General features: G+C 63.7%; 52 protein-coding genes, 2 tRNA genes, 1 other RNA gene and 1 pseudogene (1 of these 56 running past the window's edge). 30 read left to right on the plus strand and 26 right to left on the minus strand.

What is annotated here, in order from left to right; all coding sequences use genetic code 11:
* Window positions 1-93: 93 nt before the first annotated feature.
* Window positions 94-1,572, minus strand: coding sequence for an MFS transporter (locus ACTJKL_RS08240; RefSeq protein ID WP_440852667.1), 1,479 nt, complete (start codon window positions 1,570-1,572; stop codon window positions 94-96).
* 131 nt (window positions 1,573-1,703) lie between these two features.
* Here ACTJKL_RS08240 and ACTJKL_RS08245 point away from each other — a divergent pair, with 131 nt between their 5' ends.
* Window positions 1,704-2,630, plus strand: coding sequence for a LysR family transcriptional regulator (locus ACTJKL_RS08245; RefSeq protein WP_440852668.1), 927 nt, complete (start codon window positions 1,704-1,706; stop codon window positions 2,628-2,630).
* Between the two features lie 13 nt (window positions 2,631-2,643).
* Here the strand turns inward: ACTJKL_RS08245 and ACTJKL_RS08250 are convergent, their stop codons facing one another.
* Entirely contained in the window at window positions 2,644-2,913 is a 270-nt protein-coding gene (locus ACTJKL_RS08250; protein WP_275596985.1) for a BON domain-containing protein, read from the minus strand.
* Window positions 2,914-3,106: 193 nt separating this feature from the next.
* Between ACTJKL_RS08250 and ACTJKL_RS08255 the strand changes: the two genes are divergently transcribed.
* Window positions 3,107-4,051: an AEC family transporter gene (locus ACTJKL_RS08255; RefSeq protein WP_100669871.1), complete on the plus strand. Its 945-nt coding sequence runs from the start codon at window positions 3,107-3,109 to the stop codon at window positions 4,049-4,051.
* Between the two features lie 28 nt (window positions 4,052-4,079).
* Here ACTJKL_RS08255 and ACTJKL_RS08260 read toward each other — a convergent pair whose 3' ends face one another.
* Together ACTJKL_RS08260 and ACTJKL_RS08265 are read right to left on the minus strand one after the other, a co-directional pair.
* Window positions 4,080-5,177 (minus strand): branched-chain amino acid aminotransferase, encoded by a 1,098-nt coding sequence (locus tag ACTJKL_RS08260; RefSeq protein ID WP_440852669.1) that lies wholly within the window; start codon window positions 5,175-5,177, stop codon window positions 4,080-4,082.
* Between the two features lie 172 nt (window positions 5,178-5,349).
* Complete coding sequence (locus ACTJKL_RS08265) at window positions 5,350-6,093, minus strand: c-type cytochrome (protein ID WP_440852670.1); 744 nt, start codon at window positions 6,091-6,093, stop codon at window positions 5,350-5,352.
* Window positions 6,094-6,246: 153 nt separating this feature from the next.
* On the opposite strand from ACTJKL_RS08265, the gene ACTJKL_RS08270 reads away from it, so the two are divergent.
* The 3 genes from ACTJKL_RS08270 (at window position 6,247) to ACTJKL_RS08280 (ending at window position 8,184) form a co-directional block, all read left to right on the plus strand.
* The gene (locus tag ACTJKL_RS08270) at window positions 6,247-6,999 is read left to right on the plus strand and encodes a 3-deoxy-manno-octulosonate cytidylyltransferase (protein WP_018093848.1); all 753 of its coding nucleotides are present in this window, start codon (window positions 6,247-6,249) and stop codon (window positions 6,997-6,999) included.
* Between the two features lie 24 nt (window positions 7,000-7,023).
* On the plus strand, window positions 7,024-7,878 hold the full coding sequence (locus ACTJKL_RS08275; protein ID WP_275596983.1) for a prephenate dehydratase: 855 nt from the start codon (window positions 7,024-7,026) through the stop codon (window positions 7,876-7,878).
* 168 nt (window positions 7,879-8,046) lie between these two features.
* Window positions 8,047-8,184, plus strand: a complete 138-nt coding sequence (locus tag ACTJKL_RS08280) for a DUF1127 domain-containing protein (protein ID WP_018093850.1) — start codon at window positions 8,047-8,049, stop codon at window positions 8,182-8,184.
* A 131-nt stretch (window positions 8,185-8,315) separates the two neighbouring features.
* Here the strand turns inward: ACTJKL_RS08280 and ACTJKL_RS08285 are convergent, their stop codons facing one another.
* The 4 genes from ACTJKL_RS08285 to ACTJKL_RS08300 form a co-directional block, all read right to left on the minus strand.
* On the minus strand, window positions 8,316-8,684 hold the full coding sequence (locus ACTJKL_RS08285; protein WP_100669868.1) for a VOC family protein: 369 nt from the start codon (window positions 8,682-8,684) through the stop codon (window positions 8,316-8,318).
* Between the two features lie 98 nt (window positions 8,685-8,782).
* On the minus strand, window positions 8,783-9,469 hold the full coding sequence (locus ACTJKL_RS08290) for a helix-turn-helix transcriptional regulator (protein WP_379937144.1): 687 nt from the start codon (window positions 9,467-9,469) through the stop codon (window positions 8,783-8,785).
* A 6-nt stretch (window positions 9,470-9,475) separates the two neighbouring features.
* Window positions 9,476-10,456, minus strand: a complete 981-nt coding sequence (nudC, locus tag ACTJKL_RS08295; RefSeq protein WP_440852671.1) for an NAD(+) diphosphatase — start codon at window positions 10,454-10,456, stop codon at window positions 9,476-9,478.
* A 2-nt stretch (window positions 10,457-10,458) separates the two neighbouring features.
* Window positions 10,459-10,905 (minus strand): HIT domain-containing protein, encoded by a 447-nt coding sequence (locus ACTJKL_RS08300; RefSeq protein ID WP_018093852.1) that lies wholly within the window; start codon window positions 10,903-10,905, stop codon window positions 10,459-10,461.
* Window positions 10,906-10,969: 64 nt separating this feature from the next.
* On the opposite strand from ACTJKL_RS08300, the gene ffs reads away from it, so the two are divergent.
* The 6 genes from ffs (at window position 10,970) to ACTJKL_RS08330 (ending at window position 16,094) form a co-directional block, all read left to right on the plus strand.
* Window positions 10,970-11,067, plus strand: an RNA gene (ffs, locus tag ACTJKL_RS08305) — signal recognition particle sRNA small type.
* Between the two features lie 97 nt (window positions 11,068-11,164).
* Complete coding sequence (locus ACTJKL_RS08310) at window positions 11,165-13,042, plus strand: DNA polymerase III subunit gamma/tau (protein WP_440852672.1); 1,878 nt, start codon at window positions 11,165-11,167, stop codon at window positions 13,040-13,042.
* 107 nt (window positions 13,043-13,149) lie between these two features.
* On the plus strand, window positions 13,150-13,473 hold the full coding sequence (locus tag ACTJKL_RS08315) for a YbaB/EbfC family nucleoid-associated protein (protein WP_003533413.1): 324 nt from the start codon (window positions 13,150-13,152) through the stop codon (window positions 13,471-13,473).
* A 76-nt stretch (window positions 13,474-13,549) separates the two neighbouring features.
* The gene (locus tag ACTJKL_RS08320) at window positions 13,550-14,161 is read left to right on the plus strand and encodes a LysE family translocator (RefSeq protein WP_440852673.1); all 612 of its coding nucleotides are present in this window, start codon (window positions 13,550-13,552) and stop codon (window positions 14,159-14,161) included.
* Between the two features lie 51 nt (window positions 14,162-14,212).
* Window positions 14,213-14,818 (plus strand): recombination mediator RecR, encoded by a 606-nt coding sequence (gene recR / locus ACTJKL_RS08325; protein ID WP_018093855.1) that lies wholly within the window; start codon window positions 14,213-14,215, stop codon window positions 14,816-14,818.
* Between the two features lie 37 nt (window positions 14,819-14,855).
* Window positions 14,856-16,094, plus strand: a complete 1,239-nt coding sequence (locus tag ACTJKL_RS08330; RefSeq protein ID WP_275596977.1) for a lytic murein transglycosylase — start codon at window positions 14,856-14,858, stop codon at window positions 16,092-16,094.
* Window positions 16,095-16,216: 122 nt separating this feature from the next.
* Here the strand turns inward: ACTJKL_RS08330 and ACTJKL_RS08335 are convergent, their stop codons facing one another.
* Window positions 16,217-17,872: an MFS transporter gene (locus tag ACTJKL_RS08335; protein ID WP_003534361.1), complete on the minus strand. Its 1,656-nt coding sequence runs from the start codon at window positions 17,870-17,872 to the stop codon at window positions 16,217-16,219.
* A gap of 211 nt (window positions 17,873-18,083) precedes the next feature.
* Between ACTJKL_RS08335 and rimP the strand changes: the two genes are divergently transcribed.
* The 10 genes from rimP to ACTJKL_RS08385 all read left to right on the plus strand — a co-directional run bounded on the left by rimP (window position 18,084) and on the right by ACTJKL_RS08385 (window position 31,403).
* Window positions 18,084-18,701 carry a ribosome maturation factor RimP gene (gene rimP, locus ACTJKL_RS08340; RefSeq protein WP_003534362.1) on the plus strand — a complete coding sequence of 206 codons (618 nt, stop codon included), beginning with the start codon at window positions 18,084-18,086 and terminating at the stop codon, window positions 18,699-18,701.
* A 45-nt stretch (window positions 18,702-18,746) separates the two neighbouring features.
* Window positions 18,747-20,381 carry a transcription termination factor NusA gene (nusA, locus tag ACTJKL_RS08345; RefSeq protein WP_440852674.1) on the plus strand — a complete coding sequence of 545 codons (1,635 nt, stop codon included), beginning with the start codon at window positions 18,747-18,749 and terminating at the stop codon, window positions 20,379-20,381.
* 5 nt (window positions 20,382-20,386) lie between these two features.
* Complete coding sequence (locus ACTJKL_RS08350) at window positions 20,387-21,079, plus strand: RNA-binding protein (protein ID WP_003534364.1); 693 nt, start codon at window positions 20,387-20,389, stop codon at window positions 21,077-21,079.
* Window positions 21,080-21,184: 105 nt separating this feature from the next.
* Complete coding sequence (gene infB / locus ACTJKL_RS08355) at window positions 21,185-23,854, plus strand: translation initiation factor IF-2 (protein ID WP_440852675.1); 2,670 nt, start codon at window positions 21,185-21,187, stop codon at window positions 23,852-23,854.
* Between the two features lie 158 nt (window positions 23,855-24,012).
* Complete coding sequence (rbfA, locus tag ACTJKL_RS08360) at window positions 24,013-24,420, plus strand: 30S ribosome-binding factor RbfA (protein WP_100670045.1); 408 nt, start codon at window positions 24,013-24,015, stop codon at window positions 24,418-24,420.
* Between the two features lie 12 nt (window positions 24,421-24,432).
* Complete coding sequence (truB, locus tag ACTJKL_RS08365; protein ID WP_100669859.1) at window positions 24,433-25,368, plus strand: tRNA pseudouridine(55) synthase TruB; 936 nt, start codon at window positions 24,433-24,435, stop codon at window positions 25,366-25,368.
* A gap of 193 nt (window positions 25,369-25,561) precedes the next feature.
* On the plus strand, window positions 25,562-27,280 hold the full coding sequence (locus ACTJKL_RS08370; RefSeq protein ID WP_440852676.1) for a sensor histidine kinase: 1,719 nt from the start codon (window positions 25,562-25,564) through the stop codon (window positions 27,278-27,280).
* Window positions 27,281-27,517: 237 nt separating this feature from the next.
* A complete protein-coding gene (rpsO, locus tag ACTJKL_RS08375; protein ID WP_003534369.1) occupies window positions 27,518-27,787 on the plus strand; it encodes a 30S ribosomal protein S15 in 270 nt (89 codons plus the stop codon).
* A 365-nt stretch (window positions 27,788-28,152) separates the two neighbouring features.
* On the plus strand, window positions 28,153-30,306 hold the full coding sequence (gene pnp / locus ACTJKL_RS08380; protein ID WP_440852677.1) for a polyribonucleotide nucleotidyltransferase: 2,154 nt from the start codon (window positions 28,153-28,155) through the stop codon (window positions 30,304-30,306).
* An 80-nt stretch (window positions 30,307-30,386) separates the two neighbouring features.
* Window positions 30,387-31,403 carry a class I SAM-dependent methyltransferase gene (locus ACTJKL_RS08385; RefSeq protein WP_440852678.1) on the plus strand — a complete coding sequence of 339 codons (1,017 nt, stop codon included), beginning with the start codon at window positions 30,387-30,389 and terminating at the stop codon, window positions 31,401-31,403.
* Window positions 31,404-31,486: 83 nt separating this feature from the next.
* Here the strand turns inward: ACTJKL_RS08385 and fabI are convergent, their stop codons facing one another.
* The 3 genes from fabI to fabA are packed head-to-tail and all read right to left on the minus strand — an operon-like array spanning window position 31,487 to window position 34,083.
* Window positions 31,487-32,293, minus strand: coding sequence for an enoyl-ACP reductase FabI (gene fabI, locus ACTJKL_RS08390; RefSeq protein ID WP_018093867.1), 807 nt, complete (start codon window positions 32,291-32,293; stop codon window positions 31,487-31,489).
* Between the two features lie 4 nt (window positions 32,294-32,297).
* The gene (gene fabB / locus ACTJKL_RS08395) at window positions 32,298-33,518 is read right to left on the minus strand and encodes a beta-ketoacyl-ACP synthase I (RefSeq protein WP_018093868.1); all 1,221 of its coding nucleotides are present in this window, start codon (window positions 33,516-33,518) and stop codon (window positions 32,298-32,300) included.
* Window positions 33,519-33,567: 49 nt separating this feature from the next.
* On the minus strand, window positions 33,568-34,083 hold the full coding sequence (fabA, locus tag ACTJKL_RS08400; protein WP_003534377.1) for a 3-hydroxyacyl-[acyl-carrier-protein] dehydratase FabA: 516 nt from the start codon (window positions 34,081-34,083) through the stop codon (window positions 33,568-33,570).
* Between the two features lie 377 nt (window positions 34,084-34,460).
* Between fabA and irrA the strand changes: the two genes are divergently transcribed.
* Window positions 34,461-34,883, plus strand: a complete 423-nt coding sequence (gene irrA / locus ACTJKL_RS08405) for an iron response transcriptional regulator IrrA (protein WP_018093869.1) — start codon at window positions 34,461-34,463, stop codon at window positions 34,881-34,883.
* 30 nt (window positions 34,884-34,913) lie between these two features.
* Here irrA and ACTJKL_RS08410 read toward each other — a convergent pair whose 3' ends face one another.
* From ACTJKL_RS08410 to ACTJKL_RS08425, 4 genes are all read right to left on the minus strand, one after another.
* Window positions 34,914-35,549 carry a trimeric intracellular cation channel family protein gene (locus tag ACTJKL_RS08410; RefSeq protein ID WP_018093870.1) on the minus strand — a complete coding sequence of 212 codons (636 nt, stop codon included), beginning with the start codon at window positions 35,547-35,549 and terminating at the stop codon, window positions 34,914-34,916.
* A 63-nt stretch (window positions 35,550-35,612) separates the two neighbouring features.
* On the minus strand, window positions 35,613-36,401 hold the full coding sequence (locus ACTJKL_RS08415) for a YdcF family protein (RefSeq protein ID WP_440852679.1): 789 nt from the start codon (window positions 36,399-36,401) through the stop codon (window positions 35,613-35,615).
* 192 nt (window positions 36,402-36,593) lie between these two features.
* Window positions 36,594-36,669, minus strand: a tRNA-Ala gene (locus ACTJKL_RS08420).
* A 244-nt stretch (window positions 36,670-36,913) separates the two neighbouring features.
* Window positions 36,914-37,303: a TIGR02300 family protein gene (locus ACTJKL_RS08425; protein ID WP_003534381.1), complete on the minus strand. Its 390-nt coding sequence runs from the start codon at window positions 37,301-37,303 to the stop codon at window positions 36,914-36,916.
* Window positions 37,304-37,588: 285 nt separating this feature from the next.
* Here ACTJKL_RS08425 and aroA point away from each other — a divergent pair, with 285 nt between their 5' ends.
* The 3 genes from aroA (at window position 37,589) to rpsA (ending at window position 41,463) form a co-directional block, all read left to right on the plus strand.
* Entirely contained in the window at window positions 37,589-38,956 is a 1,368-nt protein-coding gene (gene aroA, locus ACTJKL_RS08430; protein ID WP_440852680.1) for a 3-phosphoshikimate 1-carboxyvinyltransferase, read from the plus strand.
* Window positions 38,956-39,594 carry a (d)CMP kinase gene (cmk, locus tag ACTJKL_RS08435; protein ID WP_018093873.1) on the plus strand — a complete coding sequence of 213 codons (639 nt, stop codon included), beginning with the start codon at window positions 38,956-38,958 and terminating at the stop codon, window positions 39,592-39,594. The genes aroA and cmk overlap by 1 nt, the downstream gene beginning before the upstream one ends.
* Before the next feature lie 162 nt (window positions 39,595-39,756).
* Window positions 39,757-41,463, plus strand: coding sequence for a 30S ribosomal protein S1 (rpsA, locus tag ACTJKL_RS08440; RefSeq protein ID WP_003534399.1), 1,707 nt, complete (start codon window positions 39,757-39,759; stop codon window positions 41,461-41,463).
* Window positions 41,464-41,805: 342 nt separating this feature from the next.
* On the opposite strand, the pseudogene ACTJKL_RS08445 reads toward rpsA, so the two are convergent.
* Window positions 41,806-41,889: pseudogene (locus tag ACTJKL_RS08445) on the minus strand (GIY-YIG nuclease family protein); the annotation flags it as partial.
* 255 nt (window positions 41,890-42,144) lie between these two features.
* Window positions 42,145-43,731, minus strand: coding sequence for a hypothetical protein (locus ACTJKL_RS08450; protein ID WP_440852681.1), 1,587 nt, complete (start codon window positions 43,729-43,731; stop codon window positions 42,145-42,147).
* 238 nt (window positions 43,732-43,969) lie between these two features.
* On the opposite strand from ACTJKL_RS08450, the gene ACTJKL_RS08455 reads away from it, so the two are divergent.
* Window positions 43,970-44,302: a DUF6665 family protein gene (locus tag ACTJKL_RS08455; protein ID WP_026168498.1), complete on the plus strand. Its 333-nt coding sequence runs from the start codon at window positions 43,970-43,972 to the stop codon at window positions 44,300-44,302.
* Window positions 44,303-44,363: 61 nt separating this feature from the next.
* Here the strand turns inward: ACTJKL_RS08455 and ACTJKL_RS08460 are convergent, their stop codons facing one another.
* A complete protein-coding gene (locus ACTJKL_RS08460) occupies window positions 44,364-44,891 on the minus strand; it encodes a BA14K family protein (RefSeq protein ID WP_100669853.1) in 528 nt (175 codons plus the stop codon).
* 394 nt (window positions 44,892-45,285) lie between these two features.
* Between ACTJKL_RS08460 and ACTJKL_RS08465 the strand changes: the two genes are divergently transcribed.
* A tRNA-Leu gene (locus tag ACTJKL_RS08465) sits at window positions 45,286-45,372 on the plus strand.
* Window positions 45,373-45,499: 127 nt separating this feature from the next.
* Here ACTJKL_RS08465 and cya1 read toward each other — a convergent pair.
* From cya1 to ACTJKL_RS08480, 3 genes are all read right to left on the minus strand, one after another.
* Window positions 45,500-47,497: an adenylate cyclase Cya1 gene (gene cya1, locus ACTJKL_RS08470; RefSeq protein WP_440852682.1), complete on the minus strand. Its 1,998-nt coding sequence runs from the start codon at window positions 47,495-47,497 to the stop codon at window positions 45,500-45,502.
* Window positions 47,498-47,648: 151 nt separating this feature from the next.
* Window positions 47,649-48,695: a hydroxyacid dehydrogenase gene (locus ACTJKL_RS08475; protein ID WP_440852683.1), complete on the minus strand. Its 1,047-nt coding sequence runs from the start codon at window positions 48,693-48,695 to the stop codon at window positions 47,649-47,651.
* 84 nt (window positions 48,696-48,779) lie between these two features.
* Window positions 48,780-49,109: a hypothetical protein gene (locus ACTJKL_RS08480; protein ID WP_100669851.1), complete on the minus strand. Its 330-nt coding sequence runs from the start codon at window positions 49,107-49,109 to the stop codon at window positions 48,780-48,782.
* Between the two features lie 205 nt (window positions 49,110-49,314).
* Here ACTJKL_RS08480 and ACTJKL_RS08485 point away from each other — a divergent pair, with 205 nt between their 5' ends.
* Window positions 49,315-49,941, plus strand: coding sequence for a ribonuclease D (locus ACTJKL_RS08485; protein ID WP_100669850.1), 627 nt, complete (start codon window positions 49,315-49,317; stop codon window positions 49,939-49,941).
* Between the two features lie 146 nt (window positions 49,942-50,087).
* On the opposite strand, the gene ACTJKL_RS08490 is transcribed toward ACTJKL_RS08485, so the two are convergent.
* Window positions 50,088-50,369 carry an Rdx family protein gene (locus ACTJKL_RS08490; RefSeq protein ID WP_004435540.1) on the minus strand — a complete coding sequence of 94 codons (282 nt, stop codon included), beginning with the start codon at window positions 50,367-50,369 and terminating at the stop codon, window positions 50,088-50,090.
* A 202-nt stretch (window positions 50,370-50,571) separates the two neighbouring features.
* Here ACTJKL_RS08490 and ACTJKL_RS08495 point away from each other — a divergent pair, with 202 nt between their 5' ends.
* A complete protein-coding gene (locus ACTJKL_RS08495; RefSeq protein WP_010968461.1) occupies window positions 50,572-51,024 on the plus strand; it encodes a DoxX family protein in 453 nt (150 codons plus the stop codon).
* Between the two features lie 110 nt (window positions 51,025-51,134).
* Here the strand turns inward: ACTJKL_RS08495 and rnk are convergent, their stop codons facing one another.
* The 3 genes from rnk to ACTJKL_RS08510 form a co-directional block, all read right to left on the minus strand.
* Window positions 51,135-51,542, minus strand: coding sequence for a nucleoside diphosphate kinase regulator (gene rnk / locus ACTJKL_RS08500; RefSeq protein WP_440852684.1), 408 nt, complete (start codon window positions 51,540-51,542; stop codon window positions 51,135-51,137).
* Between the two features lie 443 nt (window positions 51,543-51,985).
* On the minus strand, window positions 51,986-53,821 hold the full coding sequence (gene lepA / locus ACTJKL_RS08505) for a translation elongation factor 4 (RefSeq protein ID WP_018093883.1): 1,836 nt from the start codon (window positions 53,819-53,821) through the stop codon (window positions 51,986-51,988).
* Window positions 53,822-53,870: 49 nt separating this feature from the next.
* Window positions 53,871-55,136 (minus strand): MFS transporter, encoded by a 1,266-nt coding sequence (locus tag ACTJKL_RS08510; protein ID WP_324762712.1) that lies wholly within the window; start codon window positions 55,134-55,136, stop codon window positions 53,871-53,873.
* Between the two features lie 190 nt (window positions 55,137-55,326).
* Here ACTJKL_RS08510 and ACTJKL_RS08515 point away from each other — a divergent pair, with 190 nt between their 5' ends.
* Window positions 55,327-55,699, plus strand: partial view of a helix-turn-helix domain-containing protein gene (locus ACTJKL_RS08515; protein ID WP_338279302.1) — the 5' portion only. Its footprint extends 206 nt past the window's final position; only the first 373 of its 579 coding nucleotides appear in the window; its start codon is at window positions 55,327-55,329; its stop codon lies off the right edge, out of view.

The raw sequence follows: 55,699 nt of genomic DNA on the forward strand, positions 1-55,699 counted from the left end.
GATCGACCGTGTTGTCGGTGACGGACCAGCCGTCGAAAGCAGCCGGCAGGGTTCCCGCCACTGACGAAGCAAGATGGTGCCGACAGCCATACCTCACCGATCCTCATCGCGTAGTGCCGCGCCGGCGGAAGCGCGCATCGAGAGAGCGCGGCTCCGGAGCGCGATGACGAGTGCTGCCATGACCAGAACGCCCGCGACTGTGAAAGTGATCCGCATGCCGGCGGCAACGGCCACGGGTGGTGCGGACGCGATCTCGGGTGCAGCCGATGCGATGGCGAAGACGACTCCCATGACCGACGCGCCGCTAACGAGCCCGAGATTGCGCGAGAGATTGAGCATTCCGGAGACGACGCCGCGCCGGTCCGGGCGGACTTCCACCATCACGGCCGTATTGTTGGCTGCCTGGAACAGCTGGTAACCCGGCGTCAGGACGAGCATGGCGGCCAGGTAGCCGGCGACGCCGAACATCTCCGGAAGCACCGACAGGGCGAATGAGCCGGCGGCCATTGCGAGGAGACCTGCGACGATCATGAACGGGGCTCCCAGGCGGTCGACGGCACGGCCGGCCGGCAGACCGCTCAGGGCGGAGACGACCGGACCCGCCGACATGACGATCCCGACCAGCGCTTCGCCGAGGCCGAGCGAGCGCGAGAGGTAAAACGGCCCGACCACCAGCGTTGCCATCATCACCGTCGAGACGAGTGCGCTCATGGCAAGCCCCGCACCGAGCACCGGGTCCCGCAGAGCCTCGATCCGGATCAAGGGGGTCGCCGCTCGCCGCTCGGCCAGTACGAAGAGGCCGGCGCCGACGACGGCGGCGGCCAGGAGAGCCATGTTGAGCGGACCGAAACGATCGCGCGCAACGGTCATGGCCAGTGCATAGGCGGCCAGCGTCAGGCCGAGCAGCACCGTGCCCGGAACGTCGAAATCTGCATGCCTGGCCGCAGGCCTTTGGAGATCGGCGGGCAGCGAGCGATGAGCGAGAAGAAGGGTCAAAGCGCCGAGCGGCACGCTAACGAGGAAGATCGCCTTCCAGCCGAGACCGGCGACCAGGACGCCGCCGAGCGACGGCCCCAGCGCGGTTCCGATCGCAGACATGGTGCCCAGCAGGCCCATGGCGCCACCGGTCTTTTCCTTCGACACCGTCTCTCCGACCAGGGCCGTGGCGAGCGCCATCATGACCGCCGCACCGAGCCCCTGAACCGCCCGGGCGGCAATGAGGAGCTGCAGGCTCGGTGCAGCGCCGCACAAGCCCGAAGCCACGGTAAAGAGCAGGATCCCGGCAAGCAGCAGCCGCCGGCGCCCGACGATGTCGCCGAGCCGGCCGACACCGACGATGAGGGTGGTGATGGCAAGGAGATAGGCAAGGACGACCCATTGGACCTGCTGGAACGAGGCGGAGAACGCCGTGGCGAGGCTCGGCAGGCCGACATTCGCGATGCTGGTGCCGAGCGAGGACAGCAGCACGGAGAGCGAAAGGCTGGCGAGCGCCCATCGGGCCGAGGCGGCCCTGTGCGGATTTGCACCTGCGGCATCATCTGCCGCGGCAACGGCTGGTTTCGGCATGGACATTCCTTCCCTGGACCCTGAAGCGTTCCAAGGAGAAGCTAGCCGCTCGACCATCATGGCGGAACACGCACGATTTGCACTTGATTCGTGCGTTTCACGCCATGTGAGAATGAAATCTGTGCTACTGTCGCCGCATGCCGAAACCCGATCTCAATCTCCTCGTCATCCTCGACGTGCTGCTCGCAGAAGGCAGCGTCGCGCGCGCTGCCAAGCGGCTGCGCCTGAGCCCCTCGGCAATGAGCCGGGCGCTTCAGCGATTGCGCGAGACGACCGGCGACCCGCTTCTGGTTCGGGCCGGGCGCTGCCTCGTTGCGACGCCGCGTGCGCTCGAGCTGCGCGAGAAGGTCGGCCGGCTGGTGGAGGAGGCGCAATCCGTCCTGCGGCCGCAGGAGAAACTCGACCTGAAACGGCTCGTTCGGACGTTCACGCTGCGCACCAGCGACGGCTTCGTCGAAAACTTCGGGCCGAACCTCCTTGCCCGGCTCGGCGCGGAAGCCCCCGGACTACGCTTGGCCTTCGTGCAGAAATCGGACAAGGACAGCGGCCCGCTTCGGGACGGGAGCGTCGATCTCGAAACTGGTGTGGTGGGCGAGGCGACAGGGCCGGAGTTGCGGACGCAGGCTCTGTTCCGGGACCGGTTCATCGGCGTCGTGCGCAATGGCCACGCTTTGAGCGGGGGCGAGGTAACACCGGCCCGCTACGCAGCCGGCAGGCACATCCTTGTTTCAAGGCGGGGGCCGGAGAAGGCGGCTGTCGGCATCGATGATATAATGAGGTCGATCGGATTGGAGCGTGAGGTCGTTACCATTGTGGGCGGCTTTTCGAGCGCCCTGGCGCTGGCTCGCTCCACGGACCTGATCGCCAGCGTTCCAGAACGCCACACCAGCGCCTTGCGTCAGGGAATGCACAGCTTTGCGCTGCCCTTCTCCCTGCCGCAGATCACGGTTTCGCTGCTCTGGCATCCGCGGCTCGATGCCGATCCGGCGCATCGCTGGCTGCGCGGCTGCATCCGCGAGGTTTGCACGGCGCAAGGCTCAGACATGCCGTCCCTGGCCAGTTGAGACGCGGCGCCCTTCACTTTGAATCTTCGCGCGCCCTTAGTCCGTTCTCCACGCTCGAAACACCGATGACCGAGGCGGCCGCTTCGCCGGCAGAGGCAATGTCCGCTTCGCTTCCAACCGTACCGGAGAGCACGACGATATTGCCTAAAGCGATCACCTCCATGTCGCTCGTATCGATCGTAGTTGCGTAGCGAAGGAAGTGCAGAACTTTCTCCGCCAGATCGTCATCGGTCAGATGAGGATCGTCATCCTTGTGAGAGTAGTTCGGGTATTCGCTCGGCATTTCTGGTCATTCCCGTCCTCGATCGCAACGCTTGGCAGCGCCGGAAGGTTCCGGTCGCGCATGGCCGCGTTCGCGCTGATTCTTCTGTAATTGCTGCATGTTGGCCCCTAATCAAGAAGGCCCGCAGCATGCGTCTCCCTTGCCTCCATAGCCCGAACAGGGCTATGGCTTGGAAACCCATCAAGGCTCTTCCATGTCCGACGTCTTCCTGAACGTTCTACCGATTTTCGTCCTGATCCTGACAGGCTGGCTCATCGTCCGGCTCGGCTACTTGAAGCCGGCCGTCGGCGAAGCGCTCGGCGATTTCGTCTTCCGCGTCGCGGTGCCGGTGCTGCTCTTCCGTACCATCGCAGAGGCGGACTTCAAGGAAGGGTCGCCCTGGCCGCTCTGGGTTGCCTATTTCTCCGGCGTCGCGGTGACCTGGACCATCGGCCATCTGGCGGCGACGCTCGGCTTCGGCCGGGACGCGCGCATGGGGGTGCTTGCCGGCGTTTCGTCCGCCTTCGCCAATACGGTGTTCATCGGCCTGCCGCTCGTTTCCCGCCTTGTCGGCCAAGACGGTATTGTTGCGCTGTCGATCCTGCTTTCCGTCCATCTGCCGGTCATGATGATTGCCGGAACGGTGATGATGGAGCGCGCAGAACGTCAGACGACCGGCGCACCGGGGCAGGGCATCTGGAAGCTCATGGGCGGAGTTGCCCGCAACCTCGTCCGCAATCCCCTCGTGATCGGCCTTGCCTTCGGCGCTCTGTTCCATCTCCTCGGACAACCGCTCGGCGGACCGGTGAAGATCGTCGTCGACCAGCTTGCGGGCGTGGCAGCGCCTGCGGCGCTCGTCTCGATCGGCATGGCCCTCGACAAGTACGGTCTTGCCGGCAATACCGGGCTCGCGGCCGTGACGAGCACCCTCAAACTCCTGGTGCTGCCCGGCGCCGTCTTCGCCGCCTGCCATCTGTTAGGGCTGAGCGACAGCTGGACCGCGGCGCTGGTGCTGACCTCGTCGGTCCCGACCGGCGTCAACGCCTGGCTGATCGCCAACCACTTCAATGTCGGGCATGCGCTCGCCTCCTCCACCATCACCCTGACCACTGCGCTCGGCGTGGTCAGCGTGTCGGTGTGGGCCTATCTGCTGATGTGACAGGGCGGGAGTCCTGACCGAAGGCTGCTCAAAACAGCCGGTCGAGCCAGCCATGCGGGTCCGGCGCGCGCCCGTTCTGGATGTCCAGCAAGGCTGTCTTCAGGCGGCCGGCAACCGGACCGGCTCCGCCGTCGCCGATGGTGAAGCTGTGTTCGCGGCCCTTGACCTTGCCGATCGGCGTTACGACCGCGGCCGTCCCGCAGGCGAAGGCCTCGGTGAGGCGGCCGCTTTCCGCATCCGCCTGCCATTGATCGATGGCATAGGGCTCTTCGCGCACCGTAAGCCCCATATCGCGGGCGAGCGTGATCAGCGAATCGCGCGTGATGCCCGGCAGGATCGTGCCCGTCAGCGGCGGCGTCTGCAGCGAGCCGTCGCGGAAGACGAAGAAGACGTTCATGCCGCCGAGCTCTTCGACGAAGCGGCGCTCGACCGCGTCGAGGAACACCACTTGCTCGCAGCCCTCCTGCATCGCCTCCGCCTGCGCCGCAAGACTCGCGGCATAGTTGCCGCCGCATTTGGCCTCGCCGGTGCCGCCGGGCGCTGCCCGGGTGTAATTCTCCGAAACCCATATGGTGACGGCCGGGGCGCCGCCCTTGAAGTAGGAACCGACAGAGGAAGCAATGACGCAGTAGAGATATTCAGCCGAGGGCTTCACGCCGAGGAGCACTTCCGTCGCGATCATGAACGGCCGGAGATAGAGCGCGGCTCCTTCACCGGCGGGAATCCAGTCGCGGTCGATACGAACCAGTTCGCGCACGGATTGGACGAACAGCTCCTCCGGCAGCGGCGCCATTGCGAGCCGAAGCGCGGAATTGCGAAAACGGCGCGCATTGGCGTCGGGGCGAAACAGCGTGGCGCCTCCGTCGGGCAGGCGATACGCCTTCATGCCCTCGAAGATCTCCTGGGCATAATGCAGCACGAGTGTCGACGGATCGAGATCGAACGCCTTTCGCGGGCCGATCTTCGCATCGTTCCAGCCGCGGCCCTCGGAATAGCGGATCGTCGCCATGTGATCGGTGAACACGCGCCCGAAGCCCGGATTGGCAAGCAGCGCATCGCGCTCGCCGGTCGCCATTCTGGTCGGGTTCTGCTCGAACAGGAAAGTCTGCTCACCGCTACCGGTCATCTGTCGTCTGCTCCTTCGTTCCGAGCGGTTGGTGTCGCTCGCGTTGCATATGTCGAATGGTGAAGGCCATTCTATATCATGATGCGGCCAGGCTCATCACATCTGCGGGATGTGAAAAAACCCGATCGACCGACCGGGTTTTTCAGGAAGTCTGGCCGTGTGCTGACCGCAGTCAGTTTGCCGGAGCCGGCGCCGGAGCGCCGGTCTGACCTGCCGGAGCTGCTCCGCCTTCGGCGGGAGCAGGGGCCGGGCTGGCTTCAGTGGCTGCGGGAGCCGCACCGCCCTCGGCAGGAGCCGGAGCTTCAGCAGCGGCGGGAGCCTCCTGACCTGCAGCGGGTGCCGCCTCGGTGGAGCCTGCCGCGCCGGCGTCCGGCAGCGGGGCCGGGCTGTCGGCCTGCTCACGCAGCCAGGCGATGAGGTTGGCGCGCTCGTCGGTCTTCTTGAGGCCGGCGAAGCCCATGGCCGTGCCCGGCACGTGCTTCTTCGGCGCTTCGAGGAAGTAGCTCAGATGATCGTAGTCCCACACGACCTTGCCGCCTTCGGAAAAGGTCTGCATGCCCGCGGAATAGCTGAAGCCCTCATGCGAGGCGATCGGGCGGTTGACGACGCCCCAGAGGTTCGGGCCGACCTTGTTCGGTCCGCCCTTCTCGATGGTGTGACAGCTTGCGCATTTCTTGAACACGGCCTCGCCGGCGGAGGCATCGGCGCTGGCGAGCAGCGGCCCGATCGGTTCGGACTTCGCTTCCTCGCCGCCGGCAGCCCCCGCTTCGCCTGCCGTTTCCTCGGCGTCGATGGCGAAACCTTCCTTCTCGGGAGCTTCGGAATGGAAAATGCCTTCCGACGCAATGGATACGGACATCAGAACGAAGACCGTACCCAACAAGGCACCCACACCCATGTTCACATATGGATTCATCTGCAAACGCTCCCTTAGCCACCGGCAAACAAAAAACCGGCCCATCTTGAAATCGCGCGGAACCTATGTCTTTTGGCTCTGCGTTGCAACAGAGATTATCAACCCCGGAGTGAGACGTTTTGACACTTTCTCCGGGTTTTCGAAGGCCGAACGATGAATCGTGAACAATCGGGCAAAACCCTCGTACTCATTCCCGCGCGCATGGCGTCGACGCGCCTTCCCGGCAAGCCGCTTGCCGACATTTGCGGCCTGCCGATGATCGTGCAGGTGGCAAGGCGGGCGGCGGAGGCCGAGGTCGGGCGGATCGTGGTGGCAGTCGATCATCCCGATGTCTTCGCGGCCGTGACCGGCGCCGGCTTCGAAGCGATCATGACGCGCGTCGATCACCAGTCGGGCTCCGACCGGATCCACGAGGCGCTCCTGAAAGCTGATCCGCATGGCGAAGCGGAAATCGTCATCAACGTTCAGGGCGATCTTCCGACCATCGAGCCGGGTCCTATTCGTGCGGCGCTGAAGCCGCTGGAAAATGCCTCGACCGACATCGCCACGCTGACCGTGGCGATCACCGACGAACACGAAAAGACCAATCCCAACGTCGTCAAGGTCGTCGGCTCGCCGCTTTCCGAAAGCCGCTTTCGCGCGCTCTATTTCACCCGCGCCACCGCACCCTACGGCGAAGGCCCCCTCTATCACCACATCGGGCTTTACGCCTATCGTCGCAAGGCGCTGGAAAGCTTCGTTTCGCTGAAGCCGTCGACGCTCGAGAAACGCGAATCGCTCGAGCAGTTGCGGGCGCTCGAAGCGGGCATGCGCATCGATGTCGAGATCGTGGACTCCGTGCCGCTCGGGGTCGACACGCCGGCCGATCTCGACAAGGCCCGCCGCATCCTTTCCGCCCGCGTCTGACATTCCGACATCAAGGGGACCAAAGTGACCGCCAAGACCAACCGGATTTCATTCCAGGGCGACTACGGCGCCAATTCCGACATGGCCTGCCGCGACATGTTCCCGTCGATGGAGCCGCTGCCGTGCCAGACCTTCGAGGACGCTTTCCTAGCGGTTGAAAACGGCGAGGCCGATCTCGCCATGATCCCGATCGAAAACACGATTGCCGGACGCGTCGCCGACATCCATCACCTCCTGCCGGAATCGCGCCTGCATATCGTCGGCGAATATTTCATGCCGATTCGCTTCCAGCTGATGGTGCTGCCCGGCGTCGGGCGCGACGAAATCCGCACCGTGCACAGCCATATCCATGCGCTCGGCCAGTGTCGCAAGATCGTGCGTGCCAACGGGTGGAAGCCGGTGGTCGCGGGCGATACGGCCGGCGCCGCCAAGCTCGTCAAGGAAGTGGGCGACCGCTCGATGGCGGCGCTTGCTCCGCGCCTTGCCGCCGACCTCTACGGCCTCGACATCATCGCCGAGAACGTCGAGGACACCGACAGCAACGTCACGCGCTTCGTGGTGCTGTCCAGAGAGGAGAGCAGGGTTGCCCGCACCTCGAAGGACGAACTGATCATCACGACCTTCGTCTTCAACGTGCGCAATATCCCGGCGGCGCTCTACAAGGCGATGGGCGGCTTCGCGACGAACGGCATCAACATGACCAAGCTCGAGAGCTACCAGCTCGGCGGCAAGTTCGTGGCGACCCAGTTCTATGCGGACATCGAGGGGCATCCCGACGATACAGGCGTGCGCCACGCGATGGACGAGCTGCGCTTCTTCTCGGAAAATGTGCGCATCCTCGGCACCTATCCGGCGCATCCGATGCGCGGCGTGCTCTAACCATGCGGTGCGGCTTCGGCCGACCCGCATCACCCCGGACGGCACGAGAAAACGGCAAAACGCGTTAACCGGCTACGCGTCCAGTGCATGCCTAATTTGCAATCATGGAACTACTTAAATCTTAGGCAAATGCCTATTTAGCTCTCGTACAAAGAAGGAGCTAAAAAGATGAAAATCCGTCAGAAGATTACGGAATACGTAAAGATGCGCCGTGCGGTCCGCGAGCTGAACGCTCTCGACGATCACGCCCTGAGCGATATCGGTATTTCCCGTTCCCAGATTCAGGCAGCCGTTTTCGGCCGTTAATACCGGGATGACCCCGCGCCGCATTTGACCGCGCGACATCCGAAGTCTTCCACACCCCGCCTCCGTGCGGGGTGTGAGCGTTTTATACACACGTTTGATTACGGGCGTTCAACGTTTCTCACGCCGCATGGCTATTCGTCGTAAAGGCAGACACGCAGGCGATGCCCGTCCGGATCGAGTGCGACGAAAGTCGGTCCGAAATCCATCCGTGTCAGTTCCTGGGCGATCGGCAGGCCCATTGCGCGCCATTCCTCGTAACGCGCACGCACAGCCTCTTCCCCTTTTACCATGAAGGCGACTTCGGCTCGGGCGCCGTCACCGATAGGCTGAGGCTGCACTTTCTCCCTTGCCCACAAGCCGAGAACGAAACCGTCCTGCACCTCGAAGGACGAGAAGGTCGGAAAGGTGGCGGTCGGCTCTTTGGCCAGAAGCTTCCTGTAGAATTCGACGCTGGCCGGTGGGTCCATGACATAGAGGACGATGAGATTGGGTGTTGCCATGATGGTCTCCTTGTTTCGAGACCTGAAGTCTAGCCCGGCATGCTGCCAGTTTTTGTCGGCAGTCTGCGAGGCGGCAAAGAAACATCCGCGCATCGGATTCAGGCGGGATCGATGCCGTTCACGGCGCGCCAGTCCTTGAGCAGGGCTTGGCGGCGGCGCGGATAGCGATTGTCGAGCATCGCCGCTTCTGCAATCCGGTCCGTCCGGAAATGGCGGAAATCCTGCCTCAGCTCGCACCACGCCGCGAGCACCCGGACCTCTTCGAAGAAACCAAGCGCGAAGGGCCAGACCGTCCGGCGGCTGTCGCGGCCGTCATTGTCGAGATAGTGCAGTTCGACCTTGTGTTCGCTGCGGATCGCTTTGCGCAAGAGGCTGAGGTCGATCGTTTCGGCACCCGGCTTTCGCGGGCCCACCAGAAGGGTCGAATGCTCGAGTTTCTCTTTCAGGTCCGCCGGAAGCACCGAGCCGATCTTTGCCAGCGCATCGGCGGCTGCGGTCGCGAGCCTTGGGTCGCCGCGTTTGGCGACCCAGCGAGACCCTAGCACCAGCGCCTCGATCTCCTCCTCGGAAAGCATCATGGGGGGAAGCATGAAGCCGGGCCTGAGCACGTAGCCGACGCCGGGCTCGCCTTCTATATGCGCGCCCCGCGCCTGCAGGCTGGCTATGTCCCGGTAGAGGGTTCTGAGACTGACGCCGGTCTCCTCGGCGAGCCGCCGGCCGCTGACCGGCTGGCGATAACGCCTCAGCACCTGCATGAGATCGAGCAGGCGTTCCGATCGGGACATGGCACCTCAGCTGCGCTCGGGCCAGGCCAGCCAGTCGCGCATGAGCTGGTGCGCAATGGCGCCCTTCGGCGGCGGAATGTGCTCGTCTCCGGTGTCGGCGACGCCCGTGGCGCGCTCCAGCATCGCCTCGGTTTCCGCCCGCGTGAACCAGCGGACGTCTTCCAGTTCCTGTTCGTCGCGCTTGATGGCGGTCGACTTCGCTTCCGCATAGCAGCCGATCATCAGCGAATGGGGGAGCGGCCAGGGCTGCGACGCATGATAGCGCACGCGGCCGATCCGGATGCCGGACTCCTCGAGCGTTTCCCGGCGCACCGCGTTTTCGATCGTCTCGCCCGGCTCGACGAAACCGGCGAGGCAGGAATACATGCCCGGCGTAAAATGCGGGCTGCGGCCCAGCAGGCATTGATCGCGCTCGACATCGATCGTCAGCATGATAACGACCGGATCGGTACGCGGGAAGACCATGTGCCCGCAGGCCGTACAGATGCGCCTATAACCGCCGGCCGCACTGTCCATCGGGCCGCCGCAGCGGCCGCAGAACCGGTTGCCGGCGTTCCAGACGATCAGGCTCGACGCCTGCGCAAACTGCCCCAGCAGGTTTTCCGGCAGCATCTGCTGGCGATAGAGCATGCGGGCATCGGCGATCTTGAAGGGCTCCGGCACCGTCTCCTCCGTCAGCCCCGAAGGCACGGCAAGACGCGGCTCGCCGTTCGGCAGAAAGCCGAGCAGGACCGCATCGTCCATGGTCGGCTCGAGCCCCGCCAGTTCATAGGGCGCGAAAAGCGGATCGATGACCTTCTCGTCGTGCTTGACGATCAGCTTCGCCCCGGAAAAAGCCAGGAAATGCGCGCCGGGATGCTTGAGCGCCGCCTCGATGCAGTCGTCGGGGCGATGCTCGGACCGGCGGTCCAGGTGGTTCTCCGCGAAGGCGACGAGCGTGCTCGGCTCGGGGTGCGGGCTGTGAAGATCGAAGATCGTTTTCGTCATGCTCAGAGATTTTCCATGATGCGTGCTGCGAATGCCCTGTGCTCCTCCTCCGGCCACGGTTCGGCCTTGCCGAAGCCCCAGACCGGGCCCGGCCAGTTCGGATCGCCTTCACGACGGGCGATGATATGCACGTGAAGCTGCCGGACGATGTTGCCGAGCGCGCCGATATTGATCTTTTCGGCGCCGGTCGCCTTCTTCAGGCCTGCCGCTACCATATTGGTCTCGAAGGTGAGCATCGCCTGGTCGAGCGGCGTCAGTTCGAAGACCTCCGTTATGTCGGCGCGCTGGGGTACGAGGATCAGCCAGGGCCAGCGCCGATCGTTCATCAGCCGCATCTGGCACAGCCCGAGCGTGCCGATCGGTATGCCGTCGCGCTCAAGTCGCTCGTCAAGCGTGAAGGTCGTCAAGAAACTCTCCTCGGCATCAAACGGATTCGCTTTGTTTTGCATATCGATACCAGTTTTTTAAAGGCTTGGCTTGCATTTGCTGCGGATATTGCCGATATGAAAGCCGGGAGGTTGGTGGTGGACGAGCCACTCGCCAACCGGGTCAGGTCCGGAAGGAAGCAGCCCTAACGAGCCCCGGCACGGGTCATCGTGCCAGCCTCCCACCTTCTCCGTCCTGTCGGGACACCACCTTCTTCGTCCCTGTCGGGGCACCACTTTCTTTGTCCCTGTCGGGACAAGAGTTCGAACAGCGGCAGGGTCGATGAGCGACGAAGCGCCCACTTCATCCCCGATTTTACCCGTCGAGAAACCGGCCGCCTACCGTGTTCTGGCGCGCAAATACCGCCCCAAGGACTTCTCCGACCTGATGGTCGGCCAGGAGCCGATGGTGCGCACGCTCACCAACGCCTTCGAAACCGCCCGGATCGCCCAGGCCTATATGCTGACCGGCGTTCGCGGCGTCGGCAAGACGACGACGGCGCGAATCCTGGCACGGGCGCTGAACTACAAGACCGCCGAGATCGACAAGCCCACCATCGACCTTCGCGTCCCCGGCGAACATTGCCAGGCGATCATGGACGGCCGCCATGTCGACGTGATCGAGATGGACGCCGCCTCGCATACCGGGATCGACGATATCCGCGAGATCATCGAGCAGGTACGCTATCGGCCGGTCTCCGCGCGCTACAAGGTCTATATCATCGACGAAGTGCACATGCTCTCGACGCAGGCCTTCAATGGCTTGCTGAAGACGCTCGAGGAGCCGCCGGAGCATGTGAAGTTCATTTTCGCGACGACCGAAATCCGCAAGGTTCCGATTACCGTCCTGTCGCGCTGCCAGCGCTTCGATCTCCGGCGCATCAGCGCTTCCGATCTGGTCGGCCTCTTCTCCACCATTCTGGGCAAGGAGGGAGTGCCCTTCGATCCGGAGGCGCTGGCGATGGTGGCGCGGGCAGCGGAAGGCTCGGCGCGCGACGGCCTGTCGCTGCTCGATCAGGCGATCGCCCATGGCGGCGGTTCGGTCGAGATTGAAACCGTGCGTTCGATGCTCGGCCTTGCCGATCGGGCGCGGATCGTCGATCTGTTCGAGCATGTCATCAAGGGCGACGTCGCCGCCGCGCTTGGCGAGTTCGCCGCGCAATACGAAGCCGGCGCCAATCCGACCGTGGTCCTCACCGACCTTGCCGACTTCACCCACCTCGTGACAAGGCTGAAATATGTGCCCGACGCGGTCAACGACCAGTCGCTGAGCGAGATCGAGCGCACGCGCGGGGCCGAATTCGCCGGCAGCGTTGCCGTGACGACGCTGTCGCGCGTCTGGCAGATGCTGCTCAAGGGCATTCCCGAGGCGGAGAGCTCGGCGCGCCCCGCAGGTGCTGCCGAGATGGTGCTGATCAGGCTCGCCCATGCCGCCCATCTGCCTTCGCCCGAAGAGGCCGCGCGGCGGCTTCTCGATCTTTCGGGTGGCGAAGGCGGCGGGCGCCCGGCCCCGAACGGCGGTGGTGGCGGCGGCGGTGCGCAGGCGCCTGCAGGCACCCCGGTCGAGGCTCGCGCCGTGGAGACGGCCGTTTCGCGTCCAAGCGGCCATGGCGCGACCATGCTGCGCGCCGTGCCGAGCTCCGCGGCCCAGCCGATCGGTATCGGCCGCATCGAAGAGCGCACGGTGGCGAGTGCCGCTCCTAAACCCGAACCGAAGGTTGCTGTCAGTTCCATCGGCGACATCGCCGATCTCTGCGCCAAAAACCGCGACATCAAGCTGAAGACGATGGTGCGCGGTTTCCTGAGGCTCGTGCATATCGAACCCGGCCGGCTCGACGTCAATCTGCCCGACGACGCACCGAAGACGCTGCTGAACGAACTCGCTGTCAAGCTCAAGGAATGGACGGGTATCCATTGGGTCGTGAGCTACAGCCGGGAGCAGGGCGAACCGACGCTGGTCGAGGCCGAGCAGCGCGCGCAGGAGCAGCGCGTCAACGATGCGCGCCAGGACCCGGACGTCGCTGCCATTCTTGCGCGCTTTCCAGGGGCAAGGATCACCGACGTGCGCATCCGCGCGGCGGTAGAGGAGGTCGAGAGCCTCGCTCCGGCCGCGGCCGAATCCGAGGACGGCGACATCGTCCCGGGCGACGACATCGAGTAGCCGCGTCGCACAGGCGCGGCGCTTCAGAGTATTTCCAGGAAAAGCGTGTAACGGTTTTCGTCCGGAAGTGCGTAGGGCCAAAGAATACCAGAGAACAGGAGACGACGATGCGCGACATCATGGGCATGATGGGCAAGGTCAAGGAAATGCAGGCCAAGATGGAGAAGATGCAGGCGGAAATCGCCGCGCTCGAAATCGACGGCACCTCCGGCGGCGGGCTCGTCACCGTCCGTCTCGACGGCAAGGGCCACATGAAAAGCCTTAAGGTCGATCCCTCGCTCTTCAAGGAAGACGATGTCGAGATCCTCGAAGATCTGATCGTCGCGGCCCATAAGGATGCCAAGGACAAAGCCGAGGCGGTGCAGGCGGAAAAAACCCGCGAACTGACCGCCGGTCTGCCGATCCCCCCGGGCATGAAGCTGCCGTTCTGATCCTCGGCCCCGCAGAGGCTGGCGCCAGCCGAGATGCGTGCTATCTTGCGGACCGTTTTCCGGAGGAGGGAGTGACATGACAGCCGCAACGCTGCTCGTCTTTGCCGGGGCGCTGCTGATTGCCGCCGGGTCGCCGGGGCCGAGCATTGCCGCGCTCGTCGCCCGGGTGCTGTCCAAGGGCGCCCGCGATGTCTTGCCGTTCCTCGCGGCCATGTGGATCGGTGAGGCGATCTGGCTCTCCTTTGCGGTTGCCGGTCTCGCGGCGATCGCCGAGACGTTCCATTGGATGTTCGTCGCGATCAAATGGGCGGGCGTCGCCTATCTCCTCTTCCTCGCCTGGAAGATGTGGTCGGCCGAGCCGCAAACGCCCGGCGAAAGCCTGCCAGAGGCGCGATCTGCATCGAAGATGTTCTTCGCCGGGCTGACGATCACGCTCGGCAATCCCAAGATCATGATGTTCTATGTGGCGCTGCTGCCCTCGATCATCGATCTCGGCTCCGTCACCCTCTTGGGCTGGGCCGAACTGGTCGCGACCATGTTCGTAGTCCTCGTCGCGATCGATGTCACCTGGGTGCGTATGGCCGCAAAGGCGCGGCAGTTCCTCAAGAGCCGCCGGGCGGTAAGGATCGTGAACCGTGCCAGCGCAGGCACGATGGCAGGCGCGGCGGTGGCCATCGCCACGCGCTGAAGCGCTACGATTCCGATTGGCGGCGATAGACGGTTGGTCTAAAAGCCGGGCATGGCAAAGCGAGTCACCGGCCCCGAAATCGAAAAGCTGATCCAGCTCCTGGCGAAGGTCCCGGGCCTCGGGCCTCGTTCCGCCCGCCGCGCGGCGCTGCATCTCGTCAAGAAGAAGGAACAGTTGCTCGGCCCCCTTGCCGAGGCCATGGGCGAGGCCCATCGCAAGGTCAAGATCTGCTCCTGCTGCGGCAATGTCGACACTATCGACCCCTGCACCGTCTGCACCGACGAACAGCGCGACCAGGCGGTGATCATCGTGGTCGAAGACGTCGCCGATCTTTGGGCGCTGGAGCGCGCCGGCGCCATGAACGCCGCCTATCACGTGCTCGGCGGCACGCTGTCGCCGCTCGACGGCATCGGGCCGGAGGATCTGAACATCAGGGGCCTCATCGACCGCGTCGCCAAGGGCGACGTGCGCGAGCTGATCATCGCCGTCAACGCGACCGTCGAGGGCCAGACGACGGCGCATTACATCACCGATCGACTCGAGGGCATGCCGGTGAGGATCACGCGCCTCGCCCACGGCGTGCCCGTCGGCGGCGAGCTCGACTATCTCGACGAGGGAACGTTGGCCGCCGCGCTCCGGGCGAGAACGGTGATTTGAGCATTCGCCTCCGCAGCTTCAGTTTCAAGGAAAAGAAATGCTGAGATTCCTTTCCATTCTGCTCCTGGCCTGCCTGTCTTTCGCTACCTTCTCCTTCGCCGCTTCCAAGGCCGACGTCGAAGCGCAGTTCCGGCAGTGGCTTCGAAACGATCTCTGGCCGGAGGCGCAGAAGGCCGGCGTATCGAATGCGGCCTTCGAAGCAGCCTTCGAGGACGTCCGGCTCGACTGGGACCTGCCCGACCTCGCGCCGCCCGGCTTTCCCAAACCGAAGCAGCGCAAGCAGAGCCAGGCCGAATTTTCCTCTCCCGGATCCTATTTCTCGGAAAAGCGCCTGCAGGGTCTTGCTGCGACGGGCCGCAGCCTCGCCTCCGCCCACGCCTCGACCTTGAAGCGGATCGAGAGGACCTATGGTGTTCCCGGTCCGATCGTCCTTGCCATATGGGGCAAGGAATCCGGCTTCGGCCGGGCGAAGATCCCGCATCCGATCATGGATGTGCTGGCGACCAAGGCTTTCATGTCGACCCGGCCCGAGCTTTTCCGGCGCGAACTGATCGCGGCGCTGCATATTCTCGACAGCGGTGACGTCAAGGAGGCACAGATGCGCGGCTCCTGGGCAGGTGCCATGGGCCAGCCGCAGTTCCTGCCTTCGAGCTTTCTGAAATACGCCGTCGATTTCGACGGGGACGGACGCCGCGACATCTGGAATTCCGTGCCGGACAGCCTCGCTTCGATTGCCAATTATCTGGCGCAGAAGGGTTGGCAGAGCGGGCGCGACTGGGGTTTCGAGGTCGCGATCCCCTCGGGCGTCTCCTGCGCCCAGGAAGGCCCTGACCTTGCCCGCCCGATCGCCGAATGGGCCGGCATGGGGATCGGCCGCATTTCGGGAAAGGCCTTCCCGGCGGCAGAGCGTGCCGCGGCAGGCATGATGCTCGTGCCGGCGGGGACCCATGGACCGCAATTCATCGTCACGCCGAATTTCTACGTGATCAAGGAATACAATAATTCCGATCTCTACGCGCTGTATATCGGCAATCTGGCCGATCGCATCGCTTCCGGCGGCGGTGCCTTCCGCGGCAGATGGGGCGATGTCGGCGGCATGTTGCGATCCGATGTGCTCGGAATGCAGAAGGCGCTGGTCGCGAAAGGCTACGACGTCGGCAAGGCCGACGGGCTGCCGGGCTACAAGACGCGCCGCTCGCTCGGCGACTGGCAGGCGAAGAGCGGCCTCGAGCCGACATGCTTTCCGGATGTTTCGCTGAAAGCAAAGCTTCGGTGAGTGACGTGGCCGATGGGCGGTTCCGCCTTTCACGATCCCATCGATCGCCCCTCCCCAATCCCTCCTCATGAGCGGAGGGGGTGGGGGGAGTTTTTCAGGGAGCGATCACGCCCCGAATCTCCTCAATGCATCTCGACGGATCGCTTGTAGCGCTCGTAGTGATCGGGAACGATCGTCTGGCGCTCGATCATGCGATGGACACGCGGCGGGTTCGGGCCGCGATGGAACGCGGTCAGCTTGTCGCCGACGGCGGCGTCGGCCTGGGTGCGCCGCTGATTGTGGCGGACATATTCGACCCAGGTCGGCACGTGGTACGTCTCGGTCCAGGTGGTCGGGTTTTCGAGGTCGCGCATCAGCGCCCAGTGGCCGGCTCCGTCGCGGATGCGGATACGCCTCCGCTCCGCCATCGTTTTCAGGAACTCGGGGATGTCCTCATCGGCGATCTCGTAGTCGATCATGACGACGATGGGGCCGCTGCGCGGCTTCAGGTCGAGCTCGAGCAGCGGCTCGTTGAAGCGGTTGAGCGGGTCGAGATTGAGCGACTTGAACTCCGGCAGGGCGAAGCGCAGTCCGATTGCCGCTCCCGCGAGCATCAGAAGACAGGAGCCGATGAGTGCGTTGGCCGCGCCGTATTGTTCGGCAGTGACGCCCCAGAGCCAGCTGCCGCCGGCAATCCCGCCGAAGGTCATGGTCTGGTAGAGCGAAAGCGCCCGGCCGACGACCCAGCGCGGCGTGGAGAGCTGCACCGTCGTGTTGAAGAGCGACAGCGCCAGCACCCAGCAGGCACCGGACACGGCGAGCACGAGGCAGGTCAGCCAGGCCTGCGAGCTGATGGCCGTGACCAGGGCGCTGAAGGCGAAGCCGGCGAAGGCATAGCGCACGATCGCCTCGCTGGTGAGGAATTCCCTCAGCCTTGCACTCAGGAGCGCGCCGCCGATCGCGCCGACGCCGAAGGCGCCCAGCATGACGCCGTAGGTGAGCGGGCCGCCGCCGACGAGGTCGCGTGCCACCAGCGGCAGCAGCGCAAGTATGGCGCTCGCCGAAAGACCGAAGGCGAAGCCGCGCACGAGCACTTTACCGATATTCGGCGACATCGCCACGTAGCGCAGCCCCGCAGAAACCGCGCGCCCGAGCGTCTCGCGCGGCAGCCGGTTTTCGGGAGCGACCGGTTTCCATCGGGCGAGCGCGAAAAGGATCGCGAAATAGCTGAGCGTGTTGGCGGCAAAGGCAGCCGCCGCACCCGCGGCCGCGACGATGGCGCCGCCGATCGCCGGACCGACGCTGCGGGTAAGATTGAATCCCATGCTGTTCAGCGCGACCGCAGCCGGCAGGTCGTCGCGCGGAACCATGTCGCCGACCGAGGCTTGCCAGGACGGGTTGTTGAGAGCGGTGCCGCAGCCGAGAAGAAAGGTGAAGATGAGCAGTAGCCACGGCGTAACGATACCGTAATAGGCGCAGACGGTGAGCAGCGCCGAGACGGCGAGCATGAAGCTCTGCGCGACGAGCATGATCCGCCGCCGGTCGAAATTGTCGGCAAGTGCGCCGGAAACCAGCGAGAAGAGCATGATCGGCAGCGAGGTCGACGCCTGCACCAGCGCCACCATGTTCACCGATTGCGAAATGGACGTCATGAGCCAGGCCGCACCCACGGCCTGGATCAGCCCGCCGAAATTGGAGGCAAGGCTCGCGATCCAGATGGTGCGGAAGATGTCGTGCCTGAAGGGCGCCAACGGCGATATGCGGTTCGTCACCTCTGATCTCTTTCGGTTGATCGTCATGTGGATTGCTTCGTTATAAACCTCGGAACGCGATGCGCCAGACGCTGAAACTTGCGTTCGGGCCGAAAGGTCCGACCCGGCGCCTGCGCGACCCTTGCAATTTACGGCAATGAAGCGTATATGAGCCTCAAATTCTTGATCGGTTAGATGAAGAGTGGGGCCGTGAGGACCCGCTCTTTTTTATTAGCCGGTCCGACGAGGAGAGGATCGTTTGTCCGATACGACAACGGCTGAAAATACGAATGAACCCCGGCTGATTACTGAAACCGGCCTCGACCGGCGTGTTGCCGACATCATCGAGCCGGTGCTCGTGGATATGGGTTTCCGCCTGGTGCGCGTGCGTATGTCCGGTCAGAACGGCCTGACGCTGCAGGTCATGACCGAACGCAACGACGGCACCATGACGGTCGAGGATTGCGAGGAGGTCTCCAAAGCGATCTCGCCTGTTCTCGATGTGGAAGATCCGATCGACAAGGCGTATCATCTCGAAGTGTCGTCCCCGGGGATCGATCGCCCCATGGTGCGCAGGTCCGACTTCATCCGCTGGCAGGGCCATCTGGTGAAGTGCGAGACGTCGGTCATGGTCGACGGGCGCAAGCGCTTTCGCGGCAAGATCGTTTCGGTGGACGAGGATGGCTTCCGGCTCGAGCGCGACCAGCCCGCCTATGGTGAAGAGGCGGCAGTCGCGATCCCGTTCACGGCGCTTTCGGAGGCGCGACTGATCCTGACGGACGAGCTCATCCGCGACGCGCTGACGGCCGACAAGAAAGCCAAGGCCGCGCGCGCCGCCAACGAAAACTTCGAAGACGAAGACACAGACAACGAATAAGGCTGGGTGCGCTTTCGATGCGCCTGCAACAGACGGAGACAAGACATGGCAGTCAGTGCTAACCGGCTCGAACTTCTGCAGATCGCAGATGCTGTGGCACGCGAAAAGGTCATCGACCGTGAGATCGTTCTGGCCGCGATGGCGGACGCGATCCAGAAGGCGGCTCGTTCGCGCTACGGTTCGGAATCGAACATCCGCGCCGACATCAATCCGAAGACCGGTGAAATCCGTCTCCAGCGTCTCCTGGAAGTGGTGGAGAAGGCCGAGGACTATTCGACCCAGATCCCGATCGAGCTCGCCCGCGACCGCAATCCCGATGCAAAGCTCGGCGATTTCATCGCCGATCCGCTGCCGCCCATGGACTTCGGCCGCATCGCCGCCCAGTCCGCCAAGCAGGTGATCGTGCAGAAGGTGCGCGAAGCCGAGCGCGACCGTCAGTACGAGGAGTTCAAGGATCGTGTCGGCGAGATCGTCAACGGCACCGTCAAGCGCGTCGAATACGGCAACGTCATCGTCGATCTCGGCCGTGGCGAGGGCATCATCCGCCGCGACGAGATGATCCCGCGTGAGAACATGCGCTATGGCGACCGCGTCCGCGCCTTCGTCTACGACGTCCGGCGCGAGCAGCGCGGACCGCAGATCTTCCTGTCGCGCACGCATCCGCAGTTCATGGTGAAGCTCTTCACCATGGAGGTGCCGGAAATCTATGACGGTATCATCCACATCAAGTCGGTTGCCCGCGACCCGGGCTCGCGCGCCAAGATCGCCGTCGTCTCCAACGATTCGTCGATCGATCCGGTCGGCGCCTGCGTCGGTATGCGCGGCTCGCGCGTGCAGGCCGTGGTCGGCGAGCTCCAGGGCGAGAAGATCGATATCATTCCCTGGTCGCCGGATCCGGCTTCCTTCATCGTCAATGCGCTGCAGCCGGCGGAAGTGGCCAAGGTGGTTCTCGACGAGGACGCGGAACGCATCGAGGTCGTGGTTCCGGACGAGCAGCTTTCGCTCGCGATCGGCCGCCGCGGCCAGAACGTGCGCCTTGCCTCGCAGCTGACCGGCTGGGACATCGATATCCTCACCGAGCAGGAGGAAAGCGAGCGTCGCCAGAAGGAGTTCAACGAGCGCACGCAACTCTTCATGGATGCGCTGGACGTCGACGAAATGGTCGGTCAGGTGCTCGCCTCCGAGGGCTTCGCCCAGGTCGAAGAGCTCGCCTATGTCGAACTTGACGAAATCTCCTCCATCGAGGGCTTCGACGAGGATACGGCAAACGAGCTCCAGACCCGCGCCCGCGAATATCTCGAAAAGATCGAGGCGGAAATGGATGCCAAGCGCAAGGAGCTCGGCGTTTCCGACGAGCTGCGGACGATCGATGGCCTCACTAGCCAGATGCTGGTCGCTCTCGGCGAGGAAGGCATCAAGACGATCGAGGACTTTGCCGGCTGCGCCGCCGACGACCTCGTCGGCTGGACCGAGCGCAAGGATGGCGAGACCAAGCGCTTCGAGGGCATCTTCTCGAAGTTCGAAGTCACCCGGGAAGAGGCCGAAACCATGATCGTGCAGGCTCGCCTGGCCGCCGGCTGGATCACCGAAGAGGATCTGGTCAAGCAGCAGGAGGAAGAGCAGGAGCAGGAGCAGGATGAGACGATCGAGGTCGCCGAAGGCGCGGATCAGGACGCCTGATCGCGATGATCGTCGAAATCGATGCCGACAGCCTGCCTGCGGACAAGGGTCCGAAGGACCGGAACGGCAACAACCGGACCTGCATCGTCACGCGTGAGAGCGGCTCTCCTGAAGAGTTGATCCGCTTTGTCGCCGGCCCCGACGGCGTCGTCGTTGCGGATCTGAAGCGGCAGCTCCCGGGGCGCGGATGTTGGGTCAAGTCCGAGCGGCAGCTCGTGGAAAAAGCGGTGGCGAAGAAGCTCTTCGCCCGCGCTCTTCGCGCCGAAGTGAAGGCGAATGCCGGGCTCGCCGACGAGGTCGAGAGACTTCTCGCCGAGCAGCTCGCGGGCATGATGAACATGGCGCGCAAGGCGGGCCAGTTCATCTCCGGCGCGACGAAGACGGAGCAGGCGGTGCGCGGCCTTGCCGCGCTGGCCGTCTTTCATGCGATCGATGCGGCCGCGGATGGCGTCCGCAAGATCGATCAGGCCCGCAAGGCGATGAGCTTCGTCAGCGAGGACGAAACGGAAATACCCGCTTTCCGCCCCTTCACGGGGGCGGAAATGGAGGGACTTTTGGGAAGTAATGCCTTTATCCATGCCGCAGCGCTTGCAGGGCAGGCAGGTGAAGGTGTAGTGAAGCGCGCAATCATGCTCGAAAAGTACCGAGGATCCGTCCCGGTCCGGGCCGAAGGCGGCGCTGGCAAGCCACAGCAATGAAGCGCGTCACCGGCAGAGACCGGCATAGCGAGCATTGTTTGAGACAATTTGGAAGACAGGGTCAGGGGTTTCGTATCCGGCCCTGATCGCTAGGAACGGAACGGAATGACGGACAACAAAGACGACAAGACACTCAGCGTAGCGGGCAAGAAGACGCTGACCCTGAAACCCTCCGGGGTGACGCAGGGCACGGTGCGTCAGGATATGGGTCGCGGTCGCACCAAGGCGGTCGTGGTCGAGACCAAGAGAACGCGCGGTCCGCTGAAGCACAAGGACGAGCGCCCGATCACGCCGGTTGCCGCCACGCCTGCCGCCCGCCCGGCTGAGCAGCGTCCGATGCCGCCGCAGCCCTCGGGTCGTCCGGCTCCTCAGCCGCAGCCGCACCAGCCGCGCCAGGAACAGAACCGCCCTCGCGGCGGTGTCGTCCTGAACGACCTCTCTGCCGGTGAGATGGAAGCCCGCCGCCGCGCCCTGGCGGAAGCCCAGATTCGCGACGCCGAGGAAGCCAGGCGTCGCGCCGAGGACGAAGTGCGCCGCCAGCGCGAGGAGGAAGAGCGCCTCGCCCGCGAGAAGGAAGAGGCTGCGCGCCGTGCCGCCGAAGAGGCTGCACGCCCGCCGGTAGAGGCTGAAAAGATCGAGGAGAAGGTCGAGGCTGCAAGTCCCGCCGTCGGCGAACGCCGTGTCGAGACGCGCCCGCAGCCGGGACGCCCGGCTCCGGCTGCAACGCCGGCGGGGCCGGACGGTGCAGCACTTCGCGGCCGCCGCGGGACCGAGAGCGAGGAAGACGAACGCCGCCGCAGCGGCGCCGGTGCTCCCCGCGGCAAGGTCGTGCGTCCGGAGCCGGCCAAGCCCGCTCCCCGTGCAAAGGGTGACGAGGGCCGCCGCCAGGGCAAGCTGACGCTTACGACGGCTGCCGTGGACGAGGATGGCAGCCAGCGCGGCCGTTCGCTTTCGGCGATGCGCCGCCGCCAGGAGAAGTTCAAGCGCAGCCAGATGCAGGAAACGCGCGAGAAGATCTCCCGCGAAGTCGTCCTGCCGGAAACCATCACGATTCAGGAATTGTCGCAGCGCATGTCCGAGCGTGCGGTCGACGTCATCAAGTTCCTGATGAAGGAAGGCCAGATGATGAAGCCCGGCGACCTGATCGACGCCGATCTCGCGGAGCTCATCGCCGGCGAATTCGGCCACACGGTCAAGCGCGTTTCCGAATCGGACGTCGAGGAAGGCATCTTCAACATCTCCGACGTGGACGACGACATGCAGTCGCGGCCGCCGATCGTGACGATCATGGGTCACGTCGACCACGGCAAGACGTCGCTGCTCGACGCCATCCGCCACGCCAACGTGGTTGCCGGCGAGGCAGGCGGCATCACGCAGCACATCGGTGCCTACCAGGTCGAGCAGAACGGCCAGAAGATCACCTTCATCGACACGCCCGGCCACGCGGCCTTCACGGCCATGCGCGCCCGCGGCGCCCAGGCGACGGACATCGCCGTCCTCGTCGTCGCGGCCGACGACAGCGTGATGCCGCAGACGATCGAGTCGATCAACCATGCCAAGGCGGCCGGCGTTCCGATCATCGTGGCGATCAACAAGATCGACAAGCCGTCCGCGAATCCGCAGAAGGTCCGCACCGAGCTGCTGCAGCACGAAGTCTTCGTCGAATCCATGGGCGGTGAGGTTCTCGACGTCGAGGTTTCGGCCAAGAACCAGACCAACCTCGACAAGCTTCTCGAGGCGATCCTGCTGCAGTCCGAAATCCTCGACCTCAAGGCCAATCCGAACCGGACGGCCGAAGGCACGGTGGTGGAAGCCGAGCTCGACCGCGGCCGCGGTGCGGTTGCGACCGTCCTCGTACAGAAGGGTACGCTCACTCCGGGCCAGATCATCGTCGCGGGCGATCAGTGGGGCCGCGTGCGCGCACTCGTCAACGACAAGGGCGAACATGTGAAGGCCGCCGGGCCGTCGACGCCGGTCGAGGTTCTCGGCCTCTCCGGAACGCCGGCGGCGGGCGATCGCTTCGCCGTCGTCGAGAGCGAGAGCCGGGCGCGCGAGATTTCGGAATATCGCCAACGGCTCGCCCGCGAGAAGGCGGTTGCACGCCAGTCCGGTTCGCGCGGTTCGCTCGAGCAGATGATGACCCAGCTCCAAACCTCCGGCGTCAAGGAGTTCCCGCTGGTCATCAAGGGCGACGTGCAGGGCTCGATCGAAGCGATCTCCGGCGCTCTGGACAAGCTGGGCACCGACGAAGTGCGCGCCCGCATCGTTCACTCGGGTGCCGGCGGCATCACCGAGTCGGACGTCTCGCTTGCGGAAGCTTCGAACGCAGCCATCATCGGCTTTAACGTCCGTGCCAACAAGCAGGCGCGGGATGCGTCCGAGCGTGCCGGCATCGAGATCCGCTACTACAACATCATCTACGACCTGGTGGATGACGTGAAGGCGGCGATGTCCGGTCTCTTGTCGCCGGAGCGGCGCGAGACCTTCCTCGGCAATGCCGAGATCCTGGAGGTGTTCAACATCACCAAGGTCGGCAAGGTCGCGGGTTGCCGCGTCACCGAGGGCAAGGTCGAACGTGGCGTCGGCGTCCGTCTGGTACGCGACAACGTCGTCATCCACGAAGGCAAGCTCAAGACGCTCAAGCGCTTCAAGGACGAAGTCTCCGAGGTTCAGTCCGGCCAGGAATGCGGTATGGCCTTCGAGAACTACGAGGACATCCGTGCCGGCGACACGATCGAGTGCTTCCGCGTCGAACACGTCACGCGGACGCTCTGATCCGATCCGGCAGGGTATTGGCGAGCGCCGGATCGGCTCCGGCGCTCGCTTTTTTTTGAGTGAGAAGCGCGCGACTCCGCCCGCCTCTCGCATGTTGGAACCGATCGCGTTTCGATGAGGGTTTGATACGCCCGATCGGCGCGGTCCAGGGTGAAACGATGGCCAAATCCACATCCTCCGCTCCGTCCCAGCGCATGCTGCGCGTCGGCGAACAGGTGCGCGCAGCGATCACGCAGGTGCTGCAACGCGGTGAAGTACTCGATCCGCTGATCGAAAACACGGTGATTTCCATTTCCGAGGTGCGCATGTCGCCCGATCTGAAGATCGCCACGGCCTATGTGACCCCACTCGGGGTCGCCGATCACGCGGCGGTTATCGAAGCGCTGAACAGGCATGCGAAATTCATTCGCGGGCGGCTCGGCCCGCAACTGCGGCAGATGAAATACATGCCGGACGTCCGGTTCCGGGACGATACCAGCTTCGACAACTATCAGAAGATCGACTCGCTGCTGCGCTCGCCGGAGGTCAGTCGCGACCTCGATCGCGACGCCGACGACGAAGAGTAAGCGACAGAACCGATGTCCAGACCCCGCAAACCAAAGGGCCGCCCGATTTCGGGATGGCTGATCCTCGACAAACCCCTCGATTTCGGTTCGACCGAGGCCGTATCCAAGATCAAGTGGCTGTTCAAGGCGCAGAAGGCGGGCCATGCCGGCACGCTCGATCCGCTCGCCTCCGGCATGCTGCCGATCGCGCTCGGCGACGCGACGAAAACCGTTCCCTACGTCATGGACGGCCGCAAGATCTACGAATTCACGGTGGCCTGGGGCGAGGAGCGCTCCACCGACGATCTCGAAGGCGAAGCCGTCCGCTCTTCCGCCGCGCGTCCGGAGGAAGAGGCGATCCGCGCCCTGCTGCCGAAATATACCGGCGTAATCGCGCAGGTGCCGCCGCAGTTCTCCGCGATCAAGATCGGCGGCGAGCGCGCCTATGATCTCGCCCGCGACGGCGAAACCGTCGAGATACCGGCGCGGGAGGTGGAGGTCTTCCGCCTGTCGCTCATCGGTTCGGCTCCGAATCTCGCTCACTTCGAGATCGAATGCGGCAAAGGCACCTATGTCCGTTCGCTTGCCCGAGACATGGGCCGCGATCTCGGCTGCTTCGGTCATATCGCGTCGCTGCGCCGCACCTTCGTCGCTCCTTTCGGCGAGGAGGACATGGTGCCGCTCGCCGACCTCGTGGCACTGGAAAAGATCGAGGACGAGGCGGAGCGTCTCGCCGCGCTCGACGCCTATCTGATCGACACGGGGGAGGCCCTGTCCGACCTGCCGCATATCGCGGTCAGCGACGACCAGGCGCACCGGCTCAAAATGGGCAATCCGATCATCCTGCGCGGGCGTGACGCACCGCTGCCCGCGCCCGAGGCCTATGCCACCGTTCAGGGCAAGCTCGTGGCGATCGGTGAGATCGCCGAGGGCGAGTTCCGGCCGAAGCGCGTTTTCGCTTCCCAATAATTCTGCTGGTCGAAAATCGATCTTGCGCGTTTAAAGTCGAGCGGCGCGGCACGCGCGGCGTATACTCGTTGTGCGCCGAAGCCCATATTGTCATTGTGGGCCTGCCGGCCGCGCTCGAATCATGGACGGGCGGCCCGGAAGCTCACGGCACCCGCTCCGGTAATGCGGCAGGGAATCGGCAAGAGGCGTACATATGGTGGAAGCGTCAGAGAAGAGCCGGGAAGATGCTTCATCCGGCAGCCTGCAGGCCGCCGCCGGCTTCGTCCGCGATTATCTTCGCAGGCCCTTCAGCTTCTACCTGATCTCGCTGCTGCTGATCGCCATCATACCGCCTTTCATCTTTTCCTTCGTGATCCTGCAGCGCAATCTCGACGCGCAGAGGGAGGAAGTCACGTCTCTGCTGCGCGCCTCCACCGGCTCGGTCACGCGCATCGTCGAACGCGAGGTCGACGGCATGCTGACGACGCTCCGGGTGCTGGCGAAATCCGGCGCCGTGGACCTCGCCGACATGCGAGGCTTATACGACCGTGCATCGGTCGCATTGGCCAACACCGATTCCCACCTGATCATCGTCGACGCCGACCATGATCTTCTCCTGAGCACCCGCGTTCCCTTCGGGACGCCGCTCGGGCAGGCGAAGGATCCGGAGGTCGATCTCGCCCTGCAGAGTACCGCACCGCTGGTTTCAGGTGCTTTCCCGGCCGAAATCGGAAAGGGCTGGGTCTTCACCGTGTATCTGCCGGTCACGACGCCCGACGGAAAGAAGTATCTGCTGGGCCTTAGGCAGGATGCCCAGCGCATGACGAAAGCCGTCAACCGCGACACGCTTTCGCCCGGGTGGAATGCCGCGCTCGTCGACGGAAAAGGCAAGGTGATCGTCTCCTCGGACTCGTCGGTGAAATCCGGCGACCCGTTCTTTCTCGACGAATTGCCGTTGCTCAGCATCGGCGTCAGCAATACCACCGCGAGGGGTGTGGACTATCGCGTCGCGTCCGAGTTTTCAGTGGTGACCGGGTGGCGAATCGTCGCTTGGGCGCCGAGCGCCATCGTCGATCAGCCGATGCTATGGTCCTTCCTCTGGCTCTCCTTCGGCGGGATCATTTTCGCAAGCATCGCGGTCGCCGGTTCATTAACCATCGCGCGGCTGCTCACACAGGGCGTCCGGTTGCTGGCCATGGATGCACGGCGATTGGGAGCGGGCGAGCCCGTCGAAGCGCGCCGCTACATGATCACCGAGGTCGAGGCGGTATCGACCGCGCTCGCAAGCGCAGCGACGGCCAGGGCCAAGGCCGAAGGCGAGATTCGCCTGCTGATGCGGGAGGTCGCGCATCGCGCGAAGAACCAGCTCACCGTCATCCAGTCGATGCTGGCGCAGTCGGCAAATTCGGCCGAGGAGCCGTCGGATTTCGTCGAGGCGTTTCGCAAGCGCCTTGCGGGCCTCGCGCGCTCGACCGACCTCATGGTGGCCAACGCCGCCTCCGGAGTCGACTTCCGCGAGCTCGTGCGCAACCAGCTTCAGCCGTTCATGCCGGCGGAGTCCGACCGCGTCGTGCTCAGCGGACCTGCCCTGCGGCTGGACGCCCAGATGGCGCAGACCCTTGGCATGGCGCTGCATGAACTGGCTACCAATGCCATAAAGCATGGAGCGCTCGCCAACCAGACCGGCATGATCCAGGTCGAGTGGTCGGTGGCGGAGGGTGCGATCGACATTCGCTGGCGCGAGAAGGGTGCCGATATCGTCGCGCCTTCCGGAAAAAAGGCCCGCCGAGGCTTCGGCACGGTCGTGCTCGAGCGCATGCTCGGCCTTGCGCTTCGTGCGGAGCTCGAAAGGACGATGCATGCGGATGGCATCGAATGGCGGATACGCATCCCGCGCGGCGAGGACCTTTCCTCGCAGGAGCCACGCGGTTGAGGGGCGGATCGTCCTGAGCAAACCACCACAAATGGATACCGGAGCATCGGTGCGCAACCGGAATTGACGGTGCGCGGGAGGCGGTGCCGCGCAGCGGTTTCATGACCCTTTCCTTTTGGAACGGATTCGGTTATAGGCACGCCAGCGAAAGGCGCCGCCTCTTCGTGCGAACGGCCGTAGCTGGACGACATCCCGGCTGCCGGCGACCCTCAAATCCTCGAACGAAAGGATCAAACGATGTCGGTTACTGCAGAGCGCAAAGCTCAGATCATCAAGGAATTCGCAACCGTAGAAGGCGACACCGGTTCTCCGGAAGTTCAGGTTGCCATCCTGACGGAACGGATCAACAACCTGACCGAACACTTCAAGGACCACAAGAAGGACAATCACTCCCGACGTGGCCTCCTCGCGCTGGTTTCCAGCCGGCGCTCGCTCCTCGACTATCTGAAGAAGAAGGACGAGGCGCGCTACACCAAGCTGATCGGTGCCCTGGGCATCCGTCGCTAAACGACTGGTCCGGCGGGTTGCCTCGGCAACCCGCCGGCTTTTTTCTACAGCCCGTGCGCTCTTCAAAAGGCCTAGGGTATTATACAGGGCGCCACAGCGCCGCGCGTCCTATCGGACGCGCAACGTCCAGCGGACCGGATGGGCCGGGATCGCGGATCAACCAATGGCCCGTCATGGGGCAGGATTGCAGGATGCTTCGGCGCCTGCTTGCCGAAGCGGCTGCTATACGCAGCGCGGCAAAGCGGTATGCGGCCGGTTTTCTTTGAAGCCTCCCGTTGTCTTGCCCGTGATGCGCCACCATGCGGCTTTGAGATCGCCCGCGCTTTTTGAGCCGCGGAAGGTCCGTCGCACACGAAGGACAGAACATGTTCGAGACACACAAGGTAGAAATCGAATGGGCGGGGCGTCCGCTCAAGCTCGAAACCGGAAAAATCGCGCGGCAGGCCGATGGTGCCGTTCTCGCGACCTACGGTGAAACCGTCGTGCTCGCCACGGTGGTTTCGGCGAAGGCACCGAAGCCAGGCCAGGATTTCTTCCCGCTCACCGTCAACTATCAGGAAAAGACCTACGCTGCCGGCAAGATTCCCGGCGGGTATTTCAAGCGTGAGGGCCGTCCCAGCGAAAACGAGACGCTGGTGTCGCGTCTGATCGACCGGCCGATCCGCCCGCTCTTCCCGGAGGGCTACAAGAACGATACCCAGGTCATCATCACGGTCATGCAGCATGACCTCGAGAACAATCCGGACGTCGTCGCGATGGTTGCGGCATCCGCTGCATTGACGCTTTCCGGCGTTCCCTTCATGGGCCCGGTCGGCGGTGCCCGCGTCGGCTACATCAACGGCGAATACGTTCTCAACCCGCATCTCGACGAAATGGACGAATCCACGCTCGACCTCGTCGTCGCCGGCACGCAGGAAGCCGTGCTGATGGTGGAGTCGGAAGCGAAAGAGCTGCCCGAAGATGTCATGCTCGGCGCCGTCGTTTTCGGCCAGAAGGGCTTCCAGCCGGTGATCGACGCTGTCATCAGGCTCGCGGAAGTTGCCGCCAAGGAGCCGCGCGAATTCAATCCGGAAGATCACTCCGCTCTCGAAAACGCGATGCTTTCGATCGCCGAAGACGAGCTGCGCAACGCCTATAAGATCACCGAGAAGGCCGCGCGCTATGCCGCCGTGGACGCGGTAAAGGCAAAGGTCAAGGAACATTTCCTGCCGGAAGGCGTCGAGAACCCGGCCCATACCGCCGAAGAGATCGCCGCTGTCTTCAAGCACCTGCAGGCCAAGATCGTTCGCTGGAACATCCTCGACACGAAGAGCCGCATCGACGGCCGCGACCTCGTCACGGTTCGCCCGATCGTCGCCGAAGTCGGCATCCTGCCGCGCACGCACGGTTCGGCGCTCTTTACCCGCGGTGAAACGCAGGCGATCGTCGTTGCCACGCTCGGCACCGGCGAAGACGAGCAGTATGTCGATTCCTTGACCGGCATGTACAAGGAAAACTTCATGCTGCATTACAACTTCCCGCCCTATTCGGTCGGTGAAACGGGCCGCATGGGTTCTCCGGGCCGCCGCGAGATCGGCCACGGCAAGCTCGCCTGGCGCGCCATCCATCCGATGCTGCCGACCACGGAACAGTTCCCATACACGCTGCGCGTCGTTTCCGAGATTACCGAGTCCAACGGTTCGTCCTCCATGGCAACCGTCTGCGGCACGTCGCTTGCACTGATGGACGCGGGCGTTCCGCTCGCCAAGCCGGTTGCCGGCATTGCCATGGGCCTCATCAAGGAAGACGACCGTTTCGCCGTCCTCTCCGACATTCTCGGCGATGAAGACCACCTCGGCGATATGGACTTCAAGGTCGCGGGCACGGACACCGGCATCACCTCGCTGCAGATGGACATCAAGATCGAAGGCATCACCGAGGAGATCATGGGTGTTGCTCTCAACCAGGCCAAGGGAGGCCGCCTGCATATTCTCGCCGAAATGGCCAAGGCCATCTCCGAGAGCCGCGGCCAGCTCGGCGAGTTCGCGCCGCGCATCGAAGTCATGAACATTCCGGTCGACAAGATCCGTGAAGTCATCGGCTCGGGCGGCAAGGTCATCCGCGAGATCGTCGAAAAGACCGGCGCCAAGATCAATATCGACGACGACGGTACCGTCAAGATCGCCTCGGCTTCCGCCAAGGAGATCGAGGCCGCCCGCAAGTGGATCCACTCGATCGTCGCCGAGCCGGAAGTCGGTCAGGTCTATGAAGGCACCGTCGTCAAGACGGCCGATTTCGGCGCCTTCGTCAACTTCTTCGGCGCCCGCGACGGTCTCGTTCACATCTCGCAGCTCGCTTCCGAGCGCGTTGCCAAGACCACCGACGTCGTCAAGGAAGGCGATAAGGTCTGGGTCAAGCTGATGGGCTTCGACGAGCGCGGCAAGGTTCGCCTCTCCATGAAGGTCGTCGATCAGGCGACGGGCAAGGAGATCGTTGCCGAGAAGGGCGAAAAGAAGGACGGCGGCGAAGCCGCCGAGTAAGCCGCCCTCGGCTGAAACCATTCAGGGCGCGGAGCGGATCGCTTCGCGCCCTTTCTCGTGACGAAAACGGAATCGAACCCATGAGCCGCGACGCGCTGAAAACACTGTTCCATCCTTTCGCAACGGAGATCATCGATCCGCCGGGAGAGGGCGAGCGGGTGCTCTTCCTCGGCGCCGAGGCGGGCTACCGCTTGCCGGAGGGCTTTGCTGCGGAAGTCTCCGCCGTGCAGCCGCTGAAGCCCCTCTACCGCGCGCTGACGACAGCTCGCGCCGATGTGGCGCCCATCGCGGCCGGCGACGGCTACGACGCCGCGCTCGTTCTGTGCGGCAGGCACAAGGGCGAGAACGAAGACCGCATTGCGCAGGCGTTGAAACGCACCCGCGCGGGCGCGCTGGTCGTGGTCGCCGGCGGCAAGGAGGACGGCATTCAGTCGCTGCGCAAGCGGATCGACAAGTTCGGCTGGGATGGCGACTCGATGCCCAAATATCACGGCGTTGCCTTCTGGTTCACCCGCCCGGAGGAGGTCGCCGAGGCCATCTCGGCGCTCGCCAAGGTCCCGGTGCGCGTCGACGGCCTGTTCGTGGCATCGCCCGGCATGTTCTCGCATGACCGCGTCGATGCCGGCTCGGAACTGCTCGCGTCGCGGCTGCCGCGCGATTTCACCGGTCACGCGGCGGATTTCGGCGCCGGCTGGGGTTATCTCTCGGTCAAGCTTGCCGAGGCTTCGCCGAGCCTCAAGGGCATCGATCTGTTCGAAGCGGATTTCGAAGCACTGGAGGCGGCACGGGCAAACATGGCGGCGAATGCGCCTTCGACGGCGGCTCGTTTCTTTTGGCACGACCTAACGGCGGAAGAGACGCGCGACAAATACGACCTTATCGTCATGAACCCGCCCTTCCACGAGGGCCATGCTGCCGAGCCCGCGCTCGGCGCGGCAATGATCAAGGCGGCCGCCAAGGCGCTGAAGCATGGTGGCCGGCTGATGCTCGTCGCCAATCGCGGCCTCCCCTATGAGCCGGTCCTGGCGGAGAATTTCAAGGAAATCGGCGAGACCTGCCGCAATGCGCGCTTCAAGGTGCTCTGGGCGAAACGCTGACCCAGTGAACAGCCCCTCATCCGGCCTGCCGGCCGCCTTCTCCCCGCAAGCGGGGCGAAGGTTAGGTAAGGGGCAATCCCTGCTTAATCCGCGTCTGCGACCCGCAAGGCTTCGAGCGTCGGCATCGAAGTGATGTTGTAGCCGGAATCCACATAGTGAATTTCGCCGGTGACGCCGCGCGAGAGGTCCGAGAGCAGATAAAGTGCGGAACTGCCGACGTCTTCTATGGTGACGGTCCGGCGCAGGGGCGAGTTCTTCTGCTGCCAGGAGAGCATCGCGCGCGCGTCGGAAATGCCGGCGCCTGCAAGCGTCCGGATCGGACCGGCCGAGATCGCATTGACGCGGATGCCGCGCGCTCCGTAGTCGGCGGCCAGGTAGCGGACCGAAGCTTCGAGCGCGGCTTTGGCGACGCCCATGACGTTGTAGTTCGGCATGACCCGCATCGAGCCGCCATAGGTGAGCGTCAGCATGGTGCCGCCCTCGCTCATCAGCTCCGCTGCACGCTTGGCAATCTCGGTAAAGGAGAAGCAGGAGATCACCATGGTGCGGCTGAAATTATCCCGCGTCGTGTCGGCATAGAGACCCTTGAGCTCGTTCTTGTCCGAGAAGCCGATGGCGTGGACGACGAAATCGAGCTTGCCCCAGCGCTCCCTTATGGCGTCGACGACTGCGTCGACGGAGTCGAGGTCCTCGACGTCGCAGGGGAGCAGGAAGTCGGAATTGACCTCCGCAGCCAGCGGCTTGACGCGTTTGCCGAGAGCTTCGCCCTGATAGGTGAAGGCGAGCTCGGCGCCCTGAGCGGCGAGAGACTTGGCGATACCCCAGGCAATAGAATGGTTGTTGGCGACGCCCATGATGAGGCCGCGCTTTCCGTTCATCAGTCCGTTCATCGTGTTATCCGTTATAGCGCTGGAAGACGAGCGTCGCGTTCGTGCCGCCGAAGCCGAAGGAGTTCGAAAGAACCGTGTCGATCTTGGCATTGTCGATGCGCTTGCGGACGATCGGCACGCCTTCGAATTCGGGGTCGAGCTCGGTGATGTGAGCGCTTTCGCCGATGAAGCCGGCCTGCATCATCAGGAGACCGTAGATCGATTCCTGCACGCCGGCGGCGCCGAGCGAGTGGCCGGTCAGCGATTTCGTGGACTGCACATGCGGCATCTTTTCGCCGAAGACCTCGCGGATGGCGCCGATCTCCTTCTGATCGCCGACCGGCGTCGAGGTGCCGTGGGTATTGATGTAGTCGACCTCGCCCTTTACCGTGGCCAGCGCCTGGCGCATGCAGCGCACCGCGCCTTCGCCGGAAGGCGCGACCATGTCGTAGCCGTCCGAAGTGGCGCCGTAACCGACGATTTCCGCATAGATCTTGGCGCCGCGCGCCTTGGCGCGCTCCAGCTCTTCCAGAACGAGAACGCCGGCACCGCCGGCGATGACGAAGCCGTCGCGGTTCGCGTCATAGGCGCGTGATGCGACGGATGGCGTGTCGTTGTACTTCGACGACATGGCGCCCATGGCGTCGAAGAGGTTGGACATGGTCCAGTCGAGATCCTCGTGGCCGCCCGCGAACATGACGTCCTGCTTGCCCCACTGGATCATTTCCGCGGCATTGCCGATGCAATGCGCCGAAGTCGAGCAGGCCGACGAGATCGAGTAGTTGACGCCGTGGATTTGGAACCAGGTCGCAAGCGTCGCCGAAGCCGTAGACGACATCGCCTTCGGCACCACGAAGGGGCCGATCCGCTTCGGGCTGTTGTTCTTGCGGGTGATCTCCGCCGCTTCGACGATCGCGCGGGTAGAAGGGCCGCCCGAGCCCATGATGATGCCGGTGCGCTCATTGGTGATGTCGCCGGCCTCGAGCCCGGAATCGGCGATCGCCTGCTTCATCGCCACATGGTTCCAGGCGCCGCCCTGGGACAGGAAGCGCATGGCGCGGCGGTCGACGAGGTCGCTCGGATCGAGCGTCGGCGCTCCCCAGACCTGGCACTTGAAGCCGTGCTCGGCAAAATCCGGAGAAAACGTGATGCCCGACCGCGCATCGCGGAGCGACGCGGTGACTTCGTCGGCATCGCTGCCGATCGAGGAAACGATGCCGAGGCCCGTTACAACAACCCGTCTCATGTCAGATGACCTTTTCTTCGATTGGAACCGTGCGGGGATTGCCCGCAGTTCAGTCGGCCTTTTCCTGGAAGAGGCCGACCCTGAGATCGGTGGCCTTGTAGATCGTTTCGCCATCGGCCTTCATCCAGCCGTCGGCGATGCCGAGAACCAGACGGCCGCGCATGACGCGCTTGAAGTCGATGCCGTATTCTACCAGCTTGGTCTTCGGCGTCACCATGCCGGTGAACTTCACTTCCCCGGTCGAGATGGCGCGGCCCTTGCCGGCCTCGCCGAGCCAGCCGAGGAAGAAACCGGTCAATTGCCACATTGCGTCGAGACCGAGGCAGCCGGGCATGACCGGATCGCCCATGAAGTGGCAGGGAAAGAACCAGAGATCCGGCGTAATGTCGAATTCGGCGCGGACATAACCCTTGTCGTTTGGCCCGCCCGTTTCCGAAATGTCGGTGATGCGGTTGAACATCAGCATCGGCGGCAGCGGCAACTGCGCATTGCCGGGGCCAAACATTTCGCCTCGGCCGCAGATCAGGATTTCCTCATAGCTGAAGCTGGATTGTCTGGTGGTCATGAATGGTTGCTTCCCGAGTCTATTATGTGTTCTCCGACCTGCTTTAGTGCAAGTTCGGTCTGATTTGAAGCGCAACCTGTCATCCGCGGCTGCGATGCGGGCTGCGGCTCGTGACGTTCCAAATAGGGCGGCATGCGGGTGTAGGAAAGCTCTCTCATCGTCGCCGAACCGCTCGGAATGGTGACATCATTCCGCCGTCGCTTACAGTATGAATGTGGCGGCGGCCAGAGTTAAATGCCCGCCTTCCCCCGCTTTGGGCCGATTTTCAGGCGTTTGCGGCCTTCGCACGTGCGGAATCTATTGAAAGCCGCGGCGCCAGAAGTTATATCGCAAATTGATAATCCACGGATCCCGCAGGTATATCGGAACGGCTGTCGATGACGAAAGCAACGCACATGTCCTCACAGGAGAGGCTGCGCAGTTCGGGCTTGCGCCCGACGCGCCAGCGCGTTGCGCTTGCCGATCTGATCTTCGCCAAGGGCGACCGTCACCTGACGGTGGAGGAACTCCATGAAGAGGCCGTCACGGCCGGCGTTCCCGTTTCGCTCGCGACCGTCTACAACACGCTCCACCAGTTCACCGAAGCCGGCATGATCCGCGTCCTCGCCGTCGAGAGCGCCAGGACCTATTTCGATACGAATGTCTCGGATCATCACCATTTCTTCATCGAGGGCGAAAACGAAGTCCTCGACATTCCGGTGAGCAATATTCAGATCGACAATCTCCCCGAACCGCCGGAAGGCATGGAAATCTCCCATGTCGACGTGGTAATCCGGCTGCGTCACAAGAGCGAGCGCTGAGCGTCGTCGCTCTCGCGCCACGAAGGCTCGTCACATCACGTCCTTCGGGTCGCGTCCGGGACCGGCCTTGCCCGTCGGCAGCGTCCAGCCGTATCGAAGCGCGCCGCCCCGCACGGCGAAGGCCGTGACGACGCCGAGTGCGGACGCTGCGACGAGCGGCAATCCGACCAGGCTGGCCAGGACGAAGGCGCCGGCGCCGATGAGGGCGGCGCTGACGTAGATCTCCGGTCTCAGGAGGACAGAGGGCTCGCCGGCCAGAAGATCACGCAGAACCCCGCCGAAGGTCGCCGTCAGGGCGCCCGTGACCAGGGCGACGATAGGCGAGCCGGTCGCCGCCAGCCCCTTTGCCGCGCCCATCACGCAATAGGCCGAGAGGCCGAGCGCGTCGAGCCATACGAGCATCCGGTAGCGCGATTCGAGCAAATGGGACGTGAGGAAGACGGCCACCGCCACCGCCGCGCAGACGATGATGAAATTAGGGTTCACCACCCAGAACACCGGCGTCGCGCCGAGAACGAGGTCGCGGATGGTACCGCCGCCAATGCCCGTCGCGGAAGCGAGAAACAGATAGCCGATGATGTCGAGCTGCTTGCGGGAGGCCGACAGCGCGCCGGTCGCCGCAAAGATTGCGACGCCCGCATAGTCGAGGAATTCGAGGATCGGCATGGCTGCTCCGCTTGGCTGCAAGTCTCCTCTAATCGTAACCTATTAAAGAAAATATGCGGTAGGCTACCGCGGCAGCAGCGTCTCAGTCCGGCCGAGGAGATAATAGGCAACGAGCCCTGTCCACTCCTTGGCGGCCGTCGTCGCCAATTGGGCGTTGAGCGAGGGCTGGGTGAAATCGAAGCCGAGCCGCACCTTGCCGCTCGTGCGATAATCCGTCGGCCAGGGCGTGACTTCCATGCCGTTTGCGCGAAAGAGGCCGATCGAGCGCGGCATGTGGTAGGCGGAGGTCACGAGCGCACAACGCTCAAGCCCGTTCCTGGCCAGCAAATCCCTGGTATAGCGTGCGTTTTCGAATGTCGTCCGCGATTCTCCCTCGCGGATCAGCCGGTCGGAACCGATGCCGAAGCTCCCGAAGAATTTCTGCGAGGCATGCGCGTCGCCCTCGTAGATGCCGCTGAGCGACCCGTCTCCGCCCGAGACAAGGATGCGGGCCTGCGGATAGGCCCGCGCGAGCCTCAAGGTTTCGACGAAGCGCTCGGCCGCCTGGTTCAGCTCCATGCCGCCGCGGCTCGCCATCACCACATTCTCGAAGGCGCCGCCGAGCACGATGATGCAGGCAAGCTCCGTGGGCTCCGTCGCGGGGCGGGGAAACCGGTCCTCGAGGATCTGCAGGAAATAGGAGCCGGCGGTGGTGAAGAGAGTGACGAAGAGGACGGCGAGCCCGAAGGCGCTCAAAGTACCGCCGCTGCGGCGGAAACGGCCAAGCATAAGCAGCACGCCGGCGAAGAGGGCGAGGAAGGCGAGGGACAGCGGCTGGGCTGCGAGCCAGAAGATTTTCGAGACGAGAAACATGGGCAGATCGTTCTTCGGCCTCGGCCGGTAAAGATTTCATGAATGACGGCGCCGCGTCTATCGGCGTCCACAGTACAGGACGATAGCCCGGTGCGCCTCGCCGGTTGCTGCACGGCAAGGCTTTTCTACGGCGCGAATTGCGAGGCAGCGTTCAAGCGGCTGAATTCTTTACGTCGGGGATCGAAAAGATTTTGGTGGAGCTAAGCGGGATCGAACCGCTGACCTCTTGCATGCCATGCAAGCGCTCTCCCAGCTGAGCTATAGCCCCATCAGGGTCCGGCTTTGCCGGTCCGGGAAGATCGCGAGGCGCGTTGCGCCCGGCGAGTGGCGGCTTATTACTTCTGCTAGGTGCAGATGGCAAGCCGAAAAGTGAGGGCCGGGACGAATTATTTTTGGTTCCGGCCGGATGCTTCGATGCCGATCGCGTTCGACGGATAGGGCGGTTTCGTGCGCCTTTCGAAACGCTTGCGTGCAGGCATGCGGGCGCTGATCCGCCCGCGCCGCCAGTCTGTTCAGACGTCGTCGTCCTCGTCGGAAACGCCGATGATGTCGCTCATGTCGTCGTCATCGTCTTCGTCGTCGGTCTGGAGGAAGGTGTCGTCGTCGTCACCCTCGATCTCGACATCGTCGTCGCCGAGATCCGGCAGATCGTCGCCACCCGAGGCTTCGTCGTCCGCTTCCTCGAGCGAGACGAGTTCGACTTCCGTGTTCTCGGTATCGACTTCCTTGACGTCTTCCTCTTCTTCCTTCTCGAGCACCTTGGCGACGGAGGTTTCCTCGAAGAAGGACAGCGGATAGGACTTGCCCGTGTAGGGGGAGACGATCGGATCACGGTTCAGATCGTAGAATTTGCGCCCCGTTTCCGGGTCGATGCGCTTTGTTCCAAGTTCCGGTTTTGCCACAGTCAAAGCCTCTTGAATGGCCGGCGAGCCGGCTCTTGCCGGAAAGCCGGCGGTTAGAAACGTATCAAGCTTATGATGATTAGCCGGTCCCCATAATCATCTTGGCGAGTTCTGTCAAAGATAAACTTCCGCGAGCTCCGGCCGTCATTTTCTTCACAGCAGGAGGATGACCCTTTTCGCGCATTGTGTTAGGGAGCCGGCCGAGACCGGCGGTCCGCCACCAACGCGCCGGAAAGCACCACCTTCCGCGCCAGCCGTCAGCCGGATTGTCAGAGGAAAACCACGATGTCTCACGGCTCGAACCCGCGGCCCGCCACCGCACGCAAGTCTTCCGACCTCAAGGGCACTTTGCGCATTCCGGGCGACAAGTCGATCTCGCACCGCTCCTTCATGTTCGGCGGCCTTGCCGCGGGCGAGACGCGCATCACCGGTCTCCTCGAAGGCGAAGACGTGATCAATACCGGCAAGGCCATGCAGGCGATGGGCGCCCGGATCCGCAAGGAGGGCGACACCTGGATCATCGACGGTGTCGGGAACGGCGCGCTGCTCGCGCCGGAGGCGCCGCTCGACTTCGGCAATGCCGGCACCGGCTGCCGGCTGACGATGGGCCTTGTCGGCGTCTATGATTTCGATTCCACTTTCATCGGCGATGCCTCGCTGACCAAGCGCCCGATGGGCCGCGTGCTCGATCCGCTCCGCGAAATGGGCGTTCAGGTGAAGTCGGCGGAGGGCGACCGGCTGCCGGTGACCCTGCGCGGGCCGAAGACGCCGAACCCGATTACCTATCGCGTGCCGATGGCGTCTGCCCAGGTGAAATCCGCCGTGCTGCTCGCCGGCCTCAACACGCCCGGAATCACGACCGTCGTCGAGCCGGTGATGACCCGCGACCATACGGAAAAGATGCTGCAGGGCTTCGGTGCCAAGCTGACGGTCGAGACCGATGCCGAAGGTGTGCGCACCATCCGCCTCGAGGGCCGCGGCAAGCTGACGGGCCAGGTGATCGACGTGCCGGGCGATCCGTCCTCCACAGCCTTTCCGCTGGTGGCGGCGCTCATCGTTCCGGGCTCGGACATCACCATCCTCAACGTGCTGATGAACCCGACCCGTACCGGCCTCATCCTGACGCTGCAGGAGATGGGCGCCAATATCGAAGTCATGAACAAGCGGCTTGCCGGCGGCGAGGATGTCGCCGATCTGCGCGTGTGCTATTCGGAGCTGAAGGGCGTCACCGTGCCGGAGGAGCGCGCCCCGTCGATGATCGACGAATATCCGGTGCTCGCGGTCGCCGCCGCCTTCGCCGAGGGCGCAACCGTGATGAACGGGCTGGAAGAGCTCCGCGTCAAGGAGTCCGACCGCCTGTCCGCCGTTGCGGACGGCCTGAAGCTCAACGGGGTGGATTGCGACGAGGGCGAGGCCTCGCTGGTCGTGCGCGGCCGGCCGGGCGGCAAGGGCCTGGGCATTATCGCGGGCGGCCAGGTGAAGACCCATCTCGACCACCGCATCGCCATGAGCTTCCTTGTCATGGGACTTGCCTCGGAGCATCCGGTGACGGTCGACGATGCGACGATGATCGCGACGTCCTTCCCCGAATTCATGGGCCTGATGACCGGACTGGGCGCGAAAATCGAAGAGGCAGAGAACAAGGCAGCCTGATGACCTTCGTAATCGCCATCGATGGGCCTGCGGCCGCCGGCAAGGGAACGCTCTCGCGCCGGATCGCCGAGCAATACGGCTTCCACCATCTCGACACGGGGCTCACCTATCGCGCCACCGCCAAGGCGCTCATGGATGCCGGACTGCCGCTCGGCGACGAGGCGGTGGCCGAGACGATGGCGCGCGAGGTGGACCTTTCCGGGCTCGATCGCGCCGTGCTTTCGGAGCATTCGATCGGCGAGGCGGCGTCGAAGATCGCCGTCATGCCGGCCGTGCGCCGGGCACTGGTCGAGGCGCAGCGGGCCTTCGCGCGCAAGGAGCCGGGTACCGTCCTCGACGGGCGCGACATCGGCACGGTCGTCTGCCCTGATGCGGCGGTGAAGCTCTACGTGACCGCTTCCCCCGAAGTGCGGGCGAAACGGCGCCATGACGAGATCATCGCCGGCGGCGGAAAGGCTGACTACGCCGCGGTTTTCGAGGACGTGAAGAAGCGCGACGAGCGCGACATGGGCCGTGCCGACAGTCCTTTGAGACCTGCCGAGGACGCGCACTTGCTTGATACTTCCGAAATGAGTATAGAGGCGGCATTCCAGGCGGCGAAGACGCTGGTCGACGCCGCCCTGAAAGAGAAGATTTGAAGAAGGCCTGATCCGGCCCAGCCGGTCTCCTTCTTGAAAATAGCCTGAAATTCCGTCCACGCGCCGGATTGCTCCATGACAGGAGCGGACTGGGTTCAGGCCTGTCTAACACCAACCCCCGGCGCACATGCGTTTCCGGCAGGAGACGCAGCAGGAGATTATATGTCTGCAACCAACCCCACCCGTGATGATTTCGCAGCGCTTCTGGAAGAGTCCTTCGCCAAGACGGACCTCGCCGAAGGCTATGTCGCCAAGGGCATCGTCACGGCGATCGAAAAAGACGTCGCAATCGTCGACGTCGGCCTCAAGGTCGAAGGCCGCGTACCGCTGAAGGAATTCGGCGCCAAGGCCAAGGACGGCACGCTGAAGGTCGGCGACGAAGTCGAAGTCTATGTCGAGCGCATTGAAAACGCACTCGGCGAAGCAGTCCTTTCGCGCGAGAAGGCCCGCCGCGAAGAGAGCTGGCAGCGCCTGGAAGTCAAGTTTGAAGCCGGCGAACGCGTCGAAGGCATCATATTCAACCAGGTCAAGGGCGGCTTCACCGTCGATCTCGACGGCGCCGTAGCCTTCCTGCCGCGTTCGCAGGTCGACATCCGTCCGATCCGCGACGTGACGCCGCTGATGCACAACCCGCAGCCCTTCGAAATCCTCAAGATGGACAAGCGCCGCGGCAACATCGTCGTTTCGCGCCGCACGGTTCTCGAAGAGTCCCGCGCCGAGCAGCGTTCTGAAATCGTTCAGAACCTCGAGGAAGGCCAGGTTGTCGAGGGTGTCGTCAAGAACATCACCGATTACGGTGCGTTCGTCGACCTCGGCGGCATCGATGGCCTGCTGCACGTCACCGACATGGCGTGGCGCCGCGTCAACCATCCGTCGGAAATCCTGAACATCGGCCAGCAGGTCAAGGTTCAGATCATCCGCATCAACCAGGAAACCCACCGCATCTCGCTCGGCATGAAGCAGCTCGAGTCCGATCCGTGGGACGGCATCGGTGCGAAGTATCCGGTCGGCAAGAAGATCTCCGGTACCGTCACGAACATCACCGACTACGGTGCCTTCGTCGAGCTGGAGCCGGGCATCGAAGGCCTGATACACATCTCCGAAATGTCCTGGACGAAGAAGAACGTTCACCCCGGCAAGATCCTGTCCACGAGCCAGGAAGTCGACGTGGTCGTTCTCGAAGTCGACCCGACCAAGCGCCGCATCTCGCTCGGCCTCAAGCAGACGCTCGAGAACCCGTGGCAGGCCTTCGCGCATAGCCATCCGGCTGGCACGGAAGTCGAAGGCGAAGTCAAGAACAAGACCGAATTCGGTCTGTTCATCGGCCTCGATGGCGATGTCGACGGCATGGTCCACCTCTCCGACCTCGACTGGAACCGTCCGGGCGAACAGGTCATCGAAGAGTTCAACAAGGGCGACGTCGTTCGTGCTGTCGTTCTCGACGTGGACGTCGACAAGGAGCGCATCTCGCTCGGCATCAAGCAGCTCGGCCGCGATGCGGTCGGTGAAGCTGCCGCTTCCGGCGAACTGCGCAAGAACGCCGTCGTTTCGGCAGAAGTCATCGGCGTCAACGATGGCGGCATCGAAGTGCGGCTCGTCAACCACGAGGACGTCACCGCCTTCATCCGTCGCGCCGACCTCTCGCGCGATCGCGACGAACAGCGTCCGGAGCGTTTCTCGGTCGGCCAGACCGTCGACGCGCGGGTCACCAACTTCTCCAAGAAGGACCGCAAGATCCAGCTGTCGATCAAGGCTCTGGAAATCGCGGAAGAGAAGGAAGCCGTCGCTCAGTTCGGCTCTTCCGACTCGGGTGCTTCGCTCGGCGACATTCTGGGCGCTGCGCTCAAGAACCGCCAGAACAACGAGTAATCGTTGACGGACTTGAAATGATAAGCCCGCGGAGAGCGATCTCCGCGGGCTTTTTTGTGGGCTACCGCGACCTCTGCGCGTCTTATGAGACGCGCGGCGCAGTGGGAAAAACCGTTACACTTTGTGCTCTACGGCCTGTTGAGATTCGGGTCACCCGCCGCCGCTTGTTTGATCCTCATTCCTGGCTCGTCACAGGAATCCAGCCAGACCAAGTCCTTGGGCTGGAAAGGCTCTCCCGCGCCGCAGACGCGGCGCTGCTGGATTCCTGTGACGAGCACAGGAATGAGGGCGGAGAGGGTGCGGTCCCTCGGCGCGCTTCATAAACCGTGAAGATAAGATAGTTAGGCGGCGCGGCAGGCCCCGGGGCACGCCCGTATACGACGTCCCGCTTCGTTTGGACGCGAGAATGTAGACGTAACCTTTCATTGCGTGACAGGTTTGACCAATCCCATATTCGCAACGGAAGTTGTAGTAGCCGCACATCCCGGTCCCTCATTCCTGTGCTCGTCACAGGAATCCAGCCAGACCAAGTCCTTGGGCTGAAAGAACGCTTCCCGCGCCGCAGACGCGGCGCTGCTCTCATCCCTGTGACGAGCACAGGAATGAGGGAATCAAACAAGCGGCGGCAGGTGCCCGAATCTCAACAGGCCTTAGGTCGACCCGACCTGAAGACATCTTGATCTAAGCCAGGCCGCCGAGCTTTCGGTAGAGGTCATAGGCGTCGGCTGCCGGTCGCTCTTCGATCTGATCCCCTTCGCCGCCGGCGCCATGTCCCTGCTGCCGGTCGTCGCTTTCCGTTTCTCCCTCGTCGTCCCTTGCGTCTTTCTCCGGCTCGCTCTCGCTTTCCCGCTTGCGCCGGTTCACCTCGTCGGCATCGCTTTCTTCGGCCGGCGGGTAGGGAACCAGGGCGAAGGGAAACATTTCGCGCGGAAGTCCGCTTTCGGGGACCCGGGCGAAGCCCTGCGGCGCCATAGCGTCCTCGCCGGTCCGACGCTCTGCCTGAGGAGGAGGCTGGTCGCGAAGCGGTGCGCCCGTTTCGGCGTCGGGTGCGATATCCACCGGCGGTTCGCCGGCGGCTGCTGCGCTTCTGATCGCGCCGGTGGTCTCCCGTGGCCGCGCCGGCGTCTCGTTCTTCGGCGTCAGGGGCACGGCCGGTCCTGTGTCTCCCGTATCCCGAGGTTGCCAGCTCTTGATCGTCTCCGGCAACGCAAGGCTGTCGCGTATGATCGTTCTCAAGGCCTCCGCCGGCGGTTGCGCCATGCGCGCGGCACTTGGCATCCGCACGCGTGGCCTGTCGTCGTCCCTCGCGGAGCGCGACGGGCCGTCGGTGCCCTCCGAGACTTCGCCGCCAGGGAGTTTTTCAGCGCCGGCCTCTGCGGCTGCAGCCTTGTCCTCGGGTGCAGCCATGTTCTCGGCTGTCGCAGGTTTCGCATCCTTCAGCACTGCGCGCGCACTCCCGTTCAGGTCCTCCGCCTGACTGGGGCGTAGCGCCGATGGTTGCGCCGAATCCGCTTCGCTATCCGGGAGCTGCTTATCGGAGCCTTCCGGCGTCATGGCCGGTGTTTCCGCCATCTCGTTCTCAAGCGGGCTTGCCGAAGCATCTCTCGCTGCACCTTCCGCACCTCGCGGCGCTGCTGGAGCGTTCGTGGGCGTCTTCGGCGAACGTTGCGGCCCGGCCGGAGCCTCCTCATGCGCCGCTTCGATAGCCGCGCCTGCGGATGTCGTCTCGATCCGGACGCTTTCCGTATCGGCGCCGTAGGTCTTCCTGAGCATCGCTTGCAGGAGCGCGAGGTCGCCCGGGACCGGTGCCTTGGCGCCCGGAAGCGCCGGCGGGACGTGTGCCGGCAGGGGCAGGCTGCGGAGCGGGCTCCGATCGGGCGGCATCGCGCCCCGGCGGTCGGCCGTTATCGCCGCCGCGACGGCGACGCGTTGCGCAAGGTTGCGCGCTGCCAGCTGCTTCTCCAGAAGCTGGCGTTCCGGCAATGGCAATGCCTCGATGAAGCCGGTCAACCGCCGAATGAAGGCGCGTCCGGTCTCCTGCGGCAGGGGTGGAAATTTGAGGATGAGCGCCAGGTCTTCGACCAACTTCACCAGCGCGTCCTTGGATAGGACCTCCCTGCCGGAGAGATGGCGGGTCAGCGCATCGACGATCTTCCGGATCGCCTCGCTACGCTCCGTCGCCGGCAGCGAGCGGCGCAGGCCCTGCGTCGTCTCCTCGGCAGTTCCGACGGCTGTCCTGATGGCGATGAAGGCGGGCAGTTCGGGCATGATCCGCAAGCCTAGAGCACTTCCGGGAAAAGTATCTAACGGTTTTCCGACCGGAAGTGCGTTGGACCAAAGGGTTAGAGCATTTCAGTGTTTCCATGAAACATTGAAATGCTTAGGCCAAACGAGTTTAGGGAGTGTTAACCATGACGATGACGTGGTGCCACGCCGCAGTCTTGCGCGGCCCCTTGCGGGAAGCTCATTCACGGCCCATCTTGGCATGAGCTTGATGGAGCCGCCGATGACATTTCGCCCGCCGCAATCGCTGCGCCGTTTCGATCTCACCGGTAACGGGGTGAACGTTCTCGAATACGAACTGATGGCCGAGCGCGCCGACGCTCTGGGGCGCAATGGCCTGAAGGTCGAAAAGGCAATGGCCGCCCTGAATGCCTATGACGGCAACAGGCACCCGCCTTCCGAACGCGAGCGACTGCTCGACGAGGCAGCCGACGCGGTTTGGGCCTTCCTCATCCAGCGCGAGACCTGCGGCCTTCGCGACAGCCGCGATGCCGTGCGCCGCTACGGCATTCCGAAGGAAGTCATGGCGCGCGTCGGGATCGTCAGAAAGCGCTGACCGACGGGAGCGCCGCGCGTCGAATCGAACGCGCGGAACTCGATGAAAAGGGGACGCTCCCCTACCGATAGGGCGAATAGCACACCCGATAAACCCCGCCATAGGTCAGGTACCGGTTGGTGGCCGGGTTATAGGACCGATAGCGCGACAGGCACCAGCCGACATGGCTGTTGCCGCCGCTCCGGACATAGCCGCCGCCATAGTAGCGTGGTCTATAGGAGCGATAGCCGTAATATCCAGGCCCGGGATAGCTGTAATAGCCGGGGCCATAGTAGCGCGGTCCGTAGTAATAGCGGTTCCCGTAATACGGCCGGTAGCGGTAGCTGGGACCGAAATAGAAGCTGATCCCGGACCGTCGGTAATAGGGGCTCCAGCCCGGATAGAAGCCGGACCCTCCGTAATAACCGCGGCGAGAATAGCCGCCGCGCCACCCGTAACGGCCGCGATGCGTGGCATTCTCGATGCCGGCCGGCGCTTTGATCGCAATGTCGAGCGCCGGGCGCGGCATGGCCTGAACGGACGTTACAGGGGGAACCGCGGAGACGGCGGCGAGTGCGCAGCTCACAACGAAATTCCGAAATTTCGTCATCTTCTCCTCACTTTCCGAAAGCCGTTGCTTTCCGGTTTTTGTCCCTGCTCCTTTCAGCGCGGCGCGACTTATCAGACGCGCAAAGTTCGCTGTAACTCTTCAGGTTGCTGCATGCTTTGGCGTCGATCGGGTCGACGGACGAAACATGCAGTAGACGTTTGGCGCCGCATGTTTATTCGTGGGCGTGCGCTCCACGTGTCGACGCGGGCGCGTTCCGGATTCCGCTCCTCCGCCGTTGCTCTAGAATGCGCCTCTCCGGCCCCCATGTCACTGGAATTCTTGCCCTATCATCGAGGACCCGGACGCGCTTTACCGCGCTTTTTCGCGATGCGAGACGAAAACTTCAAAATGCCTGTTGACACTTCGGTCACGGCCTTTTACATGCCGGTCCGTCGCCCAGATGGCGGAATTGGTAGACGCGCCAGCTTCAGGTGCTGGTACTCGAAAGGGTGTGGAGGTTCGAGTCCTCTTCTGGGCACCATTCCTTTTTCCAGTAACCGCTTTTGCGGTTCGGAAGTCAAAAAAAGCCCGGTTTCCGGGCTTTTTTGCTTTCAGAGTTCCGAAGCGAATTCGCCGGGGCCGCCGCTTGCTGCGGCATCCGCCTTTCCTCAGGCGGCCGTTCCGGCCTCGGTAGTGTCAACCGTACGGACGACGCCCACGACTTCGTAAATGTCGAGGGCCGTCGAACGGCCCTTTGCCTTGGCGGTGCCGAGGGGGCGGAACTTCACCATGTCCTTGCATTGGGCGACCACCGCGCCGCTTGCAAGAACGCTCGTGCCGTAATCCTTGTTCATGCCCTCGAGCCGGGAGGCGACGTTCACCGTGTCGCCCATCGCCGTATATTGCAGCCGTTCCCTGGCGCCGACGCTGCCGACGACGGCCGTTCCGGTGTGGATGCCGAAGCGCGTGCGGAACTCCGGCAATCCCTTGGCGCGTTGCGCGGAATTGAAGGCCTGGAGCCTCTCCTCGACCGCGAGTGCGCAGCGACAGGCATGCTCGGCATGCCTGGTATCGGCGACCGGCGCGTTCCACATGGCGAAGACCGAGTCTCCATGGAACTGGATGATGGTTCCGTCGTGGGCGGCGACGACCTCGCTGAACAGATCGAAATACTCCGAGAGCATCGCGACCACTTCTTCCGGCGAACGGCCCTCGCTGATGGTGGTGAAGTCGTAGATGTCGGTGAACATCGCCGTCACTTCCTGCCGCCATGCGGCGCGGCCGCCGAAATGGCCGGATTCGATGCCCTTGCGCACCAGTTCCTTCGGGACGTAGAGCGCGAAGGTGAAGATCGCGTCGCGAGCTCTGTTCATTGCGCCGTTGAGCGTCGAGATTTCCGCCACATGCGATGAAACGTCGATAGGAGTGGCAAAATCCAGGTCCTGCAGGCGGTTGGCGCTGTCGGTGAGCTGGTTGAGCGACTTCGTGATCAGATGCGCAAGCACGAGGGCCAGGAGAACGGCGACCACCACCACGGCGCCGGAGACGGCAAGTCCCTGAACGAGGGTCTCGTTTGCGGCCGCCAGCAGCTCGTCGAGCGGGGCGGCGACGACCACCCGGTGCCCGGACAGAAGCAATGCCGATTCGAGCGGTGCCACCGTGACGAGATAGGTGCGGTTTCCGACTTCGACGAGAGTTGCCTTCCCGGCCGGTGGCGGGTTGCGCCGGATGCTCTCGATCAGTCCATCCTCCTGCGGCGTGGCCACCGGTTGGTCCCTACCCTTCGATGCCATGATGCGTCGCATCATCATGGTGTCGGAATGGATGATCGGCCGTCCGACCGCATCGAGAATGAACGAGACGGATTCGTCCGTCAGCCGCTCGCGGGAGAGGAAGTCCGTGATCGTATCGAGCACCACATCGGCACCGATGACGATCTGCGGGTTGCCGCGGTGCGCTTGCGATATGGTCATCCCGAGATTGCCTGTCGTGGCCATCTCATAGGGACCGATCGCCACCGGTGCCTTGCCGTTGACGGCTGCGCGATACCAGGGCCGCGTCCTCGGGTCGAAGCCGTTGGAAGCAGCGCGGCGTTCGGCGAACTGCAGGCCGCTCGCGTCGAGGAACAGGATCCGGTCGAACGGCTTGCCCCGGTCGTCTCTCTCCATCGAGCGCACGGCGATGGCCGCTCCCCGCGGTGCGTCGAGCGCCATGCGCCAGGCGGCCGAGTCCAGATCGACCACATGAAAGAACGCACCGCTCGGATAACCGACATAGACGCCGTCGATGTGCGGCGAGCGGGCGATGCCCTCGCGCAGCACCGCCACCTTGTCGTTCATGCGTTCGGGCGGCGGCACGAGAAAGGCATTGGCGACGGATGCGACGAGACTGACGAGCGCGGAGGTGTCCCCGGAAAGAGCGCCGAGCCGATCGACCAGGCGGCCGACGAAGGCGTCCATATTGTCTTCGGCATCGGCGATCGAAGCGCTGCGTGCGCGGTGGTAGTCAAGTCCCACCAGCGTCGCGGACACGACGATGAGCATAGCAACCATCACGAGACCGAGCAGCGACCGCAGAGAGCTGGTCCAGGTCCGGGAAGGCTTGTCCGCGTTGGAATCTTGCATGCTTTCGATGTCCTTGAATCCGGATTCCGATCTTTGCAGCATTGCAACGCATTTTCATAGCACCACCGGCCGTATACGACCTGCGCTACAGCGCCGCGCGTCCGGTCGGACGCGCAAAGATCGCTGCAGCACTTCGATCTGCTGCGTGTTTTGTCGTTGGTCGGCTACGACAGTTTTTGCGGCTCATCACTCTTCAGTTGACGGTGACGGGCTTCGAGCGCATTCGGGCCACCGTCTCCCGCTCCGCCCGCTTGCAGCGCATCGGCGGCAGGCTGCGGTCCATCAGTTCCATATCCTCGAGCACCATCTCGCCCATCCTCTTGAAGGCGACGTCGAGCGCACCGGCCCGGTGCGCCGAGCGCAGGAAGCCGGCCAGCCGGCGGACGGGATGTCCAGGGGGCAGGGGCTCCTCCGGGAAGACGTCGCTTGCCGCGCGGATATGGCCGCTTTCCACGGCTGCGATCAATGCATCGAAATCCACGACGCCGGCGCGGCTCAGGAGAATGAAGGCGGCGCCCGAACGCATGGCCGCGAAGGCCCTGGCGCCGAGGAAGCCCTCATTGTCACTGGTTACCGCTGCGACAACAAACAGGAAGTCGCTCTCGGCGAGGACCGTCTCGAGCGACGCGGGTTCGACGCCGGCGTCGAGAAGAACGGAGGCCGGCAGCCAGGGATCATGGACGCGGATCTTCGCACGAAATCCCGAAAGGACGCGGTTAAGCGCCTTGCCGAGATCGCCGAAGCCGATGATGCCGATCTCCGAGCCCGAGAGGAGCCGGGCGGACTTGTTTCCCTCACCGCCCCAGCGTTCCCGGCCCTCGCGGAAATCGACATCCGCATCGACGATGCCGCGGGCGAGGTTGAGCGCCATGGCGAGCCCCATCTCCGCCACCGGTTCGGCGAAGACCTGGCCGGTGGTGAGCACGTGGATGCCGCGCTGGAAAACCACGTCGTAGGGCATGTTGTCGATGAGGTTGCTTTCGACGTTGAGAACGGCCCGCAGCTGCGGCATGCGTTCGAGCGTTTCTGCGGAAAGCGGCGGCTGTCCGACGATATAGCGGACCTCGGAGAGGACGGCGGAGCCGAGCCCGGCGATATTCTCCGGATCGGCTTCGATCACGCGGTAGCGCCTGTGAAGACGCTCGAGCGCGTCGGGCGTGAAGATCAGATCGAGCGTACGCGGCGCGGGCGCGCTGATGACAAGTGGCCTGTCGCTTTGCGGCCTGTCGGTTTCGGGCATGTTTTCCTCCAGTCAGTGCCGTCCGGGACGCAGTTTCGCCTGTCCCGAGCGCGCAATGCAAGCGTGCCTTTGTCTGATTCGAACTCAGTAGTTGAGGCCGCGCTTCTGCCGCTCGAGCGACGGCGGCAGCTCGCCGCTCTGGAAGATCGGGCCGCTGCCCTCGCGGCAGCGGTAGACCGTATCGTAACGGGGACGGCCGTGAGACGACTCGAAGGGGCCGTAGCGGTCGATGAAAACCTGCCGGCAAACGATGTTCTTATCGTCGCCCAGCGGGTTTGCCGGCCGCACGCCCGGCAGGTCGTGAAAGGCCTGCGCCAGCTCGAATGTCGCCCCGGCGGCGAGGCCGATACCGGGCGAGAGGGTCGACATCAGGGCGACGAGGGGAGCCGCCAGGGCGAAACGGAACCAGGTCATATACGAACTTTCTCGGGGTGCCGGCAAACGGAACGTCTGCCGAAGGACAAGGTATCGCGGCCGGCCAACATGCGCTATAGGCCAGCTACGCTCCACAGCGCCGCGCGCCTGATCAGACTGGCCGGGTCGCTGCAGCACTTGTATCTCAGCAGGTTTCCTGAACCGTTCTCCGGGAATCATGCAAGTAACGATCTGGGGATTTTCGATGGCGAATACAATAAGGTTCCACGAGGGGGACATTTCCGAGACCGACGCCGCCCGTTATACGGGCGCGATCGCGATCGATACGGAAACGCTCGGCCTGGTCCCGCGTCGCGACCGCCTCTGCGTCGTGCAGCTCTCGTCGGGCGACGGGACTGCCGATGTGATCCGCATTGCCGCCGGCCAGAAACAGGCGCCGAATCTCGTCTCGATGCTCGCCGATCCGACGCGCCAGAAGATCTTCCATTTCGGCCGCTTCGACATCGCCGTGCTGTTCCATACCTTCGGCGTCACCGCGTCGCCGGTCTTCTGCACCAAGATCGCCTCGCGCCTCGCCCGCACCTATACGGACCGGCACGGCCTCAAGGACAACCTCAAGGAACTGCTCGACATCGACATTTCCAAGCAGCAGCAGTCTTCCGATTGGGCCGCCGACATTCTTTCGCCGGCGCAGCTCGAATATGCCGCATCCGACGTGCTCCACCTGCATGCGTTGCGCGACAAGCTGACGGCGAGGCTCCTGCGCGATGGCCGGATGGAACTCGCCGAGGCCTGCTTTTCGTTTCTCCCGACGCGTGCCAAGCTCGATCTGCTCGGCTGGGAGGAAACGGACATTTTCGCCCATAGCTGAGTTCTACGGCGCCACCGGTGCGGGAGCAGGCGCCGGTTGCGATAGCAGAGCATTTCAATGTTTCGTGGAAACACTGAAATGCTCTAACCATTTGCTCTAACGCATTTCCGGACGGAAAACCGTTACACACTTTTCCTGGAAGTGCTCTAGCTCCTGTCCGTGTGGCCGAGATCGCGCTCGGGCTCGATCACGTCGCGAATGCGTTGCTTCAGCTCCTTGGGCCCGGGAAAGCCGCCGTCGCGCTTGCGTTCCCAGATCAACGCGCCATCGACGCGAATCTCGAAATTGCCGCCGGTCCCGGGAATGAGCGCCACTTCCCCAAGCGTGTCGGCGAAGGTCGACAGCAATTCCTGCGCCATCCATCCGGCGCGCAGCAGCCAGTTGCACTGGGTGCAATAGAGGATGGTGACGCGTGGCTTTTCGCTCATCTCGCATGTCCTGTTCACTTGGCTTTCGCGCCACAGGAAACATGGAGCAGCGTCGTCGCGCAAGCGCCGCAATCCACGCCTTCACGCATGTCTCACATAAATGTCAGCTTGAGCGGTCATGTTTTTGACGCTGAGCCCTTGTTTTCCAAAAGGCCTAAGGCAAGAGAAACCCCTGATTTGCAATGGATACGAAAGGGATTTCATGACCGATACCGCTGCCAACAATCGACCGCGCGCGATCCTGCCGGCGCTCGAAAAGATTTATCTGCCGCTCGATACTTTCGCCGAGACGTTGCTGCGCGTCGTGGCAGGCCTGCTGCTCGTCACCCACGGCTACGGCAAGATCCTCAATCCCTTCGGCGCGGCCGGCATGGTGGAGGGGCTTGGGTTCTATCCGGGCGTCTTCTGGTCGCCCCTGCTTTCGGCGACCGAGTTCTTCGGCGGCATCTTCATTGCCATCGGCTTCCTGACGCGGCCTGCTGCCTTCGCGGCGACGATCGTGCTGCTCGTCACCGTCTATTTCCACGGCATCGTCCAGGGGCAGGGCCTTGGCGGGGCGGAGAAATCCATCCTCTGGGCGGCGATCACGCTCTTCTTTGCCATTCGCGGCGCCAACAGCCAGTCCGTCGATGCCAAGCTCGGCCGCCAATTCTGATCTCACTGTTTGAATTGGAGCGCTTCCGGGCGGCGACACATTTTGCCTGAAGCGCTTTGAAAGCGGCCGGCTCGGTCCGGCCGCTTCGAGCAATTGCGCCGGCGGCACGCTCAGCCCGCCTGCGGCATCACGCTGCGGATCGTCATACGGTGTACCTTGCCGGCCCTGTCGACCCAGTCGATCGACTGTCCGACGGAAAGGCCGATAAGCGCCGCTCCGATCGGCGTCAGTACGGAAATCTTGCCGGCTTCGATGTCGGCCTCCCCCGGGTAGACGAGCCTCACTTCCTTCGCAAAACCGTTGTCGGCGTCAAAGGCGACGGTCGAGCCCATCTGCACGCTGTCTTTGGGCAGCTTGCCGGGCGCGGCGATTCGCGCGCGGTCGAGTTCGGAAAGCAGCGCCTCCGCGACTTCCGGGACACGGTCGAGCGCCCAGGAGGCGATCGCCGTCAGACGTGCATGGTCTTCGGCATTGATGACGATCGAGGGAAGCTTCTTGCGGGTTGTCTTGTCCGCCATGATGATACCTGTGCCTGGGCGCACCGCTCTGCTTGCGCCGAAAGTGAAATGTCGAGGATGATTTACGCTCGCCGCTCGGGGGTGGAGGCTTGGCCCTCCGCTCGCCGATGCGCAGGTCCCCTTACCCGGAGAGCGCACGCATCCGGGCCGGGGTCAGGTTCCTGCGATGGGGCAGACCCGGAAAGAACAGCGGAAATGGATCGCGAGCACTGGCATGGTCTGAAGGTCGGAAACTTCGCCAACGAAGTCAAGCCCGCGTCGCCACTTGAGACACCGCAGCGCCCGTGGCGATCATGGCGGATCGCGCAAGAAGATCGGAAGCCTTGAAACGCAAAGTCCGTGGCGGCGGCGCTTTTCGTCACGCGGCCCGCAGGTCGACGACGCGCGTTTCGCCTTGCTTCAGGCCGATGCGCATATTCTATGCGCGTCGACCTGATTGGAAATCACTCGTCGCTCATCTTCAGCGCGGCGATGAAGGCTTCCTGCGGGATTTCCACCTTGCCGAACTGGCGCATCCGCTTCTTGCCGGCCTTCTGCTTCTCCAGCAGCTTGCGCTTTCGGGTGGCGTCGCCGCCGTAGCACTTTGCGGTCACGTCCTTGCGCAGAGCCGAGATGGTTTCTCGGGCGATCACGTTGCCGCCGATGGCGGCCTGGATCGGGATCTTGAACATGTGCTTCGGGATCAGTTCCTTCAGCTTTTCGCACATTTCGCGGCCGCGCTTTTCCGCCGCCATCCGGTGCACCATCATCGACAGCGCGTCCACCGGCTCGCCGTTGACGAGGATCGACATCTTCACGAGGTTGCCTTCCTTGTGCTCGGTGATCTGGTAGTCGAAGGAGGCGTATCCCTTGGAGATCGACTTCAGCCGATCATAGAAATCGAACACGACTTCGTTCAGCGGCAGGTCATAGGTGAGCATCGCGCGGGTGCCGACATAGGTCAGCTCGATCTGGATGCCGCGACGGTCCTGGCAGAGCTTCAGGATGCCGCCGAGATATTCGTCGGGCGTCAGGATCGTCGCACGGATCCACGGCTCGTGGATTTCGGCGATCTTGACCACGTCCGGCATGTCGGCAGGGTTGTGAAGCTCGCGCTCCGAGCCATCGGTCATAAACAGCTTGTAGACGACCGAGGGTGCCGTCGCGATCAGATCGAGATCGAATTCGCGCTCCAGACGCTCCTGGATGATTTCGAGATGCAGGAGTCCGAGGAAGCCGCAGCGGAAACCGAAGCCGAGCGCGGCGGAGGATTCCATTTCGAAGGAGAAGGAGGCGTCGTTGAGGCGCAGCTTGCCCATGGCCGAGCGCAGGTCCTCGAAGTCGGCGGCGTCGACCGGGAAGAGGCCGCAGAACACGACCGGCTGGGCCGGCTTGAAGCCGGGCAGCGCCTTGGCCGTCGGCCGCTTGTCCTCGGTGATGGTATCGCCGACGCGGGTGTCCGCCACTTCCTTGATAGAAGCCGTGATGAACCCGATTTCGCCGGGGCCGAGCGCCTCCATGGCAACCATCTTCGGCGTCAGCACGCCGACGCGCTCCACCTGGTACTTCGCATCCGTCCCCATCATGCGGATGGTCATGCCCTTTTTCAGCGTTCCGTCGATGACGCGCACCAGAACCATGACGCCGAGATAAGCGTCGTACCAGCTGTCGACGAGCAGCGCCTTCAAGGGCGCGGCGTCGCCCCCCTCGCTTTTCGGGGCGGGCAGCCTATGGACGATCGCCTCCAGCACATCCGGAATGCCGAGACCGGTCTTGGCCGAGATCAGCACGGCGTCGGAGGCGTCGATGCCGATCACTTCCTCGATCTGCTCCTTGATCCGCTCCGGCTCGGCCGCAGGCAGGTCGATCTTGTTCAGAACGGTGACGAGCTCGTGATTGTTGTCGATCGCCTGGTAGACATTGGCGAGCGTCTGGGCTTCGACGCCCTGGCTGGCGTCGACGACGAGCAGCGAACCTTCGCAGGCTGAAAGCGAGCGCGAGACCTCGTAGGCGAAGTCGACGTGGCCGGGCGTGTCGATGAGGTTCAGCACATAGGTCTCGCCGTCGTTCGCCTTGTAGTGCAGGCGCACGGTCTGGGCCTTGATGGTGATGCCGCGCTCGCGCTCGATGTCCATGCTGTCCAGGACCTGCTCGGACATTTCTCGTTCGGCGAGGCCGCCGGTCGACTGGATCAGCCGGTCGGCAAGCGTCGATTTGCCGTGATCGATATGCGCCACGATCGAGAAGTTGCGGATATGCGACAGGGGCGTCTTGGAAGATGGTGTGCTCATGGGCCGCATATAGCAGCGCGATCAGGCGGCGCAAAGCGGGAAATGAAGGCTTCGTTCACTATAAATCCGGGCGTCTGACCGGCCGTTCCGCTCGCGCTTCCGTCTCGGCGAGTGCCGCGGCATTCGGCACCTGGGCGCTTTTGAATTCGAAGCTGTCGCAGTGCTCGGGCGGGACGCGTTCGCGAGAGCGGAGGCGAACGAGCACGAAAAGGGCGTAGAGGAGCGCTACCGTCATCGTCGCATAGATGAAGGTCCGTTGGCCGAAGGCCGGCGTCAGCAAGGTCACGAGCATCGGAACGAGGGTCGCCGCTGCCGACCAGGCGACCAGCATGGTGCTGGCGAGCGGCACGAAATCTGCCGGATCGGTGCGATCGTTGGCATGCGCATTGGCGATCGAATAGACCGTCTCGACCGCCCCCGCGAACATCGCGAAAACCAGCATGAGCAGGAGCAGGTTGTCGAAGGAGGCGGCGAGCGCAGCGATGCCCGCGGCGATGACGAGCATACAGGTGGCGATGAGAACGATCCGGCGGTCGGTGCGGTCTGAAAGGGCGCCCATCGGATACTGGATGAAGAGCAGGCCGAACTGCATGACGAACATCAATGCCGCTACGTCTTTCTGACTGACGGAATTGGCGGCGGCATAGATCGGCGTAAAGCCCTGTACCAGCATGGAGAGGCCGCCGGATGCAAGCACGCCGATGAAGGCGACCGGAGAAATCCGCCAGACCATGGGAATGTCGATGCTGACCCGGGCAGGGGCGGGCGGCGTGGGCAGGCGCGTGAGGCCGATCGGCAGGATGGCGACCGCGGTGAAGAAGATCGTGACGATCGGGGCGAGATTGCCCTCGACCGGGATTTGCCCGAAGAGCCAGGCGCCGGCGCCGAGCCCGATGACATAGGCCATGTAGAAGAGCGCCATCGCCCGGCCGCGCCAGTGGTTCTCGCTGGCATGGTTGAGCCAGCTCTGCGTGATGATGAAATTCATGTTGGCGGCAATGCCGTAGAGGCCGCGTGCGACGACCCAAAGCAGCGGGTGGACGCCGAGGCTGATCGTCAGCGCCGCGAGAATGACCAGCGCCATCGAGCAGGAAAAGGCGCGGGCGTGGCCGACGCGGCGAATGAGGGAGCCGCCCATGAGGCAGCCGATCAGCCCGCCGAAGGCAATCGCCGTCACGGCGGCTCCCGGGACCCAATCCGGCGCCGCCGAGCGCGTCAGCACGAAGGGCACATAGGCGAGCATCATGCCGTTGCCGACCGCGACCGATGTCATGGAGGCGACTATGCTCGCGATCGACAGCAGCGACGAAGGAGATCGATGCATCTGCCTGTCCTTCTGCCGATCGTATGAAGATGATCTAAATTATTGAAGTTGGATGTTTTTTAAGAATCGGCGCAGAGTCCGGACGATAAAGCAGGACGCGGACCGGCGCTGTCGTCAAAGCGGCATGCGTGAATTTATTTCTCGCTTCGATCATCTTGACTCCATTATATGAGAAATGCACTCTCAGATAATGGAAAAGGTACTCGCCCCTCTCGAAGAGACCATCGGCATGCGGCTGCGCGAGCTGCGCATGGCGGGGGATCTGACGCTTGACGACCTGGCCGGCCGCTCCGGCGTCAGCCGCGCCATGATCTCGCGCATCGAGCGCGGCGAGGCGAGCCCGACGGCGCAGCTTCTGGCGAAGCTATGCAGCGCGTTGGGCACGACGCTTTCGGCGCTTTTTGCTTCCGAGAGGAGCGAAGCCTCGCCCTTGGCCCGGCGCGCGGAGCAGCGGCTGTGGCGCGATCCCGAAAGCGGCTACCTGCGCCGTTCCGTTTCACCCGAAGGCGTCGGTTCGCCGGTCGACATCGTCGAGGTCGAGTTTCCGCCCGGCGCCCGCGTCG

Source organism: Sinorhizobium sp. 22678 (assembly GCF_052044265.1).
In the GTDB taxonomy this organism is placed as follows: domain Bacteria; phylum Pseudomonadota; class Alphaproteobacteria; order Rhizobiales; family Rhizobiaceae; genus Sinorhizobium; species Sinorhizobium meliloti_A.

Coding starts and splice junctions, on each gene's coding strand:
- fabA (WP_003534377.1), bottom strand. CDS start 34,083: ATGACCACCAGACAATCCAGCTTCAGCTATGAGGAAATCCTGATCTGC.
- cya1 (WP_440852682.1), bottom strand. CDS start 47,497: ATGCTGCAAAGATCGGAATCCGGATTCAAGGACATCGAAAGCATGCAA.
- irrA (WP_018093869.1), top strand. CDS start 34,461: ATGACGAAAGCAACGCACATGTCCTCACAGGAGAGGCTGCGCAGTTCG.
- ACTJKL_RS08495 (WP_010968461.1), top strand. CDS start 50,572: ATGACCGATACCGCTGCCAACAATCGACCGCGCGCGATCCTGCCGGCG.
- ACTJKL_RS08255 (WP_100669871.1), top strand. CDS start 3,107: ATGTCCGACGTCTTCCTGAACGTTCTACCGATTTTCGTCCTGATCCTG.
- aroA (WP_440852680.1), top strand. CDS start 37,589: ATGTCTCACGGCTCGAACCCGCGGCCCGCCACCGCACGCAAGTCTTCC.
- ACTJKL_RS08370 (WP_440852676.1), top strand. CDS start 25,562: ATGGTGGAAGCGTCAGAGAAGAGCCGGGAAGATGCTTCATCCGGCAGC.
- ACTJKL_RS08310 (WP_440852672.1), top strand. CDS start 11,165: ATGAGCGACGAAGCGCCCACTTCATCCCCGATTTTACCCGTCGAGAAA.
- ACTJKL_RS08480 (WP_100669851.1), bottom strand. CDS start 49,109: ATGACCTGGTTCCGTTTCGCCCTGGCGGCTCCCCTCGTCGCCCTGATG.
- infB (WP_440852675.1), top strand. CDS start 21,185: ATGACGGACAACAAAGACGACAAGACACTCAGCGTAGCGGGCAAGAAG.
- ACTJKL_RS08410 (WP_018093870.1), bottom strand. CDS start 35,549: ATGCCGATCCTCGAATTCCTCGACTATGCGGGCGTCGCAATCTTTGCG.
- recR (WP_018093855.1), top strand. CDS start 14,213: ATGGCAAAGCGAGTCACCGGCCCCGAAATCGAAAAGCTGATCCAGCTC.
- ACTJKL_RS08335 (WP_003534361.1), bottom strand. CDS start 17,872: ATGACGATCAACCGAAAGAGATCAGAGGTGACGAACCGCATATCGCCG.
- ACTJKL_RS08250 (WP_275596985.1), bottom strand. CDS start 2,913: ATGCCGAGCGAATACCCGAACTACTCTCACAAGGATGACGATCCTCAT.
- nudC (WP_440852671.1), bottom strand. CDS start 10,456: ATGACGAAAACGATCTTCGATCTTCACAGCCCGCACCCCGAGCCGAGC.
- nusA (WP_440852674.1), top strand. CDS start 18,747: ATGGCAGTCAGTGCTAACCGGCTCGAACTTCTGCAGATCGCAGATGCT.
- fabI (WP_018093867.1), bottom strand. CDS start 32,293: ATGAACGGACTGATGAACGGAAAGCGCGGCCTCATCATGGGCGTCGCC.
- ACTJKL_RS08415 (WP_440852679.1), bottom strand. CDS start 36,401: ATGTTTCTCGTCTCGAAAATCTTCTGGCTCGCAGCCCAGCCGCTGTCC.
- ACTJKL_RS08460 (WP_100669853.1), bottom strand. CDS start 44,891: ATGACGAAATTTCGGAATTTCGTTGTGAGCTGCGCACTCGCCGCCGTC.
- ACTJKL_RS08260 (WP_440852669.1), bottom strand. CDS start 5,177: ATGACCGGTAGCGGTGAGCAGACTTTCCTGTTCGAGCAGAACCCGACC.
- fabB (WP_018093868.1), bottom strand. CDS start 33,518: ATGAGACGGGTTGTTGTAACGGGCCTCGGCATCGTTTCCTCGATCGGC.
- ACTJKL_RS08270 (WP_018093848.1), top strand. CDS start 6,247: ATGAATCGTGAACAATCGGGCAAAACCCTCGTACTCATTCCCGCGCGC.
- ACTJKL_RS08320 (WP_440852673.1), top strand. CDS start 13,550: ATGACAGCCGCAACGCTGCTCGTCTTTGCCGGGGCGCTGCTGATTGCC.
- rnk (WP_440852684.1), bottom strand. CDS start 51,542: ATGGCGGACAAGACAACCCGCAAGAAGCTTCCCTCGATCGTCATCAAT.
- ACTJKL_RS08300 (WP_018093852.1), bottom strand. CDS start 10,905: ATGCAAAACAAAGCGAATCCGTTTGATGCCGAGGAGAGTTTCTTGACG.
- ACTJKL_RS08240 (WP_440852667.1), bottom strand. CDS start 1,572: ATGTCCATGCCGAAACCAGCCGTTGCCGCGGCAGATGATGCCGCAGGT.
- ACTJKL_RS08280 (WP_018093850.1), top strand. CDS start 8,047: ATGAAAATCCGTCAGAAGATTACGGAATACGTAAAGATGCGCCGTGCG.
- ACTJKL_RS08385 (WP_440852678.1), top strand. CDS start 30,387: ATGAGCCGCGACGCGCTGAAAACACTGTTCCATCCTTTCGCAACGGAG.
- ACTJKL_RS08330 (WP_275596977.1), top strand. CDS start 14,856: ATGCTGAGATTCCTTTCCATTCTGCTCCTGGCCTGCCTGTCTTTCGCT.
- ACTJKL_RS08485 (WP_100669850.1), top strand. CDS start 49,315: ATGGCGAATACAATAAGGTTCCACGAGGGGGACATTTCCGAGACCGAC.
- ACTJKL_RS08455 (WP_026168498.1), top strand. CDS start 43,970: ATGACATTTCGCCCGCCGCAATCGCTGCGCCGTTTCGATCTCACCGGT.
- truB (WP_100669859.1), top strand. CDS start 24,433: ATGTCCAGACCCCGCAAACCAAAGGGCCGCCCGATTTCGGGATGGCTG.
- ACTJKL_RS08265 (WP_440852670.1), bottom strand. CDS start 6,093: ATGAATCCATATGTGAACATGGGTGTGGGTGCCTTGTTGGGTACGGTC.
- lepA (WP_018093883.1), bottom strand. CDS start 53,821: ATGCGGCCCATGAGCACACCATCTTCCAAGACGCCCCTGTCGCATATC.
- ACTJKL_RS08245 (WP_440852668.1), top strand. CDS start 1,704: ATGCCGAAACCCGATCTCAATCTCCTCGTCATCCTCGACGTGCTGCTC.
- ACTJKL_RS08285 (WP_100669868.1), bottom strand. CDS start 8,684: ATGGCAACACCCAATCTCATCGTCCTCTATGTCATGGACCCACCGGCC.
- rbfA (WP_100670045.1), top strand. CDS start 24,013: ATGGCCAAATCCACATCCTCCGCTCCGTCCCAGCGCATGCTGCGCGTC.
- rpsO (WP_003534369.1), top strand. CDS start 27,518: ATGTCGGTTACTGCAGAGCGCAAAGCTCAGATCATCAAGGAATTCGCA.
- ACTJKL_RS08290 (WP_379937144.1), bottom strand. CDS start 9,469: ATGTCCCGATCGGAACGCCTGCTCGATCTCATGCAGGTGCTGAGGCGT.
- cmk (WP_018093873.1), top strand. CDS start 38,956: ATGACCTTCGTAATCGCCATCGATGGGCCTGCGGCCGCCGGCAAGGGA.
- pnp (WP_440852677.1), top strand. CDS start 28,153: ATGTTCGAGACACACAAGGTAGAAATCGAATGGGCGGGGCGTCCGCTC.
- rpsA (WP_003534399.1), top strand. CDS start 39,757: ATGTCTGCAACCAACCCCACCCGTGATGATTTCGCAGCGCTTCTGGAA.
- ACTJKL_RS08450 (WP_440852681.1), bottom strand. CDS start 43,731: ATGCCCGAACTGCCCGCCTTCATCGCCATCAGGACAGCCGTCGGAACT.
- ACTJKL_RS08510 (WP_324762712.1), bottom strand. CDS start 55,136: ATGCATCGATCTCCTTCGTCGCTGCTGTCGATCGCGAGCATAGTCGCC.
- ACTJKL_RS08475 (WP_440852683.1), bottom strand. CDS start 48,695: ATGCCCGAAACCGACAGGCCGCAAAGCGACAGGCCACTTGTCATCAGC.
- ACTJKL_RS08490 (WP_004435540.1), bottom strand. CDS start 50,369: ATGAGCGAAAAGCCACGCGTCACCATCCTCTATTGCACCCAGTGCAAC.
- ACTJKL_RS08315 (WP_003533413.1), top strand. CDS start 13,150: ATGCGCGACATCATGGGCATGATGGGCAAGGTCAAGGAAATGCAGGCC.
- ACTJKL_RS08350 (WP_003534364.1), top strand. CDS start 20,387: ATGATCGTCGAAATCGATGCCGACAGCCTGCCTGCGGACAAGGGTCCG.